Consider the following 56,072-nt stretch of genomic DNA (forward strand, 5'->3'; position numbering starts at 1 on the left):
AGGGCATCCTCTGGGTGCGCAACCTGATGAAGGCGCTGGCGGCGGAGGGCCGCACCGTCTTCGTCTCCTCCCACCTGATGAGCGAGATGGCCCTGACGGCCGACCACCTCATCGTCATCGGGCGCGGTCAGCTGCTCGCCGACATGAGCGTCACCGCCTTCATCTCGGCGAACTCCGCGGACTTCGCCCGGGTGCGCACGCCCGACACCGAGCCGCAACAGCGCGAGAAGCTGTCGGCCGCGCTCACCGAGTCCGGCGGGCACGTGCTGCCCGAGCAGGACGGCGCGCTGCGCGTGACGGGGCTGGCCCTGCCGCGCATCAGCGACATCGCGCACGACCACGGCGTACGGCTGTGGGAACTGTCGCCGCACCAGGCCTCCCTGGAGGAGGCGTACATGCGGATGACGCAGGGCGCCGTCGACTACCGCTCGACCATCGACCAGAAGGAAGGGCTCCAGCAGCCGCTGCCGCCCGGCGCGCAGCCGCCTATGCCGGTGCCCGGGCAGGGCCAGCCGGGCTGGTACGCCCCGCCGCCGCCCCAGCAGGGCGGGCAGCCGTTCGCGCCCCAGGGCGCGCCGGGTCAGGCGCCGGCAGGCCCCTACGGCTCGGCCCATGGCGCCTCCGGCCCGGGCACGGCCAACCCCTACGCCCAGCCCGCGCCGCAGACGCCCCCGGCGCCCCAGGACGCTCCGCAGGCCGCCCCGGGCCAGACGCCCGCAGCCGCCCCGCCCGCACCTCAGAGCGCTCCGCAGTCCACACCCCAGCCGACTGCCCCGCCCGCGCCCCAGAGCGCTCCGCAGTCCACGCCGCAGCCGGCCGCCGCGCCCGCGCCGCCCGGCGCCGCGCCGTCCGCGCCCGACGCCGCCCCCACTCCCGACCTGACCAAGCCCGAGGACGCCCGATGAGCAGCCCCCAGTCCCAGATGCCGCAGGCCGCGCCCGCCTGGCAGGCGGCGCCCGGCACCTCGTTCCCCTCCGGCTACACCTCGCCGATCCCGGTCGTGCGCACGCACCTCGGGCACGCCGTCGCGTCCGAGTGGACGAAGATCCGGTCGGTACGCTCCACCCTGTGGACCCTCGGGGTGTTCGTCCTGCTCGTCATCGGGATCGGCACGCTGACCGGCGTGGTGGTGGCCGAGTCCGACCCGGCCCTGGACGGCGAGAGCCCCCTCGGCCTGGGCTTCTTCGGGCTGCTGCTGGGCAGCATGTGCATCATCACGCTGGGCGTGCTGACCACGGCCTCGGAGTACGGCACCGGCATGATCCGCACCACGATGGTCGCGTGCCCGAGCCGTGGCCGGGTGCTGACGGCGAAGGCCGTGGTGTTCTTCCTGACGGCGTTCGTCGTGACGCTGGTGTCCGCGTCGCTCGTCGCCTTCCTGCACGTGGCGATGCTGGAGGGCGACGGCGCCAAGTCCCCCTCCGGCGGCGAGTGGCTCAAGGGCACGGTCGGCATCTCGCTCTACATCGCGCTGCTGGGTCTGCTCTCGCTCCTGGTCGGCTCGATGATCCGGCACTCGGCGGGCGCCATCACCATCATGATCGGTGCCGTCCTGGCCCCGCTGGTGATCGCCCTGTTCATGTTCTCGGAGTCCCTCCAGGACGTGCGCGACGCCCTGTTCGAGTACTCGATCCCCAACCAGCTCAGCGTCTTCTACGCCAACTCCCTCAGCTCCTCCGGCCCGTCCGGCTGGGACCCGCTGTGGATCATCCTCGGCGTCACAGCCGTCGCGTTCGCCGGCGCCTTCCTGCTGCAGGAGAAGCGGGACGTCTGAGCCCGGTCAGAACCTCGGCGCGTTACGGGACCGCTGCACCCCCGGGGTGCGGCGGTCCCGCGCGTTCCAGCAGGCCTTGTGCCAGTGCCGCCGGTCGTCGACGCCCGCGTGCTCCGACCAGGCCACCACGTGCGGCACCCCGTCGGGGATCAGCTGGTCGCAGCCCGGGCAGCGGTAGGACTTGCCCTGCGCGCTCGCGCCGGCCACGTGCCGCACGCTCCAGTTCTCGCCCTGCCAGTTCTCCGAGGACTGCCAGCCGCCGTAGCGGCCGGGCCGGTCGTCCTCGGCGCTCCGGCCGAACGAAGCGGCGCCCTTGGGTCGGTTGCGACGCGGGGACACGGGACACCTCTCGGGGCTATACAGGGAGCACGGGCCGCGTCCAGCCTACGCGGCGCGCACAGGGGTACGCGTACGGCGCGGACCGCCCTCGGTGTCTCGCCGTCCGGCGTGCCCGACCCCTTGGTCCTCAGCTCCCGGCCGTCGGCGGAACGACCCATTCTGCAGACAATCCGCAAAATACTCTGCCCGGCCGTGTCCTCGGCACGTGTCAGACGGTTATGCGCTGTGGGGGAGCTCCGTGTCGGAGCCAAGGAAGCAGGAAAGCAATGCGCGTTGGAAGTTTCGTGTTGGCGGCCCAGTTCCCCGGCCAGGGGGAGGGAGAGGCGCTGCACCGCGCGGTCCGCTCGGCCGAGGTGGCCGAGGAGGCCGGGCTCGATACGGTCTGGCTGGCCGAGCACCACTTCGTGCCGTACGGCACATGTCCGTCCGCCATCACCCTGGCCGCCCTACTGCTGGGCCGCACCCGGCGCATCCGGGTCGGTACGGCGGTCAGTGTGCTGCCCACGGTCCACCCGGTGGCCCTCGGCGAACAGGCGGCGCTGCTGCACCACACGAGCGACGGCCGTTTCACGCTCGGTGTCGGGCGCGGCGGCCCCTGGGTCGACCTGGAGGTGTTCGGCGCGGGTCTGGAGGCGTACGAGCAGGGGTTCCCGGAGTCCCTGGAGCTTCTGGTGCGCTGGCTGCGCGAGCCGTCCGTGGCGGCCGACGGGGAGCGCTTCTGCTTCCGTGAAGTCCCGGTCGTGCCACGGCCGTCGGAGGCCCTGACGGAGGGCCCGGGACCCGAGGTCGTCGTCGCCTGCACCTCACCGGCCAGCGTGCGGCTGGCGGCCGAGCGGGGTCTGCCGATGCTGCTCGGGATGCACGTGGGGGACGAGGAGAAGGCCGAGATGGTCGCGCTGTGGCGGCAGCACGCGCGGGCCGGCGGCCGGTCCCCGGAGGAGATCCTGGGCGCGTCCCATGTGTCGGCCGGCGTCTGCCAGATCGCGGACCGGCGGGTCGACGCGGCGGAGACGTTGATGAAGGCGATGCCCGGCTGGCTGAAGCAGGGCCTGGAGGCGCACGTCACGGTCGACGGGCGCTCGCGCCGGATGCGCGACCCGCTGGCCTACACCGAACTGCTCTGCGGGCTGCACCCGGTGGGCACCCCGCGGCTGTGCGCGGACCGGCTGGCGGCGACCAGTGAGCGGACCGGCATCTCGCGCTTCGCGCTGCTCGTCGAGGGGTCCGGGGATCTGGCGGCGACCGAGGAGAACGTGCGGCGGCTGGGAGCCGAGGTGCTCCCCCAACTCGTCTGAGAGGGCTGTGACTTCCTGGGGGCTTGCCGCTCCGGTACAGAACTGCACCTCCCGCGTACGGAGCGGCAAGCAAGTGGCGCCGCGTCAGCAGTCCCTGAACTCGGGTGACTGGTTCAGCACCTGACTGCGGATCGAGGTGAAGCGGTCCAGCTTCTCGTCGACCGAGGAGTCGAGCGGGAACACGGCCACCCGGTGGCAGTTCTGGAAGGCCAGCCGCACACCGAAGTGCCGTTGCAGCGCGCCGCGTATCGCGTCACTCGCAAGTGCACGCAGCAGCTGACCGCGTGCCTGCTCGTCCGGCGGGGGCGTCTGGTTGTCGGCGAACGCACCGCCGTCCACCTTCAGCTGGGCCACCAGTGAGCTGATCATCTCCCATGCGTAAGGCAGGGAGGTCCGGACGCAGTCGACGAATTCCGCTTCGTCGACCTCGCCTCGCTCGGCCTGTTCGAGTAGGGCCGGTGAGACGTCGAGCGACATGAGTTCTCCTCTCGCACCCCCGCCCGGCGGGCAGGGGTTGCCGGACAGATGAAGGAGTCCGCGACACCGGACACGCTGCGTACACGCACCGCGACCTCCCGTTCATACGGTAAGCAACGTAAGGTGACGACACCAGGAAAATGCGCAGATGAGACACTCCCAGTGAGCACACCGTGCACACAATCGGCCATTACCGAACACGTGTTTTCCAGGGCGAATCGCGTCGGCAGGCACCCGTCGAGTAGCGTTGCCGACCATGCGTCTCGTCATTGCCCGCTGCTCCGTGGACTACGCCGGGCGGCTCACCGCCCACCTCCCCTCGGCCCCGCGCCTGATCCTCGTGAAGGCGGACGGCAGCGTCTCGATCCACGCCGACGACCGGGCCTACAAGCCCCTGAACTGGATGTCGCCGCCGTGCACCCTGAAGGAGGGCACCGGTGAGGAGGAGGGCGTCTGGACCGTCGTCAACAAGGCGGGCGAGAAGCTCATCATCACGATGGAGGAAGTCCTCCACGACTCCTCGCACGAACTGGGCGTCGACCCCGGCCTGATCAAGGACGGCGTGGAAGCGCACCTCCAGGAGCTGCTGGCCGACCGCATCGAGACACTCGGCGAGGGCTACACCCTGATCCGCCGCGAGTACCCGACGGCCATCGGACCGGTCGACATCCTGTGCCGGGACGCCGACGGGAAGACCGTCGCGGTGGAGATCAAGCGGCGCGGTGAGATCGACGGCGTGGAACAGCTCACGCGCTACCTGGAGCTGCTGAACCGGGATCCCCATCTGGCCCCGGTGCGCGGTGTCTTCGCGGCGCAGGAGATCAAGCCGCAGGCGCGCGTCCTCGCGACCGACCGCGGCATCGGCTGCCAGGTGCTCGACTACGACGCCCTGCGCGGCATCGAGGACGACAAGCTGCGGCTGTTCTGACAGCCCGTACGACCACGAAAGGGCCGGGTCCGTGGAACGGACCCGGCCCTGCCGTGTGTACGGGCCTCAGATCACCGTCTCCGGGCCGCTGGGCGTGCCGGTGGTGCTCTGCGGCGCGCTGGCCGAATTGCTCGTCGGAGCGCTGGGCGCCGGGCCGCTGGCCGAGTCGGAGGTGGACGGGCTGGTCGTCGGCGGCTGCGAGGTGGGCGGCTCGGACGTGGGCGGCTGCGAGGTGGGCGGCTGGGAGGTCGGCGGCCTGGACGTCGGAGGCTTCGACGTGGTGGGCGGCTTGGACGTCGTCGGCGGCTTGGACGTGGACGGCGGCTTCGAGGACGACGGCGGCTTCGACGGCGACGCGGAGTCGCTCGGGTCCGCCGAACCGCTCGGCGCGCCCGTCGGCGTCGGGTCGTCCGACGTGCCGAGGGTGCCGTCGGGGCCCGGGTCCGTCGGCCGGGCGGCCACCTCGCCGGTGTCGCCGGCGCCGTCGTTCCCCGGCCGGTCGGCGCCGATGCTGTCGTCGCTGACGCCCTGGCTCGCGGACGGGTTGACGCCGACCTGGCCGGAGGGCGGGTTCTTGTCGTTGTCGGAGGTGGCGCCGAGCGTCACCACCGTGCCCAGGACGGCGACGAGCAGCGCACCGGCTCCGGCGGCCACCAGGTTGCGCCGGGCCAGCCCCTTGAGGCCGCCCCGGGCCGTCCGGGAGGGCCCGGGCGTGGTGCGGTGGGTGACCAGGTCCGGGGAGTGCTGCTGCTGGAGCGTCGGGAAGGGCGCGGGAACACCACCGGGCGGGGACGCCGACTCCTCGTCACGGGTGTCGGGCACCTCCTCCCCCGCGGTCGGCCCGAGCCCGAGGGGTGTGCCCGAGCGGTCGGCGACCAGGGCGAGGGCACGGCGGCCGGCGACGGTGCCGCGCTTGTCGGCGAGGGCGCCGCGCAAGCCGATGGAGGCCTCCAGTTCGGCGCGGGCCCGGTCGAGCCGGCCCCGGCACAGGGCGAGGACGCCGAGCTCATGGTGGAAGTAGGCCTCTTCGGCGACGTCCCCGGCGAGCCGGGCGGCCTCGGCGCCCGAGCGCAGGGCGCGCTCCCAGGCACTCCAGTGCAGTCCGGCGGCGAAGGCGGGGGCGGCGGTGCGGGCCAGGTGCACGCCCGCGCTCTCCTCGCCCTCGGCGGGCGGGCGGGTGACCGGTCCGAGGACGGCCAGGGCGGCGAGGATCGCGTCGGCCTCCGCGCAGACGCGCTCGGGGGTGACCGAGGGGTGCCCGGCCCACCAGGAGTAGTGCTGGGCGGCGCTGCGGGCCCGGGCCTCGGCCTCGTCGCCGTACCCGGCCGCCTCCAGCTGGGCCGGTACGCCGGCCGCGAGGCGGTAGCGGGAGCCGACCGGGGAGACCAGGCCGCAGGCGGCCAGTTCGCCGAGCGCGGCGTCCGCGTGGGTGTCGCCGACCAGGGCGGGCAGATGCGCCTGGTGCGGGACCTCGCCGCCGAGGGCGAGCGCGAACCGCAGGGTGGCGCGGGCGGAGGCGCTCAGCCGGGAGGCGAGCAGCGGCGCGGGCGCGGCGGCCTCGCCGAGCGCGGGCAGCGGCACGTCGTCGCCGAGTTCGTAGGTCTCGGCGGTGTCGGCCGGGGGCGCGTCCTCGAAGACGCCGAACTCGTCGACGGCGCTGGTGCCGGCGCGCAGCCGGTCGCGCTGCCGGAGCAGGGCGCCGGCCTGGACGAAGCGCAGCGGCATGCCTTCGGACTCGAACCAGAGGTCTCCGGCCCAGGTGGACTCCTCCTCGGTGAGGGTCCGGCCGACGGCGTGTTCCAGCAGGTCGAGCCCGTCGGCGCGCTCCAGTCCGCCGAGGAGGACCTCCTCGACGCCGGCGTCGGCGGAGGGGGCCGGCACGTCGGGCGTGGCGCCGAGCAGGAAGGCGCACTCGGGGGTGGCCGCCAGCAGCTCGTCGAGCGCGGCGCCGCCGAACTCCAGGTCGTCCAGGACGACGACGGCGCCGATCTCGCCGATGTGCGTGAGCAGTTCGTCCCGGTCCGGGCGGTGGAGGGGGGCGCCGTACACCGCGTGGAACAGGTCGTACAGCAGGTCGTCGGCGGTGCGTCCGAAGCCGTTGAGGCGGACCACGCCGTCGGGGGCGAGGTCGGAGCAGTCCTCGGCGACGAGGTCGAGCAGACGGGTGCGGCCCGAGCCGGGCGCGCCGGTGAGGCGGGTGGAGCGGCCGCGGGCGAGCAGGCGCACCAGGCGCTCGCGCTCGTCCTGGCGGGCCAGCAGCGGCAGGGCGGGCTGCGGGGGGCCGGGCGGGACGGGCGGGCGGGCCGTGCGTTCGGCCTCGGCGCGTTCGGCCGCGGTGCGTTTCACGGGCGGGGCGGGGCGTTCCGCGGGCGGGCAGGCCTCTATCTCGCTGCCGTCGACGGGGTTGACCGTCAGCAGGAAGTCGCCGGAGACGAGCCGCACCGTGCGGGCGAGCGCCGGGGCGTGCTGCGCGAAGTCGGGTGTGAGGGATTCCCTGGGAGGGCGCTGGCGCGGCGCGGGGCCGTCACCTTCGTGGCCGTACTCCTCGGGTCCCTGGTTGTCAGGATCCATAGGTCAAGCCCCCCAAAAGCGTGTGTGTGCGTGGAAAAGCCCCTCCCGGCCTTGCTGCACACCGCGCTGTCGCTTCTGGTCCGGTCCCGCTCGAAGGGTTCAAGTCAGCGGGCAGCCGAACCCTAAACCTTCGCACAGTATCTACGACAGTCCGGGGTACCGCGCCGTCCATAACGTCACGGTCTCGTGAGGATTGTGCGCGTCGCACGATTCGACGACGTGCGTCCGGGTCTCCCCGGGCGCCCGGCTCACACCCGTACGCGCCGTCACACGCGGGGAAGGGTCTCCACCCCGATGCCCCCCTCGATCGCCAGGATCCGGTGCAGACGGGTGGCCACCAGCAGGCGCTGCATCTGCGGCGGCACCCCGCGCAGTACCAGGCGTCGGCCGCAGCGGCCGGCCCGCCGGTGGGCCCCCATGATCACGCCCAGTCCGGTGGCGTCCCAGGAGTCCAGTTCGGACAGGTCCAGCACGAGGTCCCCGACTCCGTCGTCGACGGCCGAGTGCAGGACCGTACGGGCGTCCGCCGCGCTTTGGACGTCGAGGCGCCCCCCGACGACCAGCTCGGCGTGGTCGCCCCTGATGTGCATATGCGCTCCCCGTGCGTGCGAATGGTGCTCCGCGTTCTGGATGTGGGTGATGCAACCTCTGACTGCGTGGAGGAGTCAGAGGTTGCTTCTTGTAAGCGAACCGATACCGAATTCACTCTGCGGGGTGATGGACCCCGGGCATGTGCGGTTTCAGTGCTTGTAGAAGCCCTGCCCGCTCTTGCGTCCGATGTCACCGGCGTCAACCATCCGGCGCATCGACTCGGGAGCCGCGAACTTCTCGTCCTGGGACTCGGTGTAGATGTTGTTCGTGGCGTGCAGCAGGATGTCGACGCCGGTCAGGTCCGCCGTCGCCAGCGGGCCCATCGCGTGGCCGAAGCCCAGCTTGCAGGCCAGGTCGATGTCCTCGGCGCTCGCCACACCCGACTCCTGCAGCTTCGCGGCCTCGACGACCAGGGCGCAGATGAGGCGGGTCGTCACGAAGCCCGCGACGTCGCGGTTGACGACGATGCAGGTCTTGCCGACCGACTCGGCGAACTCCCGGGCCGTGGCGAGGGTTTCGTCGCTGGTCTTGTAACCGCGGACCAGTTCGCACAGCTGCATCATCGGCACCGGCGAGAAGAAGTGCGTGCCGACCACCCGCTCGGGGCGCTCCGTGGCCGCCGCGATCTTGGTGATCGGGATGGCGGAGGTGTTGGAGGCGAGGATCGCCTCGTCCTTCACGATCTTGTCGAGCGCGCGGAAGATCTCGTGCTTGATCTCCAGCTTCTCGAACACGGCCTCGACGACGACGTCCGCGTCGGCCACGGCGTCCAGGTCGGTGGTCGCGGTGATGCGGGCCAGGGCGGCGTCGGCGTCGTGCGCCTCCAGCTTGCCCTTGGCGACGAACTTGTCGTACGACGCCTTGATGCCGTCGGTGCCGCGCTTGAGCGCCTCGTCGGTGACGTCACGCAGGACGACCTCCCAGCCCGCCTGTGCGGAGACCTGGGCGATGCCGGATCCCATGAGGCCGGCTCCGATGACGGCGAGCTTCCCTGCCACTGTGCGACTCCCCTGACGCGCTGCTTATGTCTGCTTCTCCGGCGGACACTAGCGCTCGTGAGGAGCTGTGTGACCAGTAAGTAATGCGCGTCACGTCTCACATGACGGACATCACACCGGCAGGGGTCACGGGGCGCCCCGGACGGCGTAGTTGAGCACCTTCTCACTCAACAGCTCCTCGACATCGTCGAGAACGACGAGCATCTCCCGTGACACTTCGCCCGGGTTGCGCCCCTTGACCATCTCGCGGCCGATCGCGACGAAAAGGGTGCCGTGCACCCAGCAGATCTGACCGGCGATCAGCCCGGGCAGCGGGTCGCCGGCGGTGGCACCGGTCTCCTCGCGCAGGGTCGTCTCCAGGTTGCCCTGGAGCTCCTGCTGGATGCTCCAGAGCCGGGAGCGCAGCGGTGGCGCCTCCTCGATGCAGCGCATGAAACGGTCGTAGCCCTCGATGAGGCCCATACGGGGAGAGACGGCCTCGATCTCGGCGCGCAGCTCGCGCAGCACCGCGCGGGTGGCCGACTCCCCCGCGTCCCGGCCGCGCACCCAGCGCGAGAGCCGGTCGACGACGCCCTGGGAGCGGTCGAAGAAGAGGTCCTCCTTGGCCGGGAAGTAGTTGTAGACGGTGTTCACGGAGACGTCGGCCGCCTCCGCCACGTCCGCGATCGTCACCGCCATGAACCCGCGCTCCAGGAACAGTCCGGTGGCGATGTCCGAGATGCGCTGCCTGGTCTCGCGCTTCTTCCGTTCCCTGAGCCCCTCAGCCATGTCCGAATCCTAGCTTCCCTGTAGGCTCTTAAAACTTGGAGTCATTGCAAGATTTAAGAGACTCTGTTTTTCTGGGGTCATGACCCTCATCAGTACGGCCGGGCTGGCCCGTACCTTCCTGACCAAGAACGGCCCCGTGGAGGCCGTGCGCTCCATCGACCTGACCGTCCGCGAGGGCGAGATCCTCGGCTTCCTCGGCCCGAACGGCGCCGGCAAGACGACGACCCTGCGGATGCTGACGACCCTGCTGGCACCGACCGGCGGCGCCGCCACCGTCGCGGGATGCGACCTGGCCACCGACGCGGCCGGCGTGCGGCGTGCCTGCGGTTACGTGGCGCAGTCCGGCGGGGTCGACCCGCAGATCAGCGTGCGCGAGGAGCTGGTCACCCAGGGGCGGCTGTACCGGCTGACCAGGGCGCAGGCCGCCGAGCGCGCCGGGGAGCTGGCCCGCGACCTGGACCTCACCGGGCTCCTCGACCGCACGTGCGGTGCGCTCTCCGGCGGACAGCGGCGGCGGCTGGACATCGCGATGGCGCTCACCCACCGCCCGAAGGTGCTGTTCCTGGACGAGCCGACGACCGGGCTCGACCCCGGCAGCCGCGCCGACCTGTGGGATCTGGTGCGCCGGCTGCGCGACGAGCACGGCACGACGGTGTTCCTGACCACGCACTACCTCGACGAGGCCGACGCCCTCTCCGACCGGCTGGTCGTCGTCGACCACGGCGTGGTCGTCGCCGAGGGCACCCCGAGCGCACTGAAGCTGCGCCACGGCGGCTCGCTCGACGCCTCACTGCAGGACACGTTCCTGGCCATCACCGGCCGCGGCGCCGCCCCGGCGGAGCAGCCCCCCGTCGCCGTATGAGAATCCGAGGCACATCGATGCTGTTGCACGACACCGCGCTCGTCTACGGGCGCTACCTCCGCCAGTCCCTGCGCTCCCGCTTCGCGCTGCTCTTCGGCGTGCTCATGCCGCTGCTCTACCTGCTGTTCTTCGGCCCCCTGCTCACGGATCTGCCGCTCGGCACGGCGGGCAGCTCCTGGCAGGTGCTCGTGCCCGGGCTGTTGCTGCAACTCGGTCTGTTCGGGGCGTCGTTCGCAGGCTTCTCGATCACCATCGAGAAGGGCCACGGCGTCGTCGAGCGCATGCGCGTCACCCCCGTGAGCCGACTGGCCCTGCTGCTCGGCCGGGTGCTGCGCGATGCCACGGTGTTCGTCTTCCAGGCCGTACTGCTGGTGCTGGCGGCGGTGCTGATGGGCCTGCGGGCACCGCTGGCCGGGATCCTGATCGGCTTCGCCTTCGTCGCCCTGCTCACCGCCTCGCTGGCCGCCCTGTCGTACGCGCTGGCGATGAGGATGGACACCCCGCAGAGCTTCGGACCGGCGGTCAACGCGCTGACCATGCCGTCCATGCTGCTGTCCGGTCTGATGCTGCCGATGACGCTGGGCCCGGCCTGGCTGGACGTCCTCTCGCACCTCATGCCGTTCCGCTACCTGGTGGACGCGGTACGGGACGCCTACGTCGGCCACTACGCCACACCCCACGTGCTGTACGGCGCGCTGGTGGCCGTCGGTCTCACGGCGCTGTCCGTGACAGTGGGCACACGCGTGTTCCGAACGGCCTGAGCGTAACTACGCTGGCCACATGGTCAATCTGACGCGCATCTACACCAGGACCGGCGACCAGGGCACCACCGCCCTCGGCGACATGAGCCGGACCGCCAAGACCGATCTGCGGATCGCCGCGTACGCCGACGCCAACGAGGCGAACGCGGTGATCGGCACGGCGATCGCGCTGGGCGGTCTGGACGCGGAGATCGTCACGGTCCTCACCCGCGTCCAGAACGACCTGTTCGACGTGGGCGCGGACCTGTCGACGCCGGTGGTGGAGAACCCGGAGTTCCCGCCCCTGCGGGTCGAGCAGTTCTACATCGACAAGCTGGAGGCGGACTGCGACCGCTTCAACGAGCGGCTGGAGAAGCTCCGCTCCTTCATCCTGCCCGGCGGCACCCCCGGCGCGGCCCTGCTCCACCAGGCCTGCACGGTCGTACGCCGGGCCGAGCGCTCGACGTGGGCCGCCCTGGAGGTCCACGCCGAGGTGATGAACCCCCTGACGGCGACCTACCTCAACCGCCTCTCCGACCTCCTGTTCATCCTCGCGAGGACGGCGAACAAGGAGGTCGGAGACGTGCTGTGGGTGCCGGGCGGGGAACGGTAGTCAGTTCCTGCCGCGCGCCGCCTGCCACAGACCCGCGGCGACGAGCGCACCGCCCACGCACATCATCACCACCCCGACCTTCGTGAGGGTCACCAGGGGCACCTCCACGTCACCGGTGAACAGCCAGAGCCCCAGGCCCGCCGCGAAGGTGACGGTGCCCTCCAGGAGATTCCCGCGCGCCCGGCTCATCGGTGCACCCTCTCCTTCTCCAGCCGCCCCTCGGGTTCCCCCGCGGGAGCCTTCCGCGGCCAGACCGCATAGCTCAGCGCGATCAGGCCGTGGATCCCGGCCGCACGCCAGGCCACGTAGCGCCAGCTCTCCAGGGAGGTGACGCGGCTCGGGTCGTCGACGTACCAGATGGCCAGCTGGAGCAGCACGGTCGCGACGACGGCGGCCGTCAGCGTGCCCAGCCAGACCGTGCCCTCGTGGCGCGCCCGGGCCATGCCGTAGCGCGGGGGCTTCGGCGGGGGCGGGGCGCCGCCCAGCCGGTGGGCGGCCTGGCCGTCGAGCCACTTCACCGTGCGGTGGCCGTGTCCGACGGTGTAGCCGATGTACAGCGCGGCCAGCCCGTGCGTCCAGTTCGGGTCGGCGCCGTTCTTCAGGTCCAGCGCGGTGGCGACCAGCAGGACGACCTCCAGCAGCGGCTCGCACAGCAGCAGCGCCAGGCCGGTGCGCGGCATCTTCAGCAGGTACCGGGTGGCCAGTCCGGCGGCCAGCAGCACCCAGAAGCCGATCTCACAGGCGGCGATCAAGGCGACGATCACGGTTCGCTCCTCTCGGTCACCCTTCCAGGCTCCCGTCCGGCGCGGCCAGGTTCGTCGTCGCGACTGACGAAAGCGCTGTACATCGAAAGATGCAGTCGGGGACCCTCCGCGGGGATCACGCCCGGCGCGCGGCGGCCGTGTTGGATGGTGACATGCCCGTACGACTCCCCCGCCCACGCCGCTTCGACGTGTACATCGCCCTGGGCAGTCTGCTGGGCGGGTTGCTGCTGTGGGCGCTCGGGCTGGCCACCCGCCCCGCCACCGAGGTGTACGTGCTGCTGCCGGGCCGCTGGCCGGTGCTGCTGCCGCTGTGCGTCATGGCCGGCTGCGAGCTGCTGCGGCGCACCGCCCCGCTCATCGCCCTGCTGACGGGCACCGCCGCGATCGTCCTGGACCTCCTCACCCAGGGCAACCTCGTCACGATCCTGATGTACACGGACCTGATGTACGCGGCCGTCCTGTACGGCCCGCCCGCCTCGGCGCACCGCATCCCGCGGATCACCGGGCTGCTGACCGTGGCCGGCGCCGTCGTGCCGTTCGCGGTCTGGCGTGAGCCCGAGGCGCTGCTGATCGGCGTGGCCACCGGTCTGGTCGCCTTCGGGCCCGCGTCCACCGGACTGATCGTGCGCAACCATCGCCAGGCCGCCGACGCGGCCCGGTTGCGCGCCGAACAGACCGCGCTGCTCGCCGAGATGGACCGCGTCCAGGCCGTCACGGCCGAACGCGCCCGGATGGCCCGGGAACTGCACGACATGGTCGCCAACCATCTGTCCGCGATCGCCATCCACTCCACCGCCGCCCTGTCCCTCGACGATCCGAAGACCTCTCAGGACGCGCTCGTGGTCATCCGCGAGAACAGCGTGGAGGGGCTCGCCGAGATGCGGCGGCTGATCGGCATCCTGCGCGACAGCAGCGGCGACGTGGAACCGTCCGCCGCTCCCACGCTCGACGGCCTCGCCGCGCTGGTGGACGGCGCCCGCACCAACGGCCTCGACGTCACCCTCGACACCGAACGGAGCGAGGTCCCCGCCCCCGTGGAACTCGCCGCCTACCGCATCGTGCAGGAGTCGCTGACCAACGCCCTCAAGCACGCCGCCCCGGGCCGGGTCACCGTGTCCCTCGCTCGGCGGGACGGCTCACTCGTCGTCAGCGTGACCAGCCCGTACGGGGACCGGGACGCCCCGCGCGCCCCCGGCTCCGGCTCGGGTCTGGTCGGCATGAGGGAACGTGTGGCCCTGCTGGACGGCACGTTCGAAGCCGCACCCGAGGACGCGCCGCAGGGCAAGATCTGGGCCGTGCGCGCCACCCTTCCCGTCGACGACACCCTCGAAGGAGACACCGCATGATCCGCGTTCTGGTCGCCGAGGACCAGTCCGCCGTCCGCGCCGGGCTGGTCCTCATCCTGCGCAGTGCGCCCGACATCGAGGTGGTCGGCGAGGCCGCGGACGGCGAGCAGGCGGTGGCGCTGGCTCGCGAGCTGCGACCGGACCTGGTGCTGATGGACGTTCAGATGCCGCGCATGGACGGGGTGTCGGCGACCCGGCAGGTCGTGGCGGAGCGGCTCGCGGACGTGCTCGTGCTGACCACGTTCGACCTCGACGCGTACGTGTTCGGGGCGCTGCGGGCGGGCGCGTCCGGATTCCTGCTGAAGAACACCGAGGCCAAGCAGCTCCTGGAGGCCGTGCGGACGGTCGCGCGCGGGGAGGGTCTGATCGCCCCGGCGGTGACGCGGCGGCTGATCGAGGAGTTCGCCGCGAAGCCCGCCCGGGAGCCCGCGGCCGATCCGGCGGTGCTCGACCAGCTGACCCGGCGGGAGCGCGAGGTGCTGGCCTGTCTCGGCGAGGGCCTGTCCAACGCGGGCATCGCGGAGCGGCTCGACATGGCCGAGGCGACCGTGAAGACCCACGTCAGCAGGCTGCTCGGGAAGCTGGGGCTGCGGAGCCGGGTGCAAGCGGCCGTGCTCGCGCAGGAGTTGGGTGTCTGAGGGAGTCCGGTGCGCGGTGGTCCAGACCTATTGACCGGTGGTCCAGACCTTTCTATTCTCACCGCACCATGTGTGGCGTGAGGCTCAGTCACGCCCCCCACAACTCCATCGAGGAGGCGCAGCATGCGCTTCAGACACAGAGCCGCGGCAGGGTTCGCGACCCTGTTGCTCCCCTTCGCCGGTCTCGTCGGCCTGGCGAGCCCGGCCCAGGCAGCCACGTCCGCCACCGCCACCTACGCCAAGACCCAGGACTGGGGCTCCGGCTTCGAGGGCAAGTGGACGGTGAAGAACACCGGCACCACCGCCATCAGCTCCTGGACCGTCGAGTGGGACTTCCCCTCCGGCACCTCGGTCACCTCCTCCTGGGACGCCGACGTCACCTCCTCCGGCACCCACTGGACCGCCAAGAACAAGTCCTGGAACGGCAGCCTCGCCCCCGGCGCCTCCGTCTCCTTCGGCTTCAACGGCTCCGGCACCGGCTCCCCCGCGAACTGCAAGCTCAACGGCGGCAGCTGCGACGGCGGCACCACCGAACCGGGTGACAGCGCGCCGAGCGCCCCCGGCACCCCCACCGCCTCCGGCATCACCGACACCTCGGTGAAGCTGTCCTGGTCCGCCGCGACCGACGACAAGGGCGTCAAGAACTACGACGTCCTGCGCGACGGCACGAAGGTCGCCACCGTGACGACGACCTCGTACACGGACACCGGCCTGACCAAGGGCACGGACTACTCCTACTCGGTCCAGGCCCGGGACACCGCCGACCAGACCGGCCCGGTCAGCGGCGCCGTACGGGTCCGCACCACCGGCGGCACCACCGAGCCGCCCACCGGCGACAAGGTCAAGCTCGGCTACTTCACCGAGTGGGGCGTCTACGGCCGCAACTACCACGTCAAGAACCTCGTGACGTCGGGCACCGCGTCGAAGATCACCCACATCAACTACGCGTTCGGCAACGTCAAGAACGGCCAGTGCACCGTCGACGACACCTACGCCGCCTACGACAAGGCCTACACCGCCGACCAGTCCGTCAGCGGCACCGCCGACACCTGGGACCAGCCGCTGCGCGGCAACTTCAATCAGCTGCGCCAGCTGAAGGCCAAGTACCCGCACATCAAGGTGCTGTACTCCTTCGGCGGCTGGACCTACTCCGGCGGCTTCGGCCAGGCCGCGGCCAACGCCGCCGCCTTCGCCAAGTCCTGCAAGGCCGTCGTCGAGGACCCGCGCTGGGCCGACGTCTTCGACGGCATCGACATCGACTGGGAGTACCCGAACGCCTGCGGCCTGAGCTGCGACACGTCCGGTCCGGCGGCGTTCAAGAACCTGATGTCCGCGCTGCGCACCGAGTTCGGCCCGAACTACCTGGTCACCGCGGCCATCACCGCCGACGGCTCCTCCGGCGGCAAGCTCGACGCGGCCGACTACGGCGGCGCCGCCCAGCACCTCGACTGGTACAACGTGATGACCTACGACTATTTCGGCGCCTTCGACAAGGACGGCCCGACCGCCCCGCACTCCCCGCTCACCTCGTACCCGGGCATCCCGCAGGCCGGCTTCAACTCGGCCGACGCGATCGCCAAGCTCAAGGCGAAGGGCGTCCCCGCCAAGAAGCTGCTGCTCGGCATCGGCTTCTACGGCCGCGGCTGGACAGGCGTCACCCAGTCCGCCCCGGGCGGCTCTGCGACGGGCGCGGCCCCGGGCACGTACGAGGCGGGCATCGAGGACTACAAGGTCCTGAAGAACTCCTGTCCGGTGACCGGCACCATCGCCGGCACGGCGTACGCGCACTGCGGCAGCAACTGGTGGTCCTACGACACCCCGTCGACGATCGCCGGGAAGATGAGCTGGACCAAGAACCAGGGCCTGGGCGGCGCGTTCTTCTGGGAGTTCAGCGGCGACACCGCCAACGGAGAGCTGGCGACCGCCATCGACAGCGGCCTGAAGTAGGCCGGATCACAGAGAAGTTCGAAGGGTCGTAGACCCTGGGCGACATTGACGCTCCCCCAGACTTCGTCCGGGGGGACCCCCACCCAGCGGGTGGACGTGGCTACGCCACGTTCACCCGCTGTCCGGGCGGGGCTGCCTCAAGCCACGCGAGGAAACCGGTCAGCGCGTCTTCGCTCATCGCGAGTTCGAGACGCGTGCCCCGGTGCAGACAGGCCAGGATCACATGGTCGGAGAGCAGCGCCAGCTCCTCCTCGCCCTCCGGGACCCGGCGGCCGGCCACCTCGATCGCGGACCGCTCCAGGGTGCGGCGCGGACGCGGCGAGTACGAGAAGACGCGGTACCACTCGACACGGTCACCGTTGTACCGGGCCACCCCGTACGCCCAGCCCTTGCCGCTGGTGTCGCCCTCGGCCGGGGCGTCCCAGCGCAGGCTGGCGTCGAAGGTGCCGCCGGAACGCTGGATCAGCCGGCGGCGCAGACCGAAGACGAACAGGCCCACCACCACGAGGGCCACCACGATTCCGCACACAGTCAGAGCGAGGACCATCGACACCGACCTCCTCGTCTCCTAGGTAACGGAACGTAAAAATCACCCACATCCGCCTCAGCCGCGGCTGGGTCCGGATGTCTCCGGTACCCAGCCGCGGCTGAGTGACGTCATCACACGGCGGACGGGGTCAGCGCGCCGCCGTCGCAGCCCGCAGACGGACGTCCGCGCGGCGCTGGGCCTCCGTGTCGTCCTCCGCCTTCGCGCGCTCGAGCTCCTGCTCCGCGCGCTGGACATCGATCTCGTCCGACAGCTCGGCGACTTCCGCGAGCAGCGAGAGCTTGTCGTCCGCGAACGAGATGAAACCGCCGTGGACCGCGGCGACGACCGTCCCGCCGTCGCTCGTGCGGATGGTCACCGGGCCCGACTCCAGCACACCGAGCAGCGGCTGGTGACCGGGCATGACGCCGATGTCGCCGGACGTGGTGCGCGCGACGACCAGGGTGGCCTGGCCGGACCAGACCTCACGGTCGGCCGCGACCAGCGCGACGTGCAGCTCAGCAGCCAAGGGTGGCTCCTCGGGTCACCACCCGGCGGGAGTGCCGGGTGTTGGTTACAAGTCTAATGGGCGTGAATGAGGGGGCGGGACGAACCCCGCCCCCTCATGACTCGAGCGCAGCCCGGGTCAGGAGACGCCCAGCTCCTTCGCGTTCTTCTTCAGGTCCTCGAGACCACCGCACATGAAGAACGCCTGCTCCGGGAAGTGGTCGTACTCGCCGTCGCAGATCGCGTTGAACGCGGCGATCGACTCGTCCAGCGGCACGTCCGAACCGTCCACGCCGGTGAACTGCTTGGCGGCGTGGGTGTTCTGGGACAGGAAGCGCTCCACGCGACGGGCACGGTGGACGACGAGCTTGTCCTCCTCGCCGAGCTCGTCGATACCGAGGATCGCGATGATGTCCTGCAGGTCCTTGTACTTCTGCAGGATGTTCTTCACGCGCATCGCGGCGTTGTAGTGCTCCGCCGAGATGTACCGCGGGTCGAGGATGCGGGACGTGGAGTCCAGCGGGTCCACGGCCGGGTAGATGCCCTTCTCGGAGATCGGACGGGACAGAACCGTCGTCGCGTCGAGGTGGGCGAAGGTGGTGGCCGGGGCCGGGTCGGTCAGGTCGTCCGCGGGGACGTAGATCGCCTGCATCGAGGTGATCGAGTGACCACGGGTCGAGGTGATGCGCTCCTGGAGGGTGCCCATCTCGTCGGCCAGGTTCGGCTGGTAGCCCACCGCGGAGGGCATACGGCCGAGCAGGGTCGACACCTCGGAACCGGCCTGGGTGAAGCGGAAGATGTTGTCGATGAAGAACAGCACGTCCTGCTTCTGGACGTCACGGAAGTACTCCGCCATCGTCAGGCCGGCCAGGGCCACGCGCAGACGGGTGCCCGGGGGCTCGTCCATCTGGCCGAAGACCAGCGCGGTCTTGTCCAGAACGCCGGACTCTTCCATCTCCGCGATGAGGTCGTTGCCCTCACGGGTGCGCTCGCCGACGCCCGCGAAGACGGAGACGCCCTCGTGGAGGTTGGCGACACGCATGATCATTTCCTGGATCAGCACGGTCTTGCCGACACCGGCACCACCGAACAGACCGATCTTGCCGCCCTTGACGTACGGGGTGAGCAGGTCGACGACCTTCAGGCCCGTCTCGAACATCTCGGTCTTCGACTCGAGCTGGTCGAACGCGGGGGCCTTGCGGTGGATGGACCAGCGCTCGCCCTCATGGGTCTCGTCGCTGTTCAGCACCTCACCGAGGGTGTTGAACACCTTGCCCTTGGTGAAGTCGCCGACGGGGACGGTGATGCCCGCGCCCGTGTCGGTCACCGGGGCCTGGCGGACCAGACCGTCGGTGGGCTGCATGGAGATGGCGCGGACCAGGCCGTCACCCAGGTGCTGGGCGACCTCCAGGGTCAGCGTCTTCTTCTCGCCCGCGAGCGCCGGGTCGGCGACCTCGACGTGAAGGGCGTTGTAGATCTCCGGCATCGCGTCGACGGGGAACTCCACGTCGACGACCGGGCCGATGACCCGCGCGACGCGGCCCGTCGCCGTGGCCGTCTCAACAGTGGTGGTCATTTGTCAGTCACTCCCCGCGGTCGCGTCGGCCAGGGCACTGGCGCCACCGACGATCTCGCTGATTTCCTGGGTGATTTCGGCCTGGCGGGCCTGGTTGGCAAGCCGGGTGAGCGTCTCGATGAGCTCTCCGGCGTTGTCGGTGGCCGACTTCATCGCGCGCCGCGTGGCGGCGTGCTTGGAGGCGGCCGACTGGAGCAGCGCGTTGTAGATGCGGCTCTCGACGTAGCGCGGCAGCAGGGCGTCGAGGACGTCCTCCGCCGAGGGCTCGAAGTCGAACAGCGGGAGGATCTCGCCCTTGGGCTTGGCCTCCGCCGCCACCTCGTCGAGGCTGAGCGGCAGCAGCCGGGCCTCGATCGCCGTCTGCGTCATCATCGAAACGAACTCGGTGTAGACGATGTGGAGCTCGTCCACGCCGCCCTCCGCCGTCTCCGTCTCGATCGCCTCGATCAGCGGGGCCGCGACCTTCTTGGCGTCCGCGTACGACGGCTCATCGGTGAAGCCCGTGAACGTCTCCGCGATCTTGCGCTCGCGGAAGTTGTAGTGGGCGACACCACGGCGGCCGACGATGTAGTTGACGACCTCCTTGCCCTCGGCCTCGAGTGCGGCCGTGAGCTTCTCCGCGGCCTTGATGGCGTTGGAGTTGAAGGCGCCGGCCAGACCTCGGTCGCTCGTCAGGAGCAGGACCGCGGCACGAGTCGGGTTCTCCGGCTCCGTCGTCAGCGGATGCTTGGTGTTGGATCCGCCGGCGACCGCCGTGACCGCGCGCGTGAGCTCGGTCGCATACGGGGTGGAGGCCGCCACCTTGCGCTGCGCCTTGACGACGCGCGAGGCGGCGATCATCTCCATCGCCTTGGTGATCTTCTTGGTCGCGGTGACGGATCGGATGCGACGCTTGTAGACCCGGAGCTGGGCTCCCATGAGTCAGGTCCCTTCCGTCGTCACTTGCCGGCAGCCGGGGAGTCCTCGCCGAGCAGCTTGCCGTCGGAGGTCTCGAACTGCTTCTTGAACTCCGCGATGGCGTCGGCGACGGCCTGAAGGGTGTCGTCGGACATCTTGCCGCCCTCGCGGATGGAGGTCATCAGACCCTGCTCCTTGCGGTGCAGGTAGTCCAGCAGCTCCTTCTCGAAGCGGCGGATGTCGGCGACGGGGACGTCGTCCATCTTGCCGGTGGTGCCGGCCCAGACGGAGACGACCTGGTCCTCGGTGGCCATCGGCTGGTACTGCGGCTGCTTCAGCAGCTCGACCATGCGCTGACCGCGCTCCAGCTGCGCCTTGGACGCGGCGTCCAGGTCGGAACCGAAGGCGGCGAACGCCTCCAGCTCACGGAACTGGGCGAGGTCCACGCGCAGACGGCCGGAGACCTGCTTCATCGCCTTGTGCTGGGCGGAACCACCGACTCGGGAGACGGAGATACCGACGTTCAGCGCGGGGCGCTGACCGGCGTTGAACAGGTCCGACTCCAGGAAGCACTGGCCGTCGGTGATGGAGATGACGTTGGTCGGGATGAACGCCGAGACGTCGTTGGCCTTCGTCTCGACGATCGGCAGACCGGTCATCGAGCCGGCACCCATCTCGTCGGAGAGCTTCGCGCAGCGCTCCAGCAGACGGGAGTGCAGGTAGAAGACGTCACCCGGGTAGGCCTCACGGCCCGGCGGGCGGCGCAGCAGCAGCGACACGGCGCGGTAGGCGTCGGCCTGCTTCGACAGGTCGTCGAAGATGATCAGGACGTGCTTGCCCTGGTACATCCAGTGCTGGCCGATGGCCGAACCGGTGTACGGCGCCAGGTACTTGAAGCCGGCCGGGTCGGACGCCGGGGCGGCGACGATGGTCGTGTACTCCAGCGCGCCGGCCTCCTCCAGAGCGCCGCGCACGCCGGCGATGGTGGAGCCCTTCTGGCCGATGGCGACGTAGATGCAGCGGACCTGCTTGTTCGGGTCGCCCGTGCGCCAGTTGTCGCGCTGGTTGATGATGGTGTCGACGGCCAGGGCGGTCTTGCCGGTCTGGCGGTCACCGATGATCAGCTGACGCTGGCCACGGCCGATCGGGGTCATCGCGTCGACGGCCTTGTAGCCCGTCTCCATCGGCTCGTGCACCGACTTGCGGACCATGACACCCGGAGCCTGCAGCTCCAGAGCGCGGCGGTCCTCGGTCTCGATCTCGCCGAGGCCGTCGATCGGGTTGCCGAGGGGGTCCACCACGCGGCCGAGGTAGCCCTCGCCCACCGCGACGGAGAGAACCTCACCGGTACGGGAGACCGGCTGACCCTCCTCGATGCCGCTGAACTCGCCGAGGACGACGCAGCCGATCTCGCGCTCCTCGAGGTTGAGGGCGAGACCGAGGCTGCCGTCCTCGAACTTCAGCAGCTCGTTGGCCATGACCGAGGGCAGGCCCTCGACCTTCGCGATACCGTCGCCGGCGAAGGTGACCGTACCGACCTCCTCGCGCGAGGCCGCGTCCGGCTTGTACGCCTGGACGAAGTTCTCCAGCGCGTCCCGGATCTCCTCCGGCCGGATCGTGAGCTCCGCCATCTGGGTTCCCTGCTCTCCTTGTTGGGCCCGAAGTTTCACTTTGGGGGTCTGGGGGCGACCCCCAGGATTCTTCTGCACGGCCCAACCAGGGCCGTCGTAAGTACGTTGTGCCTATTGAGTTGCTGCTCAGCCGGCGAGCCGGCGGCTGGCGTCCTCGATGCGGTCCGCGAGGGAGCCGTTGATGACCTCGTCGCCGACCTGCACCCGGATACCACCGAGGACCTCGGGGTCCACGTCCAGGTTGAGGTGCATGGTGCGGCCGTAGAGCTTCGCGAGGGCGGCGCCCAGGCGCTGCTTCTGCGGGTCGCTCAGCGGCACCGCCGAGGTGACGATGGCCACCATGCGGTCCCGGCGCTCGGCGGCGAGCTTGGACAAGGACTCGAGTCCCGCCTCCAGGCTACGTCCCCGCGGCGCGGTCACAAGGCGCGTGACCAGACGCTCGGTGGTCGGCTGGGCCCGGCCGCCGAGGAGGCTGCGCAGCAGCTCGCCCTTGGCCGAGGTGGTGGCCTTGCGGTCGGTCAGCGCGGCGCGCAGCTCGGTGCTGCCGGAGACGATCCGGCTGAACCGGAACAGCTCGTCCTCGACGTCGTCGAGCTTGCCGGCCTGCTGGGCGGCCGTGAGGTCGGCGATGTTGGCCAGCTCCTCCAGCGCGTCCACCAGGTCGCGCGACTGCGACCAGCGGGAGCGCACCATGCCGGCGACCAGGTCGGCGGCGGGGCCGCTGACCTGGGTGCCGAGCAGACGCCGGGCCAGCTCGGCCTTGGCCTCTGCGGCCTGCGCCGGGTCGGTGAGGACCCGACGCAGCGACACCTCGCGGTCGAGCAGCGCGGTGACGGCGGCCAGCTCGTCGGCGAGCGAGCTCGCGTTCACGGACGTGGAGTCCGTCAGCGCGTCGAGACGCTCTCGTGCGGCTGCCAGGGCCTCGCGGCTCGCTCCGTTCATCGTCCGGCCTCGGCCTTCTCCTCGAGCTCGTCGAGGAACCGGTCGATCACGCGGCTCTGGCGGGCGTGGTCCTCGAGGGACTCCCCGACGAGCTTGCCGGCCAGGTCGGTGGCGAGCTTGCCGACGTCCTGGCGCAGCGCGGACGCGGCGACCTTGCGGTCGGCCTCGATCTGGGCGTGACCGGCGGCGACGATCTCCTCGCGCTGCCGCTGGCCCTCGGCCCGCATCTCGGCGATGAGCGCGGCACCCTGCTCCTGCGCCTCCTGGCGCAGGCGCGCGGCCTCGTGCCGGGCCTCGGCGAGCTGTGCCTTGTACTGCTCAAGGACGCTCTGGGCCTCGACCTTCATGGTCTCGGCCTCTTCGATACCGCCTTCGATCGCCGCGCGGCGCTCCTCCAGAACCTTGTTGATGTTCGGAAGCAGCTTCTTCCAGAAGAAGAAGAACACGATGGCGAAGGCGATGGTGCCGACGAGCAGCTCGGGGCCCGGAGGAATGAGCGGGTTCTGCTCTTCCTCGGCCGCCAGCTGCACCAGGTTGGCGATCACATCAGTGCCTTTCGTCGAAACGTGTCGGTAGGGAAGTCTTACTTCGTACCGAACACGAACGGCATGACGATGCCGATGAGGGCCAGCGCCTCACAGAAGGCGAAGCCGAGGATCTGGTTGGCGCGGATCAGGCCGGCAGCCTCGGGCTGACGGGCGAGAGCCTGGGTGCCGTTACCGAAGATGATGCCGACGCCGATGCCGGGGCCGATAGCCGAGAGGCCGTAACCGACGGAACCGATGGAACCGGAGACAGCGGCGAGGGTCTCAGTGGCAGCCATGCTGAATCTTCCTTCTCTTAACGGACCGGTGGGGGTTGGCCACCGGACGACGGGGGGTGGTGGGGCTCAGTGGTGCTCGGCGAGAGCGCCCTGGATGTACGTGCAGGCGAGGAGTACGAAGACGTACGCCTGGACGGCCTGCACGAAAAGCTCGAAGCCGATCATGGCGATGGTCATCACGAAGGAGACGCCGGCCGCCGGGATCATCCAGCTGTTCAGCAGGTACCAGGAGGCGACGGTGAACATGACCAGCATCAGGTGACCGGCGAACATGTTCGCGAACAGTCGCACGGCGTGCGTGAACGGCCGGACGAGCAGGTTCGAGAAGAACTCGATGACCATGACCAGCGGCAGCACCGGGCCGAGCGACTTGTCGTAGCCGGTGACGTTCTTGAAGAACCCGACGAAGCCGTGCCGCTTGAAGGTCAGGGAGACCCAGGTCACGTAGACGATCACGGCGAGGACCGCCGGGAACGCGATGATCGACGAGACCGGGAACTGCGCGAGCGGGATCACGGACCAGATGTTCATGATCCAGATGAAGAAGAACAACGAGACCATGAACGGGACGTACTTCTCGCCCTCCCGCTTGCCGAGGGTCTCGTAGACGATGCCGCGGCGGACGAAGTCGTAGCCGGCCTCACCGACCATCTGCAGCTTGCCCGGCACCACCTTGGCCTTGCCGAAGGCCGCGTAGAAGAAGCCGATGACAAGGACGGTGGTGATGATGGCGAGCAGCATCACCTTGTTGAACTCGTACCCCCCGACCGTGGCGATCGGCTTGAAGAGGAACGAGTGCAGGCCCGGAGCCGGAAAACCACACCCGTTGTCGGACATGATCCGACAGCTCCAGTCAAAGGCGAGCTGGGTCTGGTCAGCACTCACCGCGGGCTCCTTCGGCGTGACGCATGTGTACGGCAACCTCGTTGTGTCGGCGCGGCGCGCAGCCGCGGATCGGCACCGGACTGGTGTTACGGATGTGAGAGCGGCTGGGGGGCATCGAGCCTCGCGTTCGAGCAGGCGTCAGCTCAGATGCCCGCGCCCGCGATGCCGCAGTTGGCACCGGACGATAGCAGGAGTTCCTACTGCCCTTTATCGCGCCCCTACTCGTCACGACGACGGTCCGGTCTCCTCGGGCTTCTCGCTCTTCGCGGAGTCCGGGTCGATGTAGAAGATCTTGGCCTTCATATGCGCACGAGCCTGCGCAGCCATCCACACGACGGTCGCGATGACGAGCCCGAGGGCGAACGTCTTCGGGTTGAAGAGAGAAGTTTCCTTGAAGACAGCAGCGAAGATCAGAAGCAGCAGCAGCTGAGCGCCATAAAGCATCAGGCCCATGGCCTGGAACAGCTGCGGGAGCGTTTTTGCCGTCCACTGAAGAACGAACAGGCCGATTCCCATGAAGAGGATGGCCAGTACGACGCCGACGGCCGCTCCGATAGCCCCCTTACCTCCGGCCACCACACCACTGACGGCGACCACAACAGCACCGGCAGCCGCTGTGGGCACAGCGCACTGCAAGAGGTTCCGGGCGTCATTGGACGGCATGGCGGCAACTCCGCTTTCGCAGGGGGCAGGGGTGTCGTCATGGACGAGCGTAGTCCCGGGCTGAGTGGAGACCTCACACCAATGGACCGTCGCACTACGGTCCTTCGGCTCTATCCGGGGGGTTCTCGTGAACCGTATCACAAACTATTTGATGCAGTCTTTACCTGACGGTGTGCGGACAGTCACACATGAGGGTGAACCTGCGCGTCTGAGCGAGAACCGCGCCGGAATGTCTGGTATTGGGGCGCTTCGCACCACCATCACCATCCCACGGTTTGGCAATGCTCTAGTCAGATTCTTACCTTGTCCCGGCCTTGCGCCGGTCGGCCAGCCGCGAACGGGGGCCGATGGCGGTCGCCCCGTTGACGCCGGCGACCCCGGACACCACCGGGGTGCGGTTCTCCGCCCCGGCCAGGGCGTGCTGGTCGGCCGTGGACGCCGGCGTGGAGGCCTCCGGTGACAGCGCCGCCACCGAGCCACGGCGACGGTAGCGCGGCGGCACGAAGCGCTCCATCCAGCGCGGAGCGCGGGGCGTGAAGCGCGGCAGCAGGAGCAGGATCAGACCGATCGCGCTCAGGAACACCACACCGAGCACGATCCACATGGACGCCGAGTTGACCGAGTAGGCGAGGGCGCCGAAGGCGATCAGCGCCGACCAGAAGTACATGATCAGCACCGCGCGGCTGTGCGAGTGGCCGATCTCCAGCAGCCGGTGGTGCAGGTGGCCGCGGTCGGCGGCGAACGGGGACTGGCCCCGCCAGGTGCGGCGCACGATCGCCAGGATCAGGTCCGCGGCCGGCACCGCGATGATGGTCAGCGGCAGCAGCAGCGGGATGTAGACGGGAACCGTCTGGTGCACGGCCTCCTTCTCGGAGCCCACGTACAGGTTGAGCGCGTCCGGGTCGACCTGCCCGGTGACGGAGATCGCACCGGCGGCCAGGACCAGGCCGATCAGCATGGAGCCCGAGTCGCCCATGAAGATCCGGGCCGGGTGCATGTTGTGCGGCAGGAAGCCCAGGCACATGCCCATCAGGATCGCCGAGAAGAGGCTGGCCGGGGCGGCGGCCTCGATGCCGTACGAGTACCAGATGCGGTAGGCGTACAGGAAGAACGCCATGGCCGCGATGCAGACCATGCCGGCGGCCAGGCCGTCCAGGCCGTCGACGAAGTTGACCGCGTTGATGGTGATGACCACCAGCGCGACCGTGAGCAGGGTGCCCTGCCACTGGGTGAGCGCGACCGAGCCCACACCCGGGATCGGCAGCCACAGGATCGTCAGCCCCTGCACGACCATCACACCCGCGGCGATCATCTGGCCGCCCAGCTTGATCAGGGCGTCGATCTCGAACTTGTCGTCCAGCACACCGATCAGCCAGATCAGGGCCGCCCCGGACAGCAGCGCCCTGGGTTCGTTGGACGTCTCGAAGACCTGGTTGAGGTTGGTCAGGTGGTCGGCGACCAGCAGGCCCGCGCACAGGCCGAAGAACATCGCGATACCGCCGAGGCGCGGAGTGGGCTCCCGGTGCACGTCACGTGCCCGGATCTCCGGCATCGCTCCGGCCACGATCGCGAACTTCCGTACCGGCCCTGTCAGCAGATACGTCACCGCGGCCGTGATGCAGAGCGTCAGGAGGTATTCACGCACGGGCTTCCCCACAGGTCTCGCTGGCCATCTCAGCCCCACACCCTAGCGATGCGCGCATATGAGTGGGGACTTCCGGGTAGCGACGATGGTTGCACGAGTGTCGGTGCACCCTGGTGCGCCTACCCGCACTCAAGCGGGATACGGCGGAAATCCACCGGCCAGCTCCCGCACTTCTTCACGGGCTCTTGAGGGATCCGTCACGCCCCGGAGCACCCCGGCGAACAGTCCGGCGATCCGGATCATCTCGGCCTCGCCCATGCCCTGGGTGGTGATCGCGGCCGTACCGAGCCGGAGCCCCCGGGCGTCGCCGTGCGGCAGCGCGCAGCAGTCCAGGACCAGGCCGGCCGCCGCGAGCCGGCCCCGGGCGGCGCGTCCCTCGACGCCGAGCGGCGCCGGGTCGGCGGTGATCAGGTGGGTGTCCGTGCCGCCGGTGGTGACGACGAGGCCCTCCGCCGCCAGCCGGGCCGCCAGGACCCGCGCATTCGCCACCACCTGATGGGCGTACGCGGCGAACGCCGGGGTTGCCGCCTCCCCGAACGCGACCGCCTTGGCGGCGATGGTGTGCATCTGCGCACCGCCCTGTGTGAAAGGGAACACCGCCCGGTCGACCCGCTCGGCCAGCTCCGCGCGGCACAGGATCACACCGCCGCGCGGGCCGCGCAGCACCTTGTGGGTGGTCCCGCACACGATGTCCGCGTACGGCACCGGATTGGGAGCCGCTCCCCCGGCCACGAGTCCGAGGGGGTGCGCGGCGTCGGCGATGAGGTACGCGCCCACCTCGTCGGCGACCTCGCGGAAGAAGGCGTAGTCGAGGTGGCGCGGGTAGGCGATCGAGCCGCACACGATCGCCTTGGGCCGACGCGTGTGGGCCAGGGTGCGGACCTGCTCGTGGTCGACGAACCCGGACTCGGCCTCGACGCCGTAGCCGACGAAGTCGAACCAGCGGCCCGAGAAGTTGGCGGGCGAACCGTGCGTGAGGTGCCCGCCGTAGGGCAGGCCGAGGGCGAGGACGGTGTCACCGGGGCGGAGCAGGGCGGCATAGGCGGCGAGCACGGCCGAAGAGCCCGAGTGCGCCTGGACGTTGGCGTGATCGGCGCCGAACAGCGCCTTGGCCCGCTCGACGGCCAGGCGTTCGGCGACGTCGACGATCTCGCAGCCGCCGTGGTGCCGCGCCCCCGGGTAGCCCTCGGCGTACTTGTTCGCCAGCGGTGAGCCGAGGGCGGCCAGCACGGCCGGGGAGCTGAAGTTCTCGGCGGCGATCAGCTGGAGCGTCGTCGCCTGCCGCTCCCGTTCTCCGAGCAGGATGTCGGCGAGCTCGGGGTCCTGACGGCGCAGGACGTCGGCCTCGATGGCAGGGGTGACCGTCATGGTGGGCTCCGGGCGTCGACGGTGACGTACGACCAATGTAGGCCCGGGGCCTGCGGAGCGCTCGGCTGTTACGTCTTTGCGGGGACGCCGGTGAGGGCCGTGACGACCGGATCGAGCGCTTGGTGTATCTCGTCGCCGATGGACCGGAAGAACGTCAGGGGCGCCCCGTACGGGTCGTAGACCTCGTCCGCCTCGGCGTTCGGCGCCAGCAGCCACCCGCGTAGAGCCGCCGCGGCGCGGACCAGGGCACGCGCGCGGATGACCACGCCCTCCTCCAGGGGCGGCAGGGTCGCCGGGTCGATGGCCTTGACCAGGCGGGTGAACTCCTTGAGCGTGAACGTGCGCAGGCCCGCCGAGTGCCCCATGGAGATGACCTGCGCCCGGTGGTCCCGGGTGGCGGTCAGCACCAGGTCGGCGCGGATCACGTGCTCGTCGAGGAGCTCGCGCCCGGTGAAGCCGGAGGCGTCCGCGCCGAAGTCGGCCAGGACGGTCTCCGCGTGGGACTCCATGGGCGCGCCCTCGTGGCCCCAGGTGCCGGCGCTCTCCACGATCAACCCGCCGCCCAGGACGCCGAGCCGCTCCCGCACCGCATGGCGGGTCAGCCGCTCGGTGATGGGCGAGCGGCACACGTTGCCGGTGCTGACGTGGAGGATGCGGAAGCTGTCACGCGGAAGCCCCACGAACGTCGTCGTGATCTCCGCCGCGCTTTCCCCGTTGCCTATGCCACGCCCCGATCCAGGGGCCGTCAATTCGCCACCTCGAGGTCGGGTACGACCTTTCGCAGCTCGTCCGCCGAGATGGCGCCCGCGCGCAGCAGCAGCGGCACCTCACGGGTCACGTCGACGATCGACGAGGGCACGATGCCCGGGGTCGGGCCGCCGTCGAGGTAGACGGAGACGGAGTCGCCGAGCATCTCCTGTGCGGCGTCGCAGTCCTCCGGCGCCGGGTGGCCGGTCAGGTTGGCGGAGGAGACGGCCATGGGGCCGACCTCGGTCAGCAGTTCGATGGCGACGGGGTGCAGCGGCATGCGCACGGCGACGGTGCCACGGGTGTCCCCGAGGTCCCACTGCAGGGACGGCTGGTGCCGCGCGACGAGCGTCAGGGCGCCCGGCCAGAAGGCGTCGACCAGCTCCCAGGCCAGCTCGGAGAAGTCCGTGACGAGGCCGTGCAGCGTGTTCGGGGAGCCGATGAGGACGGGGGTGGGCATGTTGCGGCCCCGGCCCTTCGCCTCCAGCAGGTCGGCGACCGCCTCCGAGGAGAACGCGTCGGCGCCGATGCCGTACACCGTGTCCGTCGGCAGCACCACGAGCTCGCCTCGGCGGACGGCGGACGCTGCCTCGCGCAGACCGGTCACACGGTCGGTCGCGTCGTTGGTGTCGTATCGCCGTGCCATCTTTAGCTGGCCTCCTCGTACACGTGCTGCTGGGATGAAGTCTGCGAAGACTGCTGTGTGCCCGGGGTGCTCGGGGTGTTCGGGGTGCTCACGGCAGTGCCTTGCGGGCCGTGGCGAAGCGCGGGCGGTTGTTCAGGTCCGGGTGGTCGGCCGCGTCGGTCCAGCCGCGGTCCTCGGCGAAGATCCACGGCACCTGGCCGCCCTGGGTGTCGGCGTGCTCCACGACCACGACGCCGCCGGGGCGCAGCAGCCGGTGCGCGGTGCGCTCCAGGCCGCGGATGAGGTCGAGGCCGTCCTCACCGGAGAAGAGAGCCATGTCGGGGTCGTAGTCCCGCGCCTCGGGGGCGACGTACTCCCACTCGGTGAGCGGGATGTACGGCGGGTTGGTGATGACCAGGTCGACCTGTCCGTCCAGGTCCGGGAAGGCGGTGAGCGCGTTGCCCTGCCGCAGGTCGACTCTGGACCCCTCGACGTTCTTGCGGGTCCACTTGAGGGCGTCCTCGGACAGCTCCACGGCGTGCACGCGCGAGCGCGGCACCTCCTGGGCGAGGGCGAGCGCGATGGCGCCGGAGCCGGTGCACAGGTCGACGATGCACGGCTCGACGACGTCCATGGCCCGTACGGCGTCTATGGCCCAGCCGACCACGGATTCCGTCTCGGGCCGCGGCACGAACACCCCGGGGCCGACCTGGAGTTCCAGGTAGCGGAAGTATGCGCGCCCGGTGATGTGCTGGAGCGGTTCGCGGGCCTCGCGGCGGGCGATGACCTCCCAGTAGCGGGCGTCGAAGTCGGAGTCCTTGACGGAGTGCAGCTCGCCGCGCTTGACGCCGTGCACGAACGCGGCGAGTTCCTCCGCGTCGGTACGCGGCGAGGGCACGCCGGCGTCGGCGAGCCGCTGGGTGGCCTGGGCCACCTCCGCGAGCAGCAGGTTCACGCAAGTCCTCCGTAGTACTCGTACGTGATCACTCGTACGTGCTCGTGCCTGCCTTACGCAGCCGCCAGCTTCGCCGCGGAATCCGCGTCGACACAGGCCTGGATCACCGCGTCGAGGTCGCCGTCCAGGACCTGGTCCAGGTTGTACGCCTTGAAGCCGACCCGGTGGTCCGAGAGGCGGTTCTCCGGGAAGTTGTAGGTGCGGATCTTCTCGGAGCGGTCGACCGTGCGGACCTGGCTGCGGCGGGCGTCGGCGGCTTCCCGCTCCGCCTCCTCCTGCGCCGCTGCGAGCAGCCTGGAGCGCAGGATACGCAGTGCCTGCTCCTTGTTCTGCAGCTGGCTCTTCTCGTTCTGGCAGGAGGCGACGACTCCGGTCGGGATGTGCGTGATGCGCACGGCGGAGTCGGTGGTGTTGACGGACTGTCCACCGGGCCCGGAGGACCGGTAGACGTCGATGCGGAGGTCGTTCGGGTTGATCTCCACGTCGACCTCCTCGGCCTCGGGCGTGACGAGCACACCGGCCGCCGAGGTGTGGATGCGGCCCTGGGACTCCGTGGCGGGCACGCGCTGCACGCGGTGCACGCCGCCCTCGTACTTCAGGCGCGCCCAGACGCCCTGACCGGGTTCGGTGGCACCCTGGCCGCCCTTGGTCTTCACGGCGACCTGGACGTCCTTGTAGCCGCCGAGTTCGGACTCGGTGGCGTCGATGATCTCGGTCTTCCAGCCGACGCGCTCGGCGTAGCGCAGGTACATGCGCAGCAGATCGCCGGCGAACAGGGCCGACTCGTCGCCGCCCGCGCCCGCCTTGATCTCGAGGATGACGTCCTTGTCGTCGCTGGGGTCGCGCGGGACGAGCAGCAGGCGCAGCTTCTCCGTGAGCTCCTCGCGCTGCCGTTCCAGGTCCTTGACCTCGGCCGCGAAGTCGGGGTCGTCGGCGGCCAGTTCACGCGCGGTCTCGATGTCGTCGCCCGTCTGCGTCCAGGAGCGGTACGTGGCGACGATGGGGGTGAGCTCGGCGTAGCGCTTGTTCAGCTTGCGCGCGTTCGCCTGGTCGGCGTGGACCGACGGATCGGCGAGCTTCTTCTCCAGGTCGGCGTGCTCGGTGACGAGTTCCTCGACGGCCTCGAACATCTTGGGGCTCCTGTGTACGGCGGGGGTGAAGGGCGGGCGACCAAAAACGCCGGTCCCGGAGCGCCCGGTGAGGGGGCGCGTCCGTGGACCGGCGAATTGAGGCTCGCTACTTCTTGGAGCCGGCGGCCTTGCCGAAGCGGGCCTCGAAGCGGGCCACACGGCCACCGGTGTCGAGGATCTTCTGCTTGCCCGTGTAGAACGGGTGGCACTCGGAGCAGACATCGGCGCGGATGGTGCCGGACTCGATGGTGCTGCGGGTGGTGAACGACGCGCCACAGGTGCAGCTGACCTGCGTCTCGACGTACGCGGGGTGGATGTCGCGCTTCAAGGTGTCTCCTAGTTTCGGGAGGGCGCCGGGTCGCCGCCGCGGGATGCGGGAGCGTGAACCGGGGCCGACGTACCAGTCTGCCAGGACTGGGGCCTACTCCCAAAACCGGGGGTTGCCGTCGTTTGTTCCCTGCGGGCCGCCCGCGGCTGATCGCGCCCACGCGGCGGAGCCGCACGCCGACACGGTCCCGCGGCCCTTACGGGGCGCTCACGACACCCTTGGCCTCACCTGTCGCCGCTCCCGACGTCGCCGACTTCGGGATCGGCTTGTCCTGCTCCAGGGCCTTCCAGATCTCGTCGGCCTTCTTCTTCCGGAGGAGGACGCGGTTGGGGTCGGCCGGGTCGTAGGCGACCGGCATCGTGACCATGTGCATCTGGGACGGGCTGATGCCCTTGAGGCCGTTGGCGAAGGAGGCGAGCCTGTTGACCGAGCCGAGGTCGGAGTCCGCCGTCACCGTCTTGGTCGCGGTTTCCGCGAGGTCGAGCAGCTTCTTCGGGTTCGAGAAGACGCCGACGTCCTTGATCTGGCCGACCAGGGCCTTGATGAAGGCCTGCTGGAGCTGGATGCGGCCCAGGTCGGAGCCGTCGCCGACGCCGTGCCGGGTGCGGACCAGACCGAGGGCCTGCCTGCCGTCGAGCGTGTGGGTGCCGGCCTTGAGCTTCAGATGGCTCTCGGGGTCGTCGATGCTCTTGGTCGTGGTGATCTCGACGCCGCCGAGGTCGTCGATGAGCTTCTGGAAGCCGGCGAAGTCGACCTCCAGGTAGTGGTCCATGCGCAGGTCGGTGATCGACTCGACGGTCTTCACGGCGCAGGCGGCCCCGCCGGTGGAGTAGGCGGAGTTGAACATCACGCTCTGGGCGGCGGGGTGGTCGTTGCCCTGGGTGTCCGTGCACGCGGGGCGGTCGATCAGGGTGTCGCGCGGGATGGAGACGACACTGGCCTTCTTGTGGCCCTTGTAGAGGTGCACGATCATCGCCGTGTCGGAGCGGGCGCTGCCGTCGTCGGTGCCGCCGCCGAGCTTCTTGTTGCCCCCGGCGCGGGTGTCGGAGCCGAGGACCAGGATGTTCTCCGAGCCGTTGTCGGCCTTCTTGGGCCGGTCCGTGCCGAGGGCCTGGTCGATATCGACGCTCTTGAGGTTGCCGTTGAGCTTGAAGTACAGGTAGCCGGCTCCGGCGCCGCCCAGCACGACGATGCCCGCGGTGGTCCAGGCCGTGATCATCAGGCCCCTGCGGCGTCTCGGAGGCTTGCGCCGCCGGCCCTTGACGCCGTGACGCGCTCCGTCGGTGCCGTTGCTATCCGGTATGCCCGGATCCGGCGTGCTCTCGGCAGACATGTACTCCTCAGCTCTTCTACGGTCGCTTACCCCCTGCGGTCAGTGCCAGGCGTGGCCGAAACGAACCTTCCTCGCACCATCGTCGCCCCACCTGGTCAGACGGGGAAACTCGGGAAAGGGTTGCACAACGGACTGTGCCCACCGTGTACGACGGTGGGCACAGTGCGTGTTCGGCGCGGCGGGGCGAACCCCACTCACCTGCAATGTCAGCCGAAGATGTCGTACTGCTTGAAATCGGTGCCGACGGACTTGCGTGTGGTAAAGATCTCGCTGGTCCCCTTGCCGGTGCCGGCGTACAGGTAGAGCGTGCCGCCGGGGGTGCGGGCGAGGAAGTCGGCCTTGCCGTCGCCGGTGACGTCACCGGGGGCGTCGAAGGCGTTGTAGCCATCCCACGTGCGCACCTTGACCCGGGCCGAGAAGGCGCCCGAGCCGGCCTTGCCGGTGCCCTTGTACAGGTAGAGGGCGCTGCCGGACTTGGCGCGGGCGATCAGGTCGGTCTTGCCGTCCCCGTTGAAGTCGCCCTTGCTGCGCACGGAGTTGTACTGGTTCCAGCCGGAGCCGACCTGCACGCGCGTCGCGAAGGTGCCGTTGCCCTTGCCCGGGTAGATCCACATCACGCCCGCCGAGTCGACGGAGAGCATGTCGGGCAGGTAGTCGCCGGTGACGTCCCCGGGGGTGATGATCCGGGTGCGGGTCTTCCAGTTGTCGGCGATCTGCTTGGTGCTCCAGCTGCCGCTGGAGATGACGTAGTGCGTCCAGAAGACGTCGCCGTCGCTGCTGCGCCGGTAGACCAGATCCTGGTAGCCGTCGCGGTCGAGGTCCGTCTGCAGGACGACGTTGACGCCGTCCCAGTTGCCCCAGGACTGGCGGGCGGCGAACGACGTGCCGTTGGAGTCCTTGGAGTAGCCGGTCTTGGTGGAGGCGTTGCGCACCCACAGGTCGGCCTTGTGGTCACCGCTGATGTTGGTGTCGTCGAGGCGCGGGTAGGCTGCGCCCACGTACGTGCTGACCTTGCTGAAGACGCTGTAGGCACCCTTGGCGACGCAGTCGGTCACACCCCAGGACACGACACCGACGATCCGGTTGTTGACGACCAGGGGGCCGCCGGAGTCGCCGTTGCAGGCGGAGACGGTGCCGGTGTCGCTGCCGGTGGCGGGCTTGCCCGCGCAGACCATGTGGCCCTTGACGAAGTCGGCGCCGTACGCGCCGGAGCACGTCGTGTCGGACTGCATGGGCAGCGTGGCCGTCTTCAGCGTCTCGGAGATGTCGTCGCTGGTGGAGCTGGTGCGGCCCCAGCCGTAGACCTTGGCGCTGGTGCCGGCCTTGTACGACGTGGTGTCGCCCGACGTCGTCATGCGGATCGGGGTGGCCTTGACCGGGACGGGCAGGGTGAGCACCGCGATGTCGTTGTCGATGGTCGTCGCGTTGTACGACGGGTGGTTCCACTGGCGCCAGACGCCGGTGACGGTGCCGCCGTGCAGGTCGGTGCCGTCGGCGGAGGGCAGCTGGGAGGTGCCGGTGATGACGGCGCCGTTGGCGTTCCAGTTGTAGCCCTTGACGCAGTGCGCGGCGGTGAGGATCTTCGTCGGCGCGACGACGGCGCCGCCGCAGAAGAAGCCGATGTCGTCAGTGGTGCCGGAGGTGCCCCGGTCGTCGTAGTAGTGGAGCTGCGCCATCCACGGGGCCGTGCTGATGGTGGTCTCGTTGCCACCGATGATCTTGGGGTCGATGCCACCGGCGACGGTGCCCGCGCTGAGCGAGTTCTTGCTCGTCTTGCCGGCCACGTCGTCACCGGCCATGGCACCCGCGACGCGCTTCTCCAGCTCGGCGAGCGACGGCGAGCTGACCGACGGCTTGACCGTCGGCTGCGGCAGCGAAGTGGCCGCACCGGCGGACGTCGTCAGCAGTGCGCCGGCCACGGCGGCGGCGATACCGGCCGCGGCGACGGGCAGTGCGATGCGTATCCGGCGTCTGTGCCGACCGCCCCCGGGCATGGGTGTACCCACGTATGTCCCCCCTCGGGATCACAAGTTCGAAGAGAGCGTGATCCTACCCGCACACGAACAGCACAGAGGGCCGCCCCCGTTCGGGGAGCGGCCCTCTTGCGCAGTCCTTACCTGAGGCGGCTTACCTCAGCCGGCTCACCTCAGTCGCCGTTGCCCGGCGTCGGGGTGGTCTTCTGGATCTGCATCAGGAACTCGACGTTGGACTTCGTCTGCTTCATCTTGTCGAGGAGCAGCTCGATGGCCTGCTGCTGGTCGAGCGCGTGCAGCACCCGGCGCAGCTTCCAGACGACCGCGAGCTCCTCGTTGCCGAGCAGGATCTCTTCCTTGCGGGTACCGGACGCGTCGACGTCCACCGCCGGGAAGATGCGCTTGTCGGCGAGCTTCCGGTCGAGCTTGAGCTCCATGTTGCCGGTGCCCTTGAACTCCTCGAAGATCACCTCGTCCATGCGGGATCCGGTGTCGACCAGGGCCGTGGCGAGGATGGTCAGCGAGCCGCCATCCTCGATGTTGCGGGCCGCACCGAAGAAGCGCTTCGGCGGGTACAGCGCCGTCGAGTCGACACCACCGGACAGGATGCGGCCGGAGGCCGGGGCGGCGAGGTTGTACGCACGGCCCAGGCGGGTGATCGAGTCGAGCAGCACGACCACGTCGTGACCCAGCTCCACCAGGCGCTTGGCGCGCTCGATGGCGAGCTCGGCGACCGTGGTGTGGTCCTCGGCGGGGCGATCGAAGGTCGAGGAGATGACCTCGCCCTTCACCGACCGCTGCATGTCGGTGACCTCTTCCGGACGCTCGTCGACGAGGACGACCATCAGGTGGCACTCGGGGTTGTTGTGGGTGATCGCGTTGGCGATCGCCTGCATGATCATGGTCTTGCCGGTCTTCGGCGGGGCCACGATCAGACCGCGCTGGCCCTTACCGATCGGCGACACGAGGTCGATGATGCGGGTGGTGAGCACGCCCGGGTCCGTCTCCAGGCGGAGGCGGTCCTGCGGGTACAGCGGGGTGAGCTTGTTGAACTCCGGGCGGCCGCGGCCGTGTTCGGGCGCCATGCCGTTGACGGAGTCCAGGCGCACCAGCGCGTTGAACTTCTCGCGCCGCTCGCCGTCCTTGGGCTGGCGGACCGCGCCGGTGATGTGGTCGCCCTTGCGCAGGCCGTTCTTGCGGACCTGGGCGAGGGAGACGTACACGTCGTTCGGACCCGGCAGGTAGCCGGAGGTCCGGATGAACGCGTAGTTGTCGAGGATGTCGAGGATGCCCGCGACGGGGATCAGGACGTCGTCCTCGTTGATCTGCGGCTCGGTGGCCATGTCGTCGCGGCCGCGACGGCCACGACGGTCGCGGTAGCGGCCGCGACGGCCACGGCGGCCGCCCTCGAAGTCGTCGTCGTCCTGCTGGCCGCGGTCCTGGCGGCCGCCGCCCTGCTGGTTCTGCTGCTGGCCGCGCTGGCCGCCGCCCTGCTGGTCGTCGCCCTTGCCGCCGCGGCGGTCACGGTCCCGGCCGCCCCGGTCACGGCGGTCGCGACGACGGCCCTCGCCGCCGTCACCGCCGTCGGACTTGGCGTCGTTGTTCTGGGACTGCTGCTGCGACTGCGCCGGCGTCTCGGCCTTGGTGTCGTTCTTCGCCTCGGCGACGACGGTCTCCGTGGCGGAAGCGGGGGCTCCGGCCTCGGCGGTGGCCCGGCGGCGACGGCGCTCGGGGGCGTCCTCGCCCGCGCTCGCGCGGGACCCGTCGCGGGAGGGGCCGCCGGCCGGCTGGCCGGGGATCTCGATCTGCTGCTGCGCCACGGCCTTCTCGGCCTGGTCCGCGGGGGCCGGGGAGGCCTCCTGCGCGTCCGCCTTCTTGTCCGCCTTCTCGGCGTTGTCGCCCGTACGGGTCCGCGAGGTGGCGCGGCGCTTGGGCTTGGTCTCGGCGGGGGCGTCGGCCTTCGCGGCCGGAGCGGCGCCGCCGGACGCCTGTGCCTCCTTGATGACCTCGATCAGCTGGCTCTTGCGCATACGCGCGGTGCCCCTGATGCCGAGGCCGGATGCGACCTGCTGCAGCTCGGCCAGCACCATGCCCTCGAGGCCGGTACCGCGGCGCCGCCGGGAGCCGGCACCGGTGGCAGGCGCGGAGGCGTCCGTGGCGGGCGCGGCAGCGGTCTCCTCGACACGTGCGCCCATCAGATCGGTGGTGTCGCTCACGAAGGGTCCTTCCCTGGAGCGGACGTCGGCCTGTCTGGCTCGGCGACCGGTTGTGCTGTCCGACTTCGGTCCGTGTGGTGGAACCGTGCCGGGGCGGTGGTCCGCCTAAGCGGCGGAGGAATCTGGTGATGGCGCTTCCTTGAGCCGTGGCACCCAGTGTCAGTGTCACGCGGCGTGGTCGCACCGGTTCCGGAGCGTGCCCTGCGCCCCGCTCAGTGTCCTCGTACGGCGTACGGTCCGACGTACGGAACACAGTGCGGCTTGGGGGGCTCCCGGAAGAATGTCTGTCCCGGACGGGGACACGAGGCACCTCGCCATGGTGGGGTCGGGTGCAGACTTGAGGTTAACACTACCGGATCCAACAAACATTCCCCCTCTCGAAATCCGGTAATCGAGCGCTTTCAGATGTCACCGGAGGTCGCGAGCGGCAGCACGCTCGCGCCCTGCTGGTCCAGGCGCAGCCGGTTCGCGGCCCAGTCCGCGCCCGCCAGGGCCTCGAGTTTGTCGGCGGTCTCCGCGTCGGCCAGCGCCATGACCGTCGGCCCGGCCCCGGAGATGACCGCGGGGATGCCGTCGCCGCGCAGCCGCTCCACCAGTGCCGCGCTCTCGGGCATGGCGGGGGCGCGGTACTCCTGGTGCAGGCGGTCCTCGGTGGCCGGCAGCAGCAGTTCGGGGCGGCGGGTCAGGGCCTCGACGAGCAGGGCGGCGCGGCCGGCGTTGGCGGCGGCGTCGACGTGCGGGACGGTGCGCGGGAGCAGGCCGCGCGCCGTTTCGGTGAGGACCGGCTTTCCGGGGACGAAAACCACCGGAACGATGGAATCCGAGGGGTCCATCCTGATCGCGCGGGCCGCGCCGCCCTCCATCCAGGACAGCGTGAAGCCGCCCAGCAGGCACGCGGCGACGTTGTCTGGGTGGCCCTCGATCTCGGTGGCGAGCTCCAGCAGCGCGGTGTCGTCGAGCTTGGCGTCGGCCCCTATGGTCACGGCGCGGGCGGCGACGATCCCGGCGCAGATGGCGGCCGAGGACGAACCGAGGCCCCGTCCGTGCGGAATGCGGTTGGCGCAGACGATCTCCAGACCGCGCGGCTGTCCGCCGAGCAGGTCGAAGGCGGTGCGTAGGGAGCGGACGAGCAGGTGCTTCTCGTCGCGTGGGAGCGTTTCGCTTCCCTCACCCGCGATGTCGATGTGCAGCCCGGAGTCGGCCACCCGGACGACGACGTCGTCGTACAAGCCCAGCGCGAGGCCGAGGGCGTCGAAGCCCGGGCCGAGGTTGGCGCTGGTGGCGGGGACGCGCACCCGGACGGCGGCGGCGCGGAACGCTGGACCGGCCATCGCTCGATGACTCTCCTTGAGCTGCGGTGATGATCGAATGACGTGGGGTGGACATTCGATGGCGTACGAGAACCCTGGGGGCCGCCGCCGACCGGGACGGCCGGCCGCTGCCCGGCCGCGGAGACGGCGCGGCGCCCCGCTCATGCGGAGGCATATGCGGCGGGCGGGTTCGGTACAGCCTATCGAAGGAAGGTTCTGTGACGACATAGGGCGCACAGGAGGCGCACGATGCGTGTCGTAAGCCCCCTGTGCACCCCCCGTAGGGAACTTCCCCCGGCAAGCGCGGTCTTACGCCCGGCCATGCCGGGCGTAAGACCGGCGCTCGGTGCATCGGCGCACGTCAGGCCGGTTCGAGCGCCGTCAGGCGAGACCCAGGCGCTCTGCCGCGGCCGCCGAGTCGACGGGTACGGTGACCGGCTGCGGGGCGCCGGCGACGGCCCAGTCGGGGTCCTTCAGCCCGTTGCCGGTGACGGTGCACACGATCCGCTGCCCCGGGTCGACCTTGCCCTGCTCGGCGGCCTTCAGCAGACCGGCGACGGACGCGGCGGACGCCGGCTCGACGAAGACGCCCTCCTGCGAGGCCAACAGGCGGTAGGCGCGCAGGATCTCACGGTCCGTCACCTCGTCGATGGCGCCGCCCGACTCGTCCCGTGCGGCGAGCGCGAACTGCCAGGAGGCCGGGTTGCCGATGCGGATGGCCGTGGCGATGGTCGAGGGGTCCTTGACGACCTCGCCGCGCACGATCGGGGCACTGCCGGAGGCCTGGAAGCCCCACATCCGCGGCTTCCGGGTCGCCACGCCGTCCGCGGCGTACTCGGTGTAGCCCTTCCAATAGGCCGTGATGTTGCCCGCGTTGCCGACGGGCAGGACGTGGATGTCGGGCGCGTCGCCGAGCATGTCCACGATCTCGAAGGCGGCCGTCTTCTGACCCTCGATACGTACCGGGTTGACCGAATTGACCAGCGAGACGGGGTAGTTGTCGCTCAGGCCGCGGGCGAGCGTCAGGCAGTCGTCGAAGTTGCCGTCGACCTGGAGGATCTTCGCGCCGTGCACGAGGGCCTGGCCCATCTTGCCGAGGGCGATCTTGCCCTGCGGCACGAGCACGGCACAGACCATGCCGGCCCGCACGGCGTACGCGGCGGCGGAGGCCGACGTGTTGCCGGTGGAGGCGCAGATGACCGCCTTCGCCCCCTCCTCCTTGGCCCGGGTGATGGCCATGGTCATGCCGCGGTCCTTGAAGGAACCGGTGGGGTTCGCGCCCTCCACCTTGAGGTGGACCTCGCAGCCCGTGCGCTCGGAGAGCACCTGCGCGGGGACGAGGGGCGTGCCGCCCTCACGGAGCGTCACGACCGGCGTGCTGTCGGATACCGGCAGCCTGTCCCGGTACTCCTCGATGATTCCGCGCCACTGGTGGGTCATTGCTGGTTACTCTCCTTCAACCCGCATGATGCTGGCGACACCACGCACGGTGTCGAGCTTGCGCAACGCCTCGACGGTCCCGGTGAGGGCCGCGTCGGACGCACGGTGCGTGACGACGACGAGGGAGGCCTCGCCGTCCTTCCCCGACTGGCGAACCGTATCGATCGAGACTCCGTGCTCGGCGAAGACGGTCGCGACCTGGGCGAGAACACCCGGTTTGTCAGCTACGTCGAGGCTGATGTGGTACCGCGTGACGACGTCGCCCATCGGGGACACCGGCAGCGCGGCGTAGGCGGACTCGCCCGGTCCGGTCGCGCCACCGATCCGGTTGCGGCAGACGGCGACGAGGTCGCCGAGGACGGCCGAGGCGGTCGGGGAACCGCCCGCTCCGGGGCCGTAGAACATGAGCTGGCCGGCGGCGTCGGACTCGACGAAGACGGCGTTGTAGGCGCCTCGGACGGAGGCCAGCGGGTGGCTCAGCGGGATCATCGCGGGGTGCACGCGCGCGGTGACGGACGCGCCGTCCTCGGCCCGCTCGCAGATGGCCAGCAGCTTGATGGTGCAGCCCATCTCCTTCGCGGAGGCGAAGTCGGCCGCGGTCACCTCGGTCATGCCCTCGCGGTAGACGTCGTCGAGGCGCACGCGTGTGTGGAAGGCGATACCGGCGAGGATCGCGGCCTTGGCGGCGGCGTCGAAGCCCTCGACGTCGGCGGTCGGGTCGGCCTCGGCGTACCCCAGGGCGGTGGCCTCGTCGAGGGCCTCCTGGTAGCCGGCGCCGGTCGAGTCCATCTTGTCGAGGATGAAGTTGGTGGTGCCGTTGACGATGCCCATCACCCGGTTGATCTTGTCGCCGGCGAGGGACTCGCGCAGCGGCCGGACCAGCGGGATGGCACCGGCGACGGCGGCCTCGTAGTAGAGGTCCTTGCCGTGCTGCTCGGCGGCCGCGTGCAGGGCCGCGCCGTCCTGGGCGAGCAGTGCCTTGTTCGCGGAGACGACGGAGGCGCCGTGCTCGAAGGCGGTGGTGATGAGGGACCGGGCGGGCTCGATGCCGCCGATGACCTCGACCACGACGTCGATGTCGCCGCGTTTGACCAGGGCGGTGGCGTCGGTGGTGATCAGCTCGGGGGCGATGCCCTCACGCACCCGGTCGGGCCGCCGTACGGCCACGCCCGCGAGTTCCACCGGGGCCCCGATGCGGGCCGTGAGGTCGTCGGCGTGCGTCGTCATGATGCGCGCCACCTCTGAGCCGACCACTCCACAGCCCAGCAGCGCCACCTTCAGCGGACGCGTACGCATCATCCGACCTCGTTTCCTCTTTACCGTCTACGGTGGAACCAGTCTCACTCACCGGACGGGAGTTTCTGCCCCCGGTCCGGATCGTGAGATGTCTATTTCATTTTCATCGGGGCGGACGACAGGAGATCTTCCGCCGCCCGCTATTTTCGGCCTCTGCCTCTCAGCCCACGTCCAGACGCAGCAGGTCCTCCTCGGTCTCACGGCGGACGATCACCCGGGCCTCGCCGCCCTCGACGGCGACGACCGGCGGGCGCAGCACGTGGTTGTAGTTGCTGGCCATGGAACGGCAGTACGCGCCGGTGGCCGGTACGGCGACGAGGTCACCCGGTGCCAGGTCGGACGGCAGGAACGCGTCCTTGACCACGATGTCCCCGCTCTCGCAGTGCTTGCCGACGACCCGGGCGAGCATCGGCTCCGCGTCGGAGGTGCGGGAGACCAGCGCGACGCTGTACTCGGCGTCGTACAGCGCGGTGCGGATGTTGTCCGACATGCCGCCGTCGACGGAGACGTAGGTCCGCAGCCCGTCGAGGGGCTTGGTGGTGCCGACCTCGTAGAGCGTGAACGCGGTCGGCCCGACGATGGCCCGCCCCGGCTCGACGGAGATACGGGGCGTGCTCAGCTTGGCGGCCTCGCACTCGCGGGTGACGATCTCGGTCAGCGCCTTGGCGATCTCGTGCGGCTCGCGCGGGTCGTCGTCGCTGGTGTACGCGATTCCGAGCCCGCCGCCCAGGTCGATCTCGGGCAGCTCGACACCGTGCTCGTCGCGGATGTCCTTCAGCAGCCCGACCACCCGGTGGGCGGCCACCTCGAACCCGGACATGTCGAAGATCTGCGACCCGATGTGGCTGTGGATGCCGACCAGCTCCAGACCGTCGAGCTGCAGCGCACGCCGTACGGCCTCGGCGGCCTGCCCGCCGGCCAGCGGGATGCCGAACTTCTGGTCCTCGTGGGCCGTGGCGATGAACTCGTGGGTGTGGGCCTCGACGCCGACGGTGATGCGGATGAGCACCTTCTGCCGCGTCCCCAGGCTCTGCGCGATGTGGGCGACGCGCACGATCTCCTGGAAGGAGTCGAGCACGATGTGCCCCACACCGGCCTCGACGGCCCGGGTGATCTCGTCGACGGACTTGTTGTTGCCGTGGAAGGCGATGCGGTCGGCGGGCATGCCGGCGGAGAGGGCGGTGGCCAGCTCGCCGCCGGAGCAGACGTCGACGTTCAGCCCCTCCTCGTGGAGCCAGCGCACGACGGCACGGGACAGGAACGCCTTGCCCGCGTAGAAGACGTCCGCGTCGGTCCCGAAGGCGGTGCGCCAGGCACGCGCGCGGGCCCGGAAATCGGCCTCGTCCAGGACGTAGGCGGGGGTGCCGAACTCCTCGGCGAGCCGCGTGACGGGAATGCCGCCGACGGTCACGACCCCGTCGTCGTCACGCGTCACGGTCTGGGCCCACACCTTGGGGTCCAGCGCGTTGAGGTCGGCGGGCGGGGCGGAGTAGTGGCCCTCGGGAAGGACATCGGCGTGACGGGGCCCGGCGGGGTGTGCGGATCGGCTCATGGTCTGTTCGTGTCTCTCAGAGGTGGTCGGGTGCGTCGATGCCGAGCAGGGACAGGCCGCCGGCCAGCACCGTCCCGGCGGCTTCGGCGAGCGCGAGCCGGGCACGGTGGGCGGCCGAGGGTTTCTCCGCACCGCGGGGCAGCACGGCGGGCAGCAGGGGCATCGCGGCATCGGCGACGGTGACGAGGTGCCGGGCCAGGCGGTCGGGGGTGTGCTGCGTGGCGGTGGCGGCGAGGACGCGGGGATGGTCGCCGAGTACGGCGAGCAGCGCTTCCGCTTCGCTCACGGGGCCGGGCTCGGGGTGGAAGCCGAGGTCGGCGGCGTTGCGCAGGAGGGCTCGGGTGCGGGCGTGGGCGTACCGGACGCGGAAGAGGGGGTTGGTCTCCCGCTGGACGAGGTGGTCGCCGGGGATCCGGGGCCGGTCATGGGCGGCGGGGTGCAGCAGCGCCCAGCGGGCCGCGTCCCGGCCGAGGGGCAGGGGGTCGGCGGGGGCGGGGACGGGCTGGACGGTGACGGACCGGTCGGGGATGACACGCGGCCCCGGGCTGGTGATGTCCGCCCCGAGGACGGACTTCCACTCCGGGGCGGTCCGGCCGGTGCACGAGACGTGGACGATGTCGCCCTGGCTGCGCGCCAGACGGGCGACGACGTCCGTGACCACGACGGCACGCATCTCCGCCCGGCAGCAGATCTCGAGGGTGCTCCCGCTGAAGCCGTTCACCGTATGCCCGTAGCGCAGCCCGCGCCGCAGGATGTCGTCGACCAGGTCGCCGGAGGCGGTGCTGTGCAGGCTGACGTTGAGGAAGCCGGGCCCGGTGACGACGACGTCGGCGAACCGCTGCTCGTCGAGGAGGCGCGCCCGCAGGGTCTCGGCGACGTCACGCGGCGGCCGCCCTGCCGCGCGGGCCAGCTGGAGGGCGATGCTGGTGGCGTAGTCACCACACCCCCCGGGCCCCGGCGGAGCGACCACGACCCGCTCCGGCACGGCCACACTGAGCTCACCGTCGTCGACGGCACGGCGCACGGCGTGCAGCACGGTGCGGGAGAGCTCGGCGGGGGTCACGGCACAAGCGTATGGGAGGGAGGGGGTGGGTATGCGAGCCGGTTTCCCTACGGTCCGGGATGTGGACGGCGGGAGGGGTTGGCCGGGGGTTGACGCTGACTGGTGATTGTGGCTTGGGGCGGTGGGTGTTGGTCTGTGTTCGGTGTTGCTCTGGGTTCGGTGTTGCTCTGTGTTCAGGTGGGGTCGGGTTGGTCAGGATGGTCAAGGGGCTCAGAGCGGTGAGGACGGTCACGGCGGCGAGGACGGCCAGGTCGGTCAGGTCGGTCAGGTCGGTCAGGCGGTGAGGACGCTCAGGCCGCTCAGGCACTCACGGCGCTGAGGGCGCTCAGGGCGCTCAGGGCGCTCAGGACCTCAAGGTCCTCATGGCGCTCACGGCGCTCGGGACTTGCGAAGCGGCGCGCCGAAGCCACCGCCTACGGCACGGCGGGGAGATCCACTTCTCTCCCCTGTTCCCTCACCGGGTCCTTCGCTGGGGCACCACCGCCGTCGGTGTCGGAACCATCGCCGCCCTGCCGGCCCCCACCCCGGCCTCGCTCCATCAACTGCCGCACCAGGCGGACCAGTTCGGCGGGCTCGAAGGGTTTGGCGAGAAAGGCGTCGACGCCGACTTCGAGTCCGGCCTCGATCTCGTGGTGGCCGCAGGCGCTGACGATGGCGAGGGGGGTGTCCCGGGTCCGCGGGTCGGCCCGGAGGCGAGCGGCGGTCCGGATCCCGTCGAGCCGGGGCATGACGACGTCGAGGGTGACGACATCGGGCTGTACATGGTGAACGACGTCGAGACACTCGGCACCGTCGGCCGCGGTCACGACCTCCAGCCCCTCAAGCTCGAGGTTGACCCTGATCAACTGCCGGATGACCTTGTTGTCGTCCACAACAAGCACCCGACCCGACGCGCCTGGCACAACTCGAGAGTAGGTCGGCCCCGGCCGTCGCGTCCGGGTTTTCCCCACTTCCACCCCGCACGAGCGACGCACATCCCCGCCCCCGACAGCGGAAACCCGTTCATGACCACCCTGTGGGAGCTGGTAGTGTTCTACCCGTCGCCGCGAGCAACGCGACCGACACGCCCCCGTAGCTCAGGGGATAGAGCAACGGCCTCCGGAGCCGTGTGCGCAGGTTCGAATCCTGCCGGGGGCACTCGCCAGTCAGCCAGCAAGAATCATGCTCTGACCAGTGCGGATGCCGACATGAGAGAGCGGTAGTCAGTCTCACTGACTACCGCTCTTTCTCGTTGTCTCTCAGTGTTCACGCACCATCTGCGATACGCGCGGCATCCCCCTCCCCTCGCGCTCACGCATACGACACCCCCTGAAGACACCAGGGGCGCGCGGAGAACCTTCACGGCACATTGAAGCCCCAAGCCGGTCGTGACAGCGGCATCGGCGACCTCGCCCGCGATGTCGCCGATGATCGGGTCGGCGCAGCGGCCGCCCAGGTCGACTCACCTCAATCATTATCGTCACAGTGACGTAAACCTGCTATGGTCGAACCGGTGAGATGCCCCGAACACGAGAAGGGCCACCCCGACTGGCGTGCACCTTGCGGCAGCGCCAGCGCCACCCGAGGAGAAAGCCGATGACTCCTGCCGGCATGAGCGATGTAGCGGAATTCACTGCGCACTCACTTGAGGAGTACCAGCACATCTGCGAGTCGCTGAAGAACCGAGAGGACGGAAAAAATGTGTTCTTTCGGGGGCAGGTTCATGGCTACGAGCCTCAGTCTTCGGAGGAGCGACCACCAGAGGACGACGAAGACCGGATTCGCCGAGATCTCCTCCGGCACATGTGGGAGACGACGGCGCTTGCCACACTCGTCAGCTCCGACCATGGATCGGTGAGCCGGGGTGCGGTCATGGGTGTACTACAGCACTACGGGTTCCGGAGTTGGTTCATCGACATTACCGACGACGAAATGGTTGGACTTTGGTTCGCTCGCCACAAATACATGGCCTTTACAGGGTGCGCAGCGCGTCCGCTAGCTGAGGTCGGCGGTGCAAATTCTGAGCATGAGCACGTCCATATTGACATGTCTGAGCTGCTGATGTTGGACATGGTTCGCCACGAACCGGTGAAGGCCAACCACGATGGCCTCGTCGGACCAGGGTTCGTGTTCGTGTTTGCCGTGGACAGCGACTCACCGCACTTGTTGGACCTAAGGTCCGACGTGCCGACATCGGCACTGCGAGTGCATAGACAGAGCGGGTCGGGGTTGCTTCCAGAAAACGGGAGCTACGAGCCCTTCCTTCTGGCGCGCATCGTGGTAACTTTCCCGGCTCCGGCCGAGCTATACAGCGGGTCTACCCTGCTTAGTACCGCCGAGCTGTTCCCCGGCCCCGACGAGGACGAGTTCTACAGACTACTGCTGCGGACGCCACGGTTCCCCGACGACGAGTCGATGCCAACGACGCTAGGCCAATCACCCGATGAAACCGTGCCGACTACGACGCATCGACGCTTCACTGACCCTCTTGGTATCCCGCTTTATGAATCGGCGGGGGTGGTGGAACACATCCCGCTGCTGTGGGATCGCGCCGTAAAGAACTGCACGACGGAATGCTTGACGTGTATCGGCATCACGGAGGCGACCGTCGACATGCCATTTACGGAACCCGGCGGTGCGCGAGGCAGCCGATTCAGACCCGAGGAAATTCTCGACGAGAAGCGGAGCGAATCGCTTGGCGAAGCCGATGCCGGACAGGCCGACGTGGCCGGAGCAGATGCCGGTGGAGCGCCCACACCGAGCGAGGAACCCCCCGGCTTCGGCTCCGTGCCCGCAGACCCCGCTGACTCCCAGGGTGAGCGAAATCTGACGACTCCCTTCGCGAACTGGCCCGCTGAGTCTCGTCTGTTCCTGCGCACCATGGTGATGGGGAACCTGCCTGAGTTCGTGAGCAGCGAGAATCCCTTCCCGCTGTTGCGAGGCTTCGTCGTCCAAGGACACGCCGAACACATCGAGGTTTGGCCAGTATCTGAGTGGCCTGACGGGTCTCTCTGCTCGTGGCCAGCCCTCGCGGAGCCAGGGCTGCGATACACGTGGCCGCTCGAACCACAAGCGCTAGCAGCCAAATTGAGTGACGTGACCGGTGATGAGCTAGACGCTGTCCGAATCGGCATGCTTATGGGTGGTTACTTCAACGCGATCGAGCGTGGCGAAGCTACGCTGTTTCGGACTGGTGCCCATCAGTTCGGCTTCTACTGGGTGCATCCGGATGGGGTGACGCCAATCGGCACCCTGTGGACGCCGACTACTACGTAGTGCTCTGGGCAATCTGTCGATGGTCTGGGGAACGCAATCGAGCTCGCGATCTCTGTCAGCGAGATGTCGGCCTCGCAGCTGATCTCTTTCGCTTCGATCAGGGAATTAGAGGGCGGTCCGGGCCTTCCGGACCGCCCTCGCAGCGCAGAGACATTGACCGCTACGCCGAGTCCCCGTCCTCTTCCAGCGCCTTTGTAATCTTCGCGTTGGCCGCTTCCTCGTGGCCGTCGATGCAGCCGTGGTAGCGACGGTGGATCACCTCTGGGGAGTTGCCGACTCGTCTCGCGACCTCTGCTATGGGAACCCCCGCGTTCAGCCACCGTGTGATGCAGGCGTGCCGCAGATCGTAAGGGCGCCCGGCCAAGGGCGAGTCGACGCGCTCGGGTGGAAGTGCGTAATTGCGCGCCTCCTCCCACACCCGCCAATAGGTAGACGAGCCGACCACTCCCCCACGCTCGTTCCCGAACACTCGCCCTTCCTTGGCGGTGCCGAACACGTCGAGGTGCGCTTGCAGGATGGCAACCAGAACGGGCGGGATGGGGACTGGCCGGTCGCTCTTGGCCTCCCGCGCCTTCAGTCCGCGGCGGTCATGACGCTCGCCGGAATCGGTCCACTGCTTCCCGGAGACGGGACGCGTCTCCCGGAGCGTCAGCGTGCCCCATCCTGAATCCGGCAGATGGCAGTCGGACTGCCTCAGTCCGACCGCCTCGGCTGGACGCAGGCCTGCGTAGTAGAGGACCGCATAGAAAGCCACCAGACGCCTCCCACGGCACCGATCCCACGACCCAACGTAGGACACTGCCGCGAGCAACTGACGTGCCTGTAGGGCGTTCACGAGGACTCGCCGGTCCACCACGTCATTGGAGCCGACGTGCTTCCGGCGGGCGCGCTGAAGCGGATTCTCCGAGAGGCCCCCAGCGACTACCGCGTGTTCAAGGGCGGTGTTTAGGGCACGGCGGCGACGCCTGTAGGTGTCGCCCGCTGCCGGGGTGCCATCCAGCTTGTACCCGAGGCGGTAGAGCACGTCTTCGAACACCGCAGCGTCTGCCACATCACCAACCGGGCGGTCCATCGTCGTGAGCCAGTCATGCGCGGCTTTAAGGTCGGCCGGCGGGTCCTCCCCCGCATTCGCGGGCACGATCCCCCACCGGAAGGCCAACCGCAATTGCTCATCCGACGGAGCGGCCTTCCCGCGCTTGACCATGGCGAGCGTCACGGCTGCAAGACCGTCCGCCATGCCCTCTCGGGTCTTGGCTGCACTCGTACGCCACCGCCCGGCGACGTATGTGCGGCAGAACTCGAACCACCGCAACGGCGGTTCTATCTCTGCGGCTTTCGCCGCTTCCGCTGCCGCGCGGACCTCGGACTCAGGCTGACCGCTTGCGATCTCGAAAGCCTCGCCCCGGCGCATAGCCTGCCGCAATTCCGAGCTTCGGTTTTCGGCGAGTGCCGACGTGGCGAACGTCGCACTACTCACTTTCCCGCCCACGACCCAGCGCAGTTGGTACGGTCGCGCTTTCCGATTGACCTTCGTGACTTTCCAAAGCCGGATATCGAGGGAATAACCTGGTTTGGCCTCCCCGTGCGGCCGGAGCACAGGAGCGTTGTCATCCGTGCTCACGCAGCGTCCTCCCGCTCTGCAAGCCAACGTTCGTACTCCGACCGTCGGATCCGTACGTCGCCGTTGGGGAGCTTGATGGCGCGGGGCGCTTTGCCAAGTTGGCGCCATCGGTAGAAGGTCGACGGGGCGACCTTCAGATCAGTGATGACCTCTTTGACGGTCATCTTTTCGTCCCGCGTGGGGGCGCTCATTCCGCCTTCCCTTCGGCTTCATCCGCACCGGACAGACCGGACAGCTCCAATTGCGACTGTCCGGGTTGTTCATGCTGGTCAGAGGGGGTAACCGGACAGCCGGACAGTGCGGACACCTCTTGGGCGCCCTGCGTCCGGGTTTCGGTGTCCGGGTAGTACCGGCCGCCGGGGTCCTTGGTGAGCTGTCCGGCGTCGGCCATGCGGTTGCAGGTGCGCCGGATCGTGTCGAGGTCGACCTGTGGCAGCTCCCCTGCCATGTCCTTCGGCTTGGCGCCGGGGTGGGCGCGGACGTAGCGCAGAATCGTGGCGCGGGTGTCGCTGACGGTGTGGTCGGAGACCGGCCCGTCCATCAAGTGCCAGGCGCCGGAGGCGGGTTGGAAGCTGAGGGCGTACTCGGCTTCATCCACGTCGCGGCCGGTGACGTGCAGGATGCCGTCCGCCTGGCCGCGCGCCCGCTTGAGTACGAGCGTGGCGTCTGCGGCTCCGGCAATGCCGTTGGTGCCGGAGACCTCCGTGAGGAAGTCCTCGGAACCTGCTTTGCGGACGTGGTGGACGAGGACAACGGCCACCCCGTAGTGGTCGGCGAGCCGTTTGGCGTAGCCGACGGCGACATAGTCCGCGTCATACGCCGATACGCCGGCCGGGGCCTGTCCGCGCATCTTGGCGAATACGTCGATGACAACCATGCGCGCGTCGGGGTTGCGGTCCAACCATTGGGCGATGGCCTCGGTCCCCCCTTGGGGGAAGGGCGGGCATTCGGTGACCAGGGTCAGCCCGGCGGGGGCTGGCTGGCCTCCGAGGAGTTTGCCCATGCGGGTCTGGAGACGGCGCGGGGTGTCTTCCAGGGCGAGGTAGAGCACCGGTCCTCCGTCGACGGGCACGGAGTCGAACGCCTTGCCTCCGGCCGCGACAGATAGGCCGAGTCCGAGGGAGAGCCAGGATTTGCCGACCTTGGGCGGTCCGGCGAGCACGCTGACGCCTTCGGCGAGGATGCCGGGCACGGCCCATTTCGGCTCGGGGAAGTGCGCGGCCATGAGCTGATCGGCCGTCCATGCGGTCCGTGGGCGCTCTCGCTTCGGCGGTGCCGCGGGGGCCGGTTCGGGGTCGCTGGGGACGGAGTACAGGTGCAGGGGCGGGATGGGGTTGGCGCTCATGCCGCGACCGTCCGGGGGCGCCGTGCTCCGGCCCGCAGACCGGAAGCGATGGTGCGTCGTGCCTCACGCTCGCCCTGGCCGACTTGGAGCGCAGCCGTGAGGAGCCAGCCGGTGACGTCGGCTTCGCTCAGCTCGCCCCCGGCGACGAGCTGTCCGAGGGCGACCGAGGCGACGTACAGCGCGTTGTTGTGCTCGTGTGGGCCGGAGCCGGTGACCCGCTCAACTTCTCCGTTGACGGCGGATCGGAGAAAGGCGGTTCGTCGTCCATAGCCGGTGAGTGCGACCGTGATGGGTGTTTGCGGGGGCAGCGGCGCCGGGCGCAGGAGTTCGGTGAGCCAGTCCGGCAGAGGCGCCACGGGGGCGTCCTTGACGACCTCGTACGGGCGTCCGGCGAAGGTGCTGCCCGCGCCGACCACGAGTCCGCCCCACGCGCGGGTGTCGACCTTCCAGCCGAGGCCGCGGGCACTGTCTCCAGCCGTGTTGCGCAGGGGCTCGCCCTCGGGGGCGGCGAAGTACAAGTGGGTGCCGCCGCTCCATGTGCGCACGGTGTAGGTGTCGGCGGGGAAGGGCTGGCCGTGGCGCTCGCAGAGCACGGCGAGTACGTCGGATCCGTCGCTGACGCCGTGCGCGGCCCAATCGGCCGGCGGGGTGTCGCCGGGGTGCTTGGGTTTGTCCAGGTCGATGACGACCAGCCCGGAAGGTCCGGTGGCGATGCCGAGGTTGAAGGCGGCGACGGCCCACGCGCAGGCGATGCGCTTCGGATTGGTGGTGGCGCGGGTCTCCCAGTCGGAGACGGCCGGGCGCTTGTCGCCGGGAATGAGGGGGAAGACGCGCCAATCACGCGACGCTGCGTCAAGCGCGGCGGTGAACTGGGCAGACCCGTCCGGGTACGGCATCCTTGGGTTCTCCTGTTCTGTCTTCGGATGGGCAGGGAGAACCGCGGCGGCGGGCGACCTTGCTGGGGAGTCCCGCCGCCGCGGCGTTGCTACTGGTTCTTGGCCCAAGCGTCGTACTGCTGCCGGACGTAGGCGCGCGGGTCGTAACTGCCGTGCATCTCGTCTAGGTCCATCAGCCGGTGGGCGGCGCGCGTGGCGAGGTCTGCCGCATCGCTGGTGACGCTGTCGGTTTCGTCGCTGAGCGCGATGCGGTCCAACAGCGCGGCCTTGCGGAGCCAGAACTCACGGTTCAGCCGGTCGTAGAACGGCCTGTCGGCCGCGGTCCGGGCGGTCCATCCGATCTCGCTGATGATGCTAGGGGCGAGCGTGTACGCCTCTTCTGGCGTGGGCCACGGCTCCGGCCCGGGGCGGTGGTCGGCAGTGACGTACAGCCGGGCGCGCTTGCCATCTCGGGTGGGGTACTGGCGTGCCCGGCTGGTGTCGAACGCGGCGGCCAGGGTGAGGCTGACTCGGTCGGTGTCGTCCGGGTCGCAGATGATGCGGATCTCGAACATGGGTCAGTGCTCCTTGCTGGTGTTGAGGGCGGGGAGTTCGGGCAGACCTGCGGCTTCCACGGCCTTGAAGTCGAAGCCGGGCAGAGCGGCGCGGGTAATGAGCGCCTGCGCGAGCTGTTCGGCGTAGGCGGCGCCGGTGCGGGCTACCTCGATCTGGGCTCCGGCGCGCAGGGCCTCGACACGCTCGATGTGGGCGTGTTCCTCGCGTCGCACGCCGGTCTGCCGCTCGTAGGCGACGCGGTCGCAGCGGTCGGTGCGCCAGTACCGGGCGGCGAGCCCGTAGGCGATGGCGGTGGCGAGCACCCACAGCAGTAGCGGCAGCGAGATACCGTCGGCGTATCCGGCGACCCCGGCGAGGGCGAGCCCGCCGGAGGCGGCGAACGCGGTTCCGGCGATCACGGAATCTCCCGCCCGGCCGATGCTCGCGCACACGCCGGCCGCGGCGGCGGCGAGGGACAGCGCGGTCATGAGCACGGCGTTGCCGACGGAGTGTTCAGCACCGTTGGCGTTCCAGATGCGGGCCAGGATCAGCACGGTGGACGTGGCGACGGCGGGCGCCGCCTTGGGCGCGATGATGGCGAGCCAGTGCCGGGCGACGATCTGTTCGTTCATGGCCGGACTCCTCACAGTTGCGGGAGGGCGTTGATGACGGCGGCGGCGAGCTGGTTGATGGGTCCGGCGGCGCCGGTGGAGGCGAGGAAGAAGCCGAACCCGGCGGCGATGAACGCGGCGCCGTAGCCGAGGGACTTGGAGCGCAGCAGGAAGAACAGGACGAGTCCGAACAGGGCCACGAGCGAGACGGTGACGGCCATGGGCGGTTCCTCCTTCAAGTGGTGTGGGCGGGGGGGTCAGTGGGTGCCTTCGCGGTAGATCCGCTGGGCGCGGTTGAAGAGCCAACGCCCGACGCGTATGCGCTTGCCGGTGGCCTTGCAGCGGCGGCAGCACTTGCCGCGCTTGGGCCGTCCCTTGCGGTCGGTGGCCATGGCGAAGCCGAAGCCGTTGCACCTGCGGCAGGTACCGAACGGGCTGCCCACACACAGAGCGCTGTAACCGAGCGTGACGATGAACAGGCAGGCGATAGCAAGGGCGATGAGGGGCATGAGGGGGCCTTTCTCGGGGTTTCCGGGGTTTTCGCAGGTGGGGTGCTATGCATTAGATCGCAGATCAGGTGCTATGTGGGGTACTAGCGGGGGTGCTACCAGTAGCAGGGCGAGGTGCTACCGGTAGCACCGTCCGGGGCTAGGCGGCGCCCCGCTTTTCGTCACGCTCCGCAATCGCCTTCGTGAGGTCGGCGCGGGTGATGCCGCGGCGGGTGGTGCGGGTTCCCTCGTCGGTGGTCCCGGCCACGTCGCGGGTCTTGATGCCGTGCGGCTTGAGCGCGCTGGTGACGTTCTCGCCCTTCCAGCCGCCGTAGACCTCCGGCCGCAGCTCGGCCAGCCGGGCGGCGATGCGCTCGTTCCACACCCGCTCTTCCGACGGCGGCACGATGGCTGCCACGTCGGCAAGCAGGTCGTACGACGGCCCGGCCGGAGTCTCGCTCTGCTCTCCCAGGGCGATGCCGGACAGGGTGCCCTCGGCCTTGCGCAGCGCGTACGCGCGCTGGGCGATGGCGTGGGTGGCGTTGTCGTCCAGGTAGGCGGTGCGCACCACGACCGGCAGCGCGGTCGCTCCGGCGAGGTAGCCGTTACCGGCGTCGATCTCCGGACGGAACGACGTGGCCCGCACACCGTTCTTGTAGGCGGAGGTGCCCAGGATCATGTCGTTCTCGACCTGGCCCGCGACCTTGAGAGCGAAGCGGATCGACACGTTGCCGCTGATCCCGGTCGGGAGCGAATCCTTGTCCGGGCGCTGCGTGGCCAGGATCAGGATCACGCCCAGGGCGCGACCGAGCTTGATGATGAACTCGGCGTCCTCACCTGCCTGTTTGCCGTACTTGGGGTGGGCGAACAGGTTCTGGCACTCATCGAATACCCCGACCAGGGGCCACAGCTTCAGCGACCGCTTGTCGGCGATCTGCCGAGTGATGCGCTTGTCCGGGCACAGGTCCCGCGGCAGCTTCTTGATCGCCGCCGCACGGCGCATGACCTCCGCACGCAGCAGCTTCAGCGAGTCGGCCGCGTACTTGATCGAGTCGTCGTCGATGCCGGAGACGAACCGATGCGAGACGCATTCGAGGGAGTCCAGGTCACCGGTGCCCTTGTTCTCGTGCAGCCACAGTTCCACCGACGGATCCAAGGCGGCGCCGCAGGCCAGTACGCGCACGGAGGCGGTCTTGCCCTGGCCGGGCAGCGAGCCGATCAGGATGTTGTGCTGGATCATTGGCACCGACTGAGCCCGGCCGCGCGGGTCGATGCCGAACGGGTTGCGCTTGAAGATGTCGTGCCGACGGGCGTTCGCGAGCTGCCACTTGACCATGCCAGTCTTGGACAGATCCCTGTCCCCCACCCACAGGATGAGGCGCCCCTCGTGCTCGCTGGGGTCGGCGTCGGGCCACACGCAGCCCAGGGGGCGGCGCAGGCCGGAGGCGAGTCGGGCGCGCCGGTCGGCCACGTCGGCGACCGTGACACCCAACGGCAGGTCGATGTCCGCGCGCCAGCCGGGCCCCTCGCGGGTGATCGGGGCGACGAACTTGATGCCGTCCTGGCCCTTCGCCACGGCACTGGCGATCTGCCCGATGCCGATGGATGCCATGGCCTTGACCACGATGTCGCTGGTCAGCTTCTGCACCTCGGTCTTGATGACCGCGCGAGTGGCCAGCGGAGCATCCGCCGGCGCGCCCAGCCAGCCGAGCGTCAGCACGGTGACCGTGGCGGCGATGACCTGCGTCATCGGCTCGGCGCCGTAGACCAGGAACAGGCCCATACCCATGGCGAACAGGGCCCCGAGGATGGTCAGGAGCATCCGCAGCCGTACCCGGCGGTCACGCTGGCGGGACAGCTTCAGATACAGCTCGGAGTTCTCCCGGCGTGCCTCCGCCTGCCGCAGCGGCTCGCCCTCGGCATCGACAGCCCAACGCCCCACGCGGGTCAGAGTGTTGGCCAGGCCACGCGGGGAGCGCCAGACGAGCTTGGGCACGTACAGGAACGGCACGCGGACCGCGTGGAAGGTGATGGTGTGCCAGACGTGCCCGGTCAGCCACCGCATCGCGTCGGCGAACTCCGGGCCCGACTTCACCCACGCGGGGAGGACGTCCAGCCGCTTGGAGTCGCGGATGCGGTCGATCAGACCGGGGCCCGACTGAGTCGGCGCCGCACGGTCGACCAGGGTGGGGGCGGAGCCGTCCGACTTCACAGCGCTCGGGTCGGCCGACCGATCGGGCCCGGAGTCGGGCGACGCGTCGGGCGCGCGGTCGGCCGACTCAGTACGGGCCGATCGGGCCTTGTCGAGGTCGACCACGTCGCCCGCCGGGTCGCCCGTCATCTCGGCTTCCAGCCGGTTGAAGAGTTCGTTGTCGTCGTCGGGGTGCTTCACTGAGGGTTCCTTCTCTCTGGGAGGGATGCGGGGCCCGGCCGCTGCTTTGGTCGGTTGGAGACCGGGCCCCGTGTTGGTCATGCGGCGCGCTGTTCCTCGGGGTAGGCGCAGAGGAGGCACATCCCGAGCGAGGTCGGGAGGCAGTAGCCGTATGTGATCTGGCACTTGGGGCAGGTGCGCCGGGCGAGCATCGCCAGGGCGAGCGCACCCCACTTGCGGGAGGTCATCGGCCTAACCGGCTTCGCACGGTCGACGCGGTAGAGGTAGGCGACCTGTACCCCGGCCTTGCGGCCCCGGTGGCGGCGCATCACCTGAGCCGCGACCGGTTGTCCGCCGGGCCGCAGCCCGGCCGTGCGCAGCTGACGGCGGGTGGCGTAGCCGTCCGGGGCGAAGTGCCACGGGAAGGTGGGGATGCCGAACCGGGTGCCGGACGGGTCGAAGCACTTGGTATAAGCGGACATCAGGCAGCCACCCCCACGACCGGTGCGTCGGTCCGGGCCCCGGTGCGTCTGGCTCTCCGTCCGGTGACCGTGGCGAACAGTCGCCCGAGACCCGCCCGGCGAGTCCCGGCGCGCGCCTGCTTTGCCGCGTACATCGCCTCATCGGCCCGCCGCAGCAACCCGGACAGGTCGTCGCCGGGGAAGTCAGAGGCACGCACCCAGCCAAGGGAGACAGTGGTGTGTACGGCCGGGTCCTGGCCGCCGTCCGGGCGGGCGAGCACGCTGTGCAGGACGGCGAGCATGTCGGCGGCGGTGCCGTGGTCGTCGATGAGGACGGCGGCGAATTCATCGCCCCCGAGCCGCCCGGCCACTCCGGAGCGGCCGACGTGGTGGCCGAGCCGTTCCGCG

The 56,072-nt window shown here is 69.8% G+C and carries 56 protein-coding genes and 1 tRNA gene (2 of these 57 cut by a window edge); 12 read left to right on the plus strand and 45 right to left on the minus strand.

Features of this window, described 5'->3' with window-relative positions:
• Positions 1-905, plus strand: the 3' portion of a protein-coding gene (locus ACFZDI_RS01525) for an ATP-binding cassette domain-containing protein (protein ID WP_391247030.1). Its footprint begins 481 nt before the window's first position; only the last 905 of its 1,386 coding nucleotides appear in the window; its start codon lies beyond the left edge, outside the window; its stop codon occupies positions 903-905.
• Positions 902-1,774 carry an ABC transporter permease subunit gene (locus tag ACFZDI_RS01530; RefSeq protein ID WP_234848122.1) on the plus strand — a complete coding sequence of 291 codons (873 nt, stop codon included), beginning with the start codon at positions 902-904 and terminating at the stop codon, positions 1,772-1,774. Before ACFZDI_RS01525 ends, ACFZDI_RS01530 begins: the two co-directional genes overlap by 4 nt.
• Before the next feature lie 6 nt (positions 1,775-1,780).
• Here the strand turns inward: ACFZDI_RS01530 and ACFZDI_RS01535 are convergent, their stop codons facing one another.
• Entirely contained in the window at positions 1,781-2,113 is a 333-nt protein-coding gene (locus ACFZDI_RS01535; RefSeq protein ID WP_234848123.1) for an ATP/GTP-binding protein, read from the minus strand.
• Positions 2,114-2,379: 266 nt separating this feature from the next.
• On the opposite strand from ACFZDI_RS01535, the gene ACFZDI_RS01540 reads away from it, so the two are divergent.
• Positions 2,380-3,408 (plus strand): LLM class flavin-dependent oxidoreductase, encoded by a 1,029-nt coding sequence (locus ACFZDI_RS01540; protein WP_391247032.1) that lies wholly within the window; start codon positions 2,380-2,382, stop codon positions 3,406-3,408.
• A gap of 84 nt (positions 3,409-3,492) precedes the next feature.
• On the opposite strand, the gene ACFZDI_RS01545 is transcribed toward ACFZDI_RS01540, so the two are convergent.
• Entirely contained in the window at positions 3,493-3,885 is a 393-nt protein-coding gene (locus tag ACFZDI_RS01545) for an SCO5389 family protein (protein ID WP_234848125.1), read from the minus strand.
• 256 nt (positions 3,886-4,141) lie between these two features.
• Between ACFZDI_RS01545 and nucS the strand changes: the two genes are divergently transcribed.
• Positions 4,142-4,813, plus strand: coding sequence for an endonuclease NucS (gene nucS, locus ACFZDI_RS01550; RefSeq protein ID WP_033312972.1), 672 nt, complete (start codon positions 4,142-4,144; stop codon positions 4,811-4,813).
• A 66-nt stretch (positions 4,814-4,879) separates the two neighbouring features.
• Here nucS and ACFZDI_RS01555 read toward each other — a convergent pair whose 3' ends face one another.
• The 4 genes from ACFZDI_RS01555 to ACFZDI_RS01570 form a co-directional block, all read right to left on the minus strand.
• The gene (locus ACFZDI_RS01555) at positions 4,880-7,384 is read right to left on the minus strand and encodes an ATP-binding protein (protein ID WP_391247035.1); all 2,505 of its coding nucleotides are present in this window, start codon (positions 7,382-7,384) and stop codon (positions 4,880-4,882) included.
• A 266-nt stretch (positions 7,385-7,650) separates the two neighbouring features.
• On the minus strand, positions 7,651-7,974 hold the full coding sequence (locus ACFZDI_RS01560) for an STAS domain-containing protein (RefSeq protein WP_234848482.1): 324 nt from the start codon (positions 7,972-7,974) through the stop codon (positions 7,651-7,653).
• Positions 7,975-8,124: 150 nt separating this feature from the next.
• Positions 8,125-8,973 carry a 3-hydroxyacyl-CoA dehydrogenase family protein gene (locus ACFZDI_RS01565; protein WP_234848483.1) on the minus strand — a complete coding sequence of 283 codons (849 nt, stop codon included), beginning with the start codon at positions 8,971-8,973 and terminating at the stop codon, positions 8,125-8,127.
• 126 nt (positions 8,974-9,099) lie between these two features.
• Positions 9,100-9,741 carry a TetR/AcrR family transcriptional regulator gene (locus tag ACFZDI_RS01570; RefSeq protein WP_234848484.1) on the minus strand — a complete coding sequence of 214 codons (642 nt, stop codon included), beginning with the start codon at positions 9,739-9,741 and terminating at the stop codon, positions 9,100-9,102.
• Between the two features lie 79 nt (positions 9,742-9,820).
• On the opposite strand from ACFZDI_RS01570, the gene ACFZDI_RS01575 reads away from it, so the two are divergent.
• The 3 genes from ACFZDI_RS01575 to ACFZDI_RS01585 are packed head-to-tail and all read left to right on the plus strand — an operon-like array spanning position 9,821 to position 11,956.
• Positions 9,821-10,603 (plus strand): ABC transporter ATP-binding protein, encoded by a 783-nt coding sequence (locus ACFZDI_RS01575; protein WP_234848485.1) that lies wholly within the window; start codon positions 9,821-9,823, stop codon positions 10,601-10,603.
• 17 nt (positions 10,604-10,620) lie between these two features.
• Entirely contained in the window at positions 10,621-11,364 is a 744-nt protein-coding gene (locus ACFZDI_RS01580) for an ABC transporter permease (RefSeq protein WP_391247038.1), read from the plus strand.
• A 19-nt stretch (positions 11,365-11,383) separates the two neighbouring features.
• Complete coding sequence (locus ACFZDI_RS01585) at positions 11,384-11,956, plus strand: cob(I)yrinic acid a,c-diamide adenosyltransferase (RefSeq protein ID WP_361118224.1); 573 nt, start codon at positions 11,384-11,386, stop codon at positions 11,954-11,956.
• Here the strand turns inward: ACFZDI_RS01585 and ACFZDI_RS01590 are convergent, their stop codons facing one another.
• The gene (locus ACFZDI_RS01590; RefSeq protein ID WP_391247040.1) at positions 11,957-12,145 is read right to left on the minus strand and encodes a DUF5708 family protein; all 189 of its coding nucleotides are present in this window, start codon (positions 12,143-12,145) and stop codon (positions 11,957-11,959) included.
• Positions 12,142-12,720 carry a hypothetical protein gene (locus ACFZDI_RS01595; protein ID WP_234848489.1) on the minus strand — a complete coding sequence of 193 codons (579 nt, stop codon included), beginning with the start codon at positions 12,718-12,720 and terminating at the stop codon, positions 12,142-12,144. The genes ACFZDI_RS01590 and ACFZDI_RS01595 overlap by 4 nt, the downstream gene beginning before the upstream one ends.
• 152 nt (positions 12,721-12,872) lie before the next feature.
• Between ACFZDI_RS01595 and ACFZDI_RS01600 the strand changes: the two genes are divergently transcribed.
• The 3 genes from ACFZDI_RS01600 (at position 12,873) to ACFZDI_RS01610 (ending at position 16,651) form a co-directional block, all read left to right on the plus strand.
• Complete coding sequence (locus tag ACFZDI_RS01600) at positions 12,873-14,066, plus strand: histidine kinase (RefSeq protein ID WP_391247042.1); 1,194 nt, start codon at positions 12,873-12,875, stop codon at positions 14,064-14,066.
• Positions 14,063-14,704, plus strand: a complete 642-nt coding sequence (locus ACFZDI_RS01605) for a response regulator (protein ID WP_391247044.1) — start codon at positions 14,063-14,065, stop codon at positions 14,702-14,704. The genes ACFZDI_RS01600 and ACFZDI_RS01605 overlap by 4 nt, the downstream gene beginning before the upstream one ends.
• Before the next feature lie 123 nt (positions 14,705-14,827).
• Positions 14,828-16,651 carry a glycosyl hydrolase family 18 protein gene (locus tag ACFZDI_RS01610; RefSeq protein ID WP_391247046.1) on the plus strand — a complete coding sequence of 608 codons (1,824 nt, stop codon included), beginning with the start codon at positions 14,828-14,830 and terminating at the stop codon, positions 16,649-16,651.
• A 100-nt stretch (positions 16,652-16,751) separates the two neighbouring features.
• Here the strand turns inward: ACFZDI_RS01610 and ACFZDI_RS01615 are convergent, their stop codons facing one another.
• The 26 genes from ACFZDI_RS01615 to ACFZDI_RS01740 form a co-directional block, all read right to left on the minus strand.
• Positions 16,752-17,198, minus strand: a complete 447-nt coding sequence (locus tag ACFZDI_RS01615; protein ID WP_391247048.1) for a DUF2550 family protein — start codon at positions 17,196-17,198, stop codon at positions 16,752-16,754.
• Positions 17,199-17,328: 130 nt separating this feature from the next.
• Positions 17,329-17,706 carry a F0F1 ATP synthase subunit epsilon gene (locus ACFZDI_RS01620; protein WP_391247050.1) on the minus strand — a complete coding sequence of 126 codons (378 nt, stop codon included), beginning with the start codon at positions 17,704-17,706 and terminating at the stop codon, positions 17,329-17,331.
• Between the two features lie 117 nt (positions 17,707-17,823).
• Positions 17,824-19,260 (minus strand): F0F1 ATP synthase subunit beta, encoded by a 1,437-nt coding sequence (gene atpD, locus ACFZDI_RS01625; protein WP_221756779.1) that lies wholly within the window; start codon positions 19,258-19,260, stop codon positions 17,824-17,826.
• A 3-nt stretch (positions 19,261-19,263) separates the two neighbouring features.
• A complete protein-coding gene (locus ACFZDI_RS01630) occupies positions 19,264-20,178 on the minus strand; it encodes a F0F1 ATP synthase subunit gamma (protein WP_358561126.1) in 915 nt (304 codons plus the stop codon).
• Positions 20,179-20,198: 20 nt separating this feature from the next.
• Entirely contained in the window at positions 20,199-21,788 is a 1,590-nt protein-coding gene (atpA, locus tag ACFZDI_RS01635) for a F0F1 ATP synthase subunit alpha (RefSeq protein WP_358561123.1), read from the minus strand.
• Between the two features lie 126 nt (positions 21,789-21,914).
• Positions 21,915-22,730 carry a F0F1 ATP synthase subunit delta gene (locus ACFZDI_RS01640; RefSeq protein ID WP_234848496.1) on the minus strand — a complete coding sequence of 272 codons (816 nt, stop codon included), beginning with the start codon at positions 22,728-22,730 and terminating at the stop codon, positions 21,915-21,917.
• Complete coding sequence (locus tag ACFZDI_RS01645) at positions 22,727-23,275, minus strand: F0F1 ATP synthase subunit B (RefSeq protein WP_053670586.1); 549 nt, start codon at positions 23,273-23,275, stop codon at positions 22,727-22,729. The genes ACFZDI_RS01640 and ACFZDI_RS01645 overlap by 4 nt, the downstream gene beginning before the upstream one ends.
• Before the next feature lie 38 nt (positions 23,276-23,313).
• Positions 23,314-23,553, minus strand: a complete 240-nt coding sequence (locus ACFZDI_RS01650) for an ATP synthase subunit C (protein WP_053670587.1) — start codon at positions 23,551-23,553, stop codon at positions 23,314-23,316.
• A gap of 66 nt (positions 23,554-23,619) precedes the next feature.
• The gene (atpB, locus tag ACFZDI_RS01655) at positions 23,620-24,390 is read right to left on the minus strand and encodes a F0F1 ATP synthase subunit A (RefSeq protein WP_234848509.1); all 771 of its coding nucleotides are present in this window, start codon (positions 24,388-24,390) and stop codon (positions 23,620-23,622) included.
• A 273-nt stretch (positions 24,391-24,663) separates the two neighbouring features.
• Entirely contained in the window at positions 24,664-25,101 is a 438-nt protein-coding gene (locus tag ACFZDI_RS01660) for a hypothetical protein (RefSeq protein WP_391247054.1), read from the minus strand.
• 298 nt (positions 25,102-25,399) lie between these two features.
• A complete protein-coding gene (locus ACFZDI_RS01665; RefSeq protein WP_234848498.1) occupies positions 25,400-26,746 on the minus strand; it encodes an MraY family glycosyltransferase in 1,347 nt (448 codons plus the stop codon).
• A 129-nt stretch (positions 26,747-26,875) separates the two neighbouring features.
• Entirely contained in the window at positions 26,876-28,114 is a 1,239-nt protein-coding gene (gene glyA, locus ACFZDI_RS01670) for a serine hydroxymethyltransferase (protein ID WP_234848499.1), read from the minus strand.
• Positions 28,115-28,182: 68 nt separating this feature from the next.
• The gene (locus ACFZDI_RS01675; RefSeq protein ID WP_234848500.1) at positions 28,183-28,863 is read right to left on the minus strand and encodes a protein-tyrosine-phosphatase; all 681 of its coding nucleotides are present in this window, start codon (positions 28,861-28,863) and stop codon (positions 28,183-28,185) included.
• Positions 28,860-29,507: an L-threonylcarbamoyladenylate synthase gene (locus ACFZDI_RS01680; RefSeq protein ID WP_062929085.1), complete on the minus strand. Its 648-nt coding sequence runs from the start codon at positions 29,505-29,507 to the stop codon at positions 28,860-28,862. The genes ACFZDI_RS01675 and ACFZDI_RS01680 overlap by 4 nt, the downstream gene beginning before the upstream one ends.
• An 88-nt stretch (positions 29,508-29,595) precedes the next feature.
• Positions 29,596-30,441: a peptide chain release factor N(5)-glutamine methyltransferase gene (prmC, locus tag ACFZDI_RS01685; RefSeq protein WP_234848501.1), complete on the minus strand. Its 846-nt coding sequence runs from the start codon at positions 30,439-30,441 to the stop codon at positions 29,596-29,598.
• Between the two features lie 53 nt (positions 30,442-30,494).
• Positions 30,495-31,571 carry a peptide chain release factor 1 gene (prfA, locus tag ACFZDI_RS01690; RefSeq protein WP_234848502.1) on the minus strand — a complete coding sequence of 359 codons (1,077 nt, stop codon included), beginning with the start codon at positions 31,569-31,571 and terminating at the stop codon, positions 30,495-30,497.
• Between the two features lie 106 nt (positions 31,572-31,677).
• A complete protein-coding gene (rpmE, locus tag ACFZDI_RS01695) occupies positions 31,678-31,899 on the minus strand; it encodes a 50S ribosomal protein L31 (protein WP_333933958.1) in 222 nt (73 codons plus the stop codon).
• Positions 31,900-32,095: 196 nt separating this feature from the next.
• Complete coding sequence (locus tag ACFZDI_RS01700) at positions 32,096-33,232, minus strand: LCP family protein (protein WP_391247059.1); 1,137 nt, start codon at positions 33,230-33,232, stop codon at positions 32,096-32,098.
• A gap of 206 nt (positions 33,233-33,438) precedes the next feature.
• Positions 33,439-35,226 carry a trypsin-like serine protease gene (locus ACFZDI_RS01705; protein ID WP_391247999.1) on the minus strand — a complete coding sequence of 596 codons (1,788 nt, stop codon included), beginning with the start codon at positions 35,224-35,226 and terminating at the stop codon, positions 33,439-33,441.
• Positions 35,227-35,378: 152 nt separating this feature from the next.
• The gene (gene rho, locus ACFZDI_RS01710) at positions 35,379-37,421 is read right to left on the minus strand and encodes a transcription termination factor Rho (RefSeq protein ID WP_391247061.1); all 2,043 of its coding nucleotides are present in this window, start codon (positions 37,419-37,421) and stop codon (positions 35,379-35,381) included.
• Between the two features lie 401 nt (positions 37,422-37,822).
• A complete protein-coding gene (thrB, locus tag ACFZDI_RS01715) occupies positions 37,823-38,752 on the minus strand; it encodes a homoserine kinase (protein WP_391247063.1) in 930 nt (309 codons plus the stop codon).
• 360 nt (positions 38,753-39,112) lie between these two features.
• Complete coding sequence (gene thrC / locus ACFZDI_RS01720; RefSeq protein WP_234848506.1) at positions 39,113-40,171, minus strand: threonine synthase; 1,059 nt, start codon at positions 40,169-40,171, stop codon at positions 39,113-39,115.
• A gap of 6 nt (positions 40,172-40,177) precedes the next feature.
• Positions 40,178-41,470, minus strand: coding sequence for a homoserine dehydrogenase (locus ACFZDI_RS01725; protein ID WP_234848507.1), 1,293 nt, complete (start codon positions 41,468-41,470; stop codon positions 40,178-40,180).
• Positions 41,471-41,627: 157 nt separating this feature from the next.
• Positions 41,628-43,019, minus strand: a complete 1,392-nt coding sequence (gene lysA / locus ACFZDI_RS01730; RefSeq protein ID WP_391247066.1) for a diaminopimelate decarboxylase — start codon at positions 43,017-43,019, stop codon at positions 41,628-41,630.
• Positions 43,020-43,035: 16 nt separating this feature from the next.
• Positions 43,036-44,082 (minus strand): ArgS-related anticodon-binding protein NrtL, encoded by a 1,047-nt coding sequence (nrtL, locus tag ACFZDI_RS01735; RefSeq protein ID WP_391247068.1) that lies wholly within the window; start codon positions 44,080-44,082, stop codon positions 43,036-43,038.
• Positions 44,083-44,495: 413 nt separating this feature from the next.
• A complete protein-coding gene (locus ACFZDI_RS01740) occupies positions 44,496-45,032 on the minus strand; it encodes a response regulator (protein WP_234848816.1) in 537 nt (178 codons plus the stop codon).
• A gap of 115 nt (positions 45,033-45,147) precedes the next feature.
• Between ACFZDI_RS01740 and ACFZDI_RS01745 the strand changes: the two genes are divergently transcribed.
• Both ACFZDI_RS01745 and ACFZDI_RS01750 read left to right on the plus strand, forming a co-directional pair.
• Positions 45,148-45,219: transfer RNA gene (locus ACFZDI_RS01745), tRNA-Arg, on the plus strand.
• A gap of 453 nt (positions 45,220-45,672) precedes the next feature.
• On the plus strand, positions 45,673-47,337 hold the full coding sequence (locus tag ACFZDI_RS01750) for an FRG domain-containing protein (RefSeq protein WP_391247070.1): 1,665 nt from the start codon (positions 45,673-45,675) through the stop codon (positions 47,335-47,337).
• A gap of 160 nt (positions 47,338-47,497) precedes the next feature.
• Here ACFZDI_RS01750 and ACFZDI_RS01755 read toward each other — a convergent pair whose 3' ends face one another.
• From ACFZDI_RS01755 to ACFZDI_RS01805, 11 genes are all read right to left on the minus strand, one after another.
• Positions 47,498-48,958, minus strand: coding sequence for a tyrosine-type recombinase/integrase (locus ACFZDI_RS01755; protein WP_391247072.1), 1,461 nt, complete (start codon positions 48,956-48,958; stop codon positions 47,498-47,500).
• Positions 48,955-49,149 (minus strand): helix-turn-helix domain-containing protein, encoded by a 195-nt coding sequence (locus ACFZDI_RS01760; RefSeq protein ID WP_391247074.1) that lies wholly within the window; start codon positions 49,147-49,149, stop codon positions 48,955-48,957. Before ACFZDI_RS01760 ends, ACFZDI_RS01755 begins: the two co-directional genes overlap by 4 nt.
• Complete coding sequence (locus tag ACFZDI_RS01765; protein WP_391247076.1) at positions 49,146-50,303, minus strand: AAA family ATPase; 1,158 nt, start codon at positions 50,301-50,303, stop codon at positions 49,146-49,148. The genes ACFZDI_RS01760 and ACFZDI_RS01765 overlap by 4 nt, the downstream gene beginning before the upstream one ends.
• Complete coding sequence (locus ACFZDI_RS01770) at positions 50,300-51,199, minus strand: bifunctional DNA primase/polymerase (protein WP_391247078.1); 900 nt, start codon at positions 51,197-51,199, stop codon at positions 50,300-50,302. Before ACFZDI_RS01770 ends, ACFZDI_RS01765 begins: the two co-directional genes overlap by 4 nt.
• A gap of 89 nt (positions 51,200-51,288) precedes the next feature.
• Positions 51,289-51,753: a hypothetical protein gene (locus tag ACFZDI_RS01775; RefSeq protein ID WP_391247080.1), complete on the minus strand. Its 465-nt coding sequence runs from the start codon at positions 51,751-51,753 to the stop codon at positions 51,289-51,291.
• Positions 51,754-51,756: 3 nt separating this feature from the next.
• On the minus strand, positions 51,757-52,365 hold the full coding sequence (locus ACFZDI_RS01780; protein ID WP_391247082.1) for a hypothetical protein: 609 nt from the start codon (positions 52,363-52,365) through the stop codon (positions 51,757-51,759).
• Positions 52,366-52,376: 11 nt separating this feature from the next.
• Positions 52,377-52,565, minus strand: coding sequence for a hypothetical protein (locus tag ACFZDI_RS01785; RefSeq protein WP_391247084.1), 189 nt, complete (start codon positions 52,563-52,565; stop codon positions 52,377-52,379).
• A 36-nt stretch (positions 52,566-52,601) separates the two neighbouring features.
• Positions 52,602-52,853, minus strand: a complete 252-nt coding sequence (locus ACFZDI_RS01790) for a hypothetical protein (RefSeq protein WP_391247086.1) — start codon at positions 52,851-52,853, stop codon at positions 52,602-52,604.
• A 139-nt stretch (positions 52,854-52,992) separates the two neighbouring features.
• Entirely contained in the window at positions 52,993-55,224 is a 2,232-nt protein-coding gene (locus tag ACFZDI_RS01795) for an FtsK/SpoIIIE domain-containing protein (RefSeq protein WP_391247088.1), read from the minus strand.
• A 77-nt stretch (positions 55,225-55,301) separates the two neighbouring features.
• Entirely contained in the window at positions 55,302-55,685 is a 384-nt protein-coding gene (locus tag ACFZDI_RS01800; RefSeq protein WP_391247090.1) for an RRQRL motif-containing zinc-binding protein, read from the minus strand.
• A protein-coding gene (locus ACFZDI_RS01805) for a diguanylate cyclase domain-containing protein (protein WP_391247092.1) crosses the window boundary here: on the minus strand, positions 55,685-56,072 show its 3' portion. Its footprint extends 263 nt past the window's final position; 388 of the gene's 651 nt are visible here — the last part of the coding sequence; the start codon falls outside the window, past its right edge; its stop codon occupies positions 55,685-55,687. The genes ACFZDI_RS01800 and ACFZDI_RS01805 overlap by 1 nt, the downstream gene beginning before the upstream one ends.

The sequence above is a fragment of the Streptomyces sp. NPDC007907 genome, from assembly GCF_042959365.1.
GTDB classification, from domain to species: Bacteria; Actinomycetota; Actinomycetes; order Streptomycetales; family Streptomycetaceae; genus Streptomyces; species Streptomyces indiaensis.

Coding starts and splice junctions, on each gene's coding strand:
- ACFZDI_RS01530 (WP_234848122.1), top strand. CDS start 902: ATGAGCAGCCCCCAGTCCCAGATGCCGCAGGCCGCGCCCGCCTGGCAG.
- ACFZDI_RS01540 (WP_391247032.1), top strand. CDS start 2,380: ATGCGCGTTGGAAGTTTCGTGTTGGCGGCCCAGTTCCCCGGCCAGGGG.
- ACFZDI_RS01545 (WP_234848125.1), bottom strand. CDS start 3,885: ATGTCGCTCGACGTCTCACCGGCCCTACTCGAACAGGCCGAGCGAGGC.
- nucS (WP_033312972.1), top strand. CDS start 4,142: ATGCGTCTCGTCATTGCCCGCTGCTCCGTGGACTACGCCGGGCGGCTC.
- ACFZDI_RS01555 (WP_391247035.1), bottom strand. CDS start 7,384: ATGGATCCTGACAACCAGGGACCCGAGGAGTACGGCCACGAAGGTGAC.
- ACFZDI_RS01560 (WP_234848482.1), bottom strand. CDS start 7,974: ATGCACATCAGGGGCGACCACGCCGAGCTGGTCGTCGGGGGGCGCCTC.
- ACFZDI_RS01570 (WP_234848484.1), bottom strand. CDS start 9,741: ATGGCTGAGGGGCTCAGGGAACGGAAGAAGCGCGAGACCAGGCAGCGC.
- ACFZDI_RS01575 (WP_234848485.1), top strand. CDS start 9,821: ATGACCCTCATCAGTACGGCCGGGCTGGCCCGTACCTTCCTGACCAAG.
- ACFZDI_RS01580 (WP_391247038.1), top strand. CDS start 10,621: ATGCTGTTGCACGACACCGCGCTCGTCTACGGGCGCTACCTCCGCCAG.
- ACFZDI_RS01585 (WP_361118224.1), top strand. CDS start 11,384: ATGGTCAATCTGACGCGCATCTACACCAGGACCGGCGACCAGGGCACC.
- ACFZDI_RS01590 (WP_391247040.1), bottom strand. CDS start 12,145: ATGAGCCGGGCGCGCGGGAATCTCCTGGAGGGCACCGTCACCTTCGCG.
- ACFZDI_RS01600 (WP_391247042.1), top strand. CDS start 12,873: ATGCCCGTACGACTCCCCCGCCCACGCCGCTTCGACGTGTACATCGCC.
- ACFZDI_RS01605 (WP_391247044.1), top strand. CDS start 14,063: ATGATCCGCGTTCTGGTCGCCGAGGACCAGTCCGCCGTCCGCGCCGGG.
- ACFZDI_RS01610 (WP_391247046.1), top strand. CDS start 14,828: ATGCGCTTCAGACACAGAGCCGCGGCAGGGTTCGCGACCCTGTTGCTC.
- ACFZDI_RS01615 (WP_391247048.1), bottom strand. CDS start 17,198: ATGGTCCTCGCTCTGACTGTGTGCGGAATCGTGGTGGCCCTCGTGGTG.
- atpD (WP_221756779.1), bottom strand. CDS start 19,260: ATGACCACCACTGTTGAGACGGCCACGGCGACGGGCCGCGTCGCGCGG.
- ACFZDI_RS01630 (WP_358561126.1), bottom strand. CDS start 20,178: ATGGGAGCCCAGCTCCGGGTCTACAAGCGTCGCATCCGATCCGTCACC.
- atpA (WP_358561123.1), bottom strand. CDS start 21,788: ATGGCGGAGCTCACGATCCGGCCGGAGGAGATCCGGGACGCGCTGGAG.
- ACFZDI_RS01640 (WP_234848496.1), bottom strand. CDS start 22,730: ATGAACGGAGCGAGCCGCGAGGCCCTGGCAGCCGCACGAGAGCGTCTC.
- ACFZDI_RS01650 (WP_053670587.1), bottom strand. CDS start 23,553: ATGGCTGCCACTGAGACCCTCGCCGCTGTCTCCGGTTCCATCGGTTCC.
- atpB (WP_234848509.1), bottom strand. CDS start 24,390: ATGTCCGACAACGGGTGTGGTTTTCCGGCTCCGGGCCTGCACTCGTTC.
- ACFZDI_RS01660 (WP_391247054.1), bottom strand. CDS start 25,101: ATGCCGTCCAATGACGCCCGGAACCTCTTGCAGTGCGCTGTGCCCACA.
- glyA (WP_234848499.1), bottom strand. CDS start 28,114: ATGACGGTCACCCCTGCCATCGAGGCCGACGTCCTGCGCCGTCAGGAC.
- ACFZDI_RS01680 (WP_062929085.1), bottom strand. CDS start 29,507: ATGGCACGGCGATACGACACCAACGACGCGACCGACCGTGTGACCGGT.
- prfA (WP_234848502.1), bottom strand. CDS start 31,571: ATGTTCGAGGCCGTCGAGGAACTCGTCACCGAGCACGCCGACCTGGAG.
- ACFZDI_RS01700 (WP_391247059.1), bottom strand. CDS start 33,232: ATGTCTGCCGAGAGCACGCCGGATCCGGGCATACCGGATAGCAACGGC.
- ACFZDI_RS01705 (WP_391247999.1), bottom strand. CDS start 35,226: ATGCCCGGGGGCGGTCGGCACAGACGCCGGATACGCATCGCACTGCCC.
- thrB (WP_391247063.1), bottom strand. CDS start 38,752: ATGGCCGGTCCAGCGTTCCGCGCCGCCGCCGTCCGGGTGCGCGTCCCC.
- thrC (WP_234848506.1), bottom strand. CDS start 40,171: ATGACCCACCAGTGGCGCGGAATCATCGAGGAGTACCGGGACAGGCTG.
- ACFZDI_RS01725 (WP_234848507.1), bottom strand. CDS start 41,470: ATGATGCGTACGCGTCCGCTGAAGGTGGCGCTGCTGGGCTGTGGAGTG.
- lysA (WP_391247066.1), bottom strand. CDS start 43,019: ATGAGCCGATCCGCACACCCCGCCGGGCCCCGTCACGCCGATGTCCTT.
- ACFZDI_RS01750 (WP_391247070.1), top strand. CDS start 45,673: ATGAGCGATGTAGCGGAATTCACTGCGCACTCACTTGAGGAGTACCAG.
- ACFZDI_RS01760 (WP_391247074.1), bottom strand. CDS start 49,149: ATGAGCGCCCCCACGCGGGACGAAAAGATGACCGTCAAAGAGGTCATC.
- ACFZDI_RS01765 (WP_391247076.1), bottom strand. CDS start 50,303: ATGAGCGCCAACCCCATCCCGCCCCTGCACCTGTACTCCGTCCCCAGC.
- ACFZDI_RS01770 (WP_391247078.1), bottom strand. CDS start 51,199: ATGCCGTACCCGGACGGGTCTGCCCAGTTCACCGCCGCGCTTGACGCA.
- ACFZDI_RS01775 (WP_391247080.1), bottom strand. CDS start 51,753: ATGTTCGAGATCCGCATCATCTGCGACCCGGACGACACCGACCGAGTC.
- ACFZDI_RS01780 (WP_391247082.1), bottom strand. CDS start 52,365: ATGAACGAACAGATCGTCGCCCGGCACTGGCTCGCCATCATCGCGCCC.
- ACFZDI_RS01785 (WP_391247084.1), bottom strand. CDS start 52,565: ATGGCCGTCACCGTCTCGCTCGTGGCCCTGTTCGGACTCGTCCTGTTC.
- ACFZDI_RS01790 (WP_391247086.1), bottom strand. CDS start 52,853: ATGCCCCTCATCGCCCTTGCTATCGCCTGCCTGTTCATCGTCACGCTC.
- ACFZDI_RS01800 (WP_391247090.1), bottom strand. CDS start 55,685: ATGTCCGCTTATACCAAGTGCTTCGACCCGTCCGGCACCCGGTTCGGC.